A 53,840-nucleotide genomic window follows, 5' to 3' on the forward strand; every position below is an offset into this window, starting at 1 on the left:
ATCACCTGGTCGGACGGCGGCGCCGCGCGCAGCATGGCGTTGTTGATGCCGGTGAGCTGCTCGATAAAGGGCGGCACCCAGGCGCCGCTGTTCATCAGGCTCTGGTAGCGGGCGACGATCTGCCCGCCCTCGATAATGGCCACGCCGATCTCGGTGGCACGGGCCTGGTTCGGCGACACGCCGGTGGTTTCGAAGTCGATGACGGCGATGGATTCCACGAATGTCCTCAATGACTCTTGAGCAGCAGGCTGCCCTCGATGGGCACGTAACGGCTGGCGGCGCGGATCAGCGATTGCGCGGTCAGCCCCGGCACGCCGTAGGCGATCGCCTCGGTGCCGCGCTGGCGCACGCGCTCGAGCAGCAGGTCGAAATCGCCGTCGCCGGAGGCCAGCACCACCACGTCGACCCGCTCGGCGGCGTCGAGCACGTCGATGCAGATGCCGACGTCCCAGTCGCCCTTGGCCGAGCCGTCGCTGCGCTGGATATAGGGTTTGAGCTTCACGGTGAAGCCGAGCTTGCGCAGGATCTGCTGGAACTGCTGCTGCTTGGCGTCGCCGCGCTCGATGGCATAGGCGTAGGCCTCGACTATCTGCCCCTGGCGGCTGACGTCGGCCCAGAAGGCGGCGTAGTCGAAATGGCAGCCATGGGCCTGGCGCACCGTGTAGTAGAGGTTCTGTACGTCGGCGAATACGGCGATCTTCTTCACCGGGCATCCTCGGTCGGCGGGCGGAAAGCCCTGCCAGTATGCCAGAGCATTGCCATCAGCGCGGAGCGCGCGGCGCCTCTGCTACAGTGCGGGTCTTCGCCTTTGCCGAGTTCTGCCGATGAATCCACTGCCGATCCTGCGCGATGCCTGGTTCTTCTTCAGCCACAACCTGGCGGCCATAGCCCGCCTGTGCCTGCCGCTGCTGCTGGCCGAGGCCATCGCCCAGGCGCTGCTGGCGGCTCAGCTCGGCGAAGGCGCCAATCCGGCCTACGGCATCCTCCTCGGCGTACTCTTCTATCCGCTCTACGCCGCGCAGCTGATCCTCTTCCTCGACGCCCGCAGCAACGGCCGCGCAGCGACCGGCAACGAGCTGTTCGCCGCCGCCCTGCGCCTGTGGCCGGGGTTCGCCCTGCTGGCCGGGCTGAGCACCCTGGCGATCCTGCTCGGACTGTCGCTGCTGGTGCTGCCGGGCATCTGGATCATGGTCAAGCTGGCCTTCGCCGAGCTGCTTCTGGTGCTGCGCGGGCAGCCGCCGATGAGCGCCCTGCGGGGCAGTTTCGAGTTGACCAATGGGCGTTTCTGGGAGGTGTTCAGCTGCCTGGCCGGCGTGCTGGTGCCGCTCTGGCTGCTCGACTGGTGGACCCTGCCGAGCCGCGACGACAGCCTGCTGTGGGTGCTGCAGCAGACGGCCAGCGGCTTCCTCCAGCTGTTCGCCCTGGTGGTGCTGTTCCGCCTGTTCATGCTGCTCGACCGGCAGCAGGCGCAACGGCAAAACAGCGACTAGGCTTGGCCGTCTCGCCAACCAAGGAGCCCCGTCATGAGCGACGCCAACCCCAGCATCCTGTCCCACGTATCCATCGGCACCAACCGTTTCGAGGCGGCCTGCGACTTCTACGCCAAGGTGCTGGCCACCCTCGGCTGCAAGGAAATCATGCGTCACCCCGGCGCCGTGGCCTTCGGCCGCGAGTACCCGGAGTTCTGGGTGCAGACGCCGATCGACGGCCAGCCGGCGACCCTCGGCAACGGCAGCCATTTCGGTTTCGTCGCCCCGGACAAGGCCGCGGTGCACGCCTTCCACCAGGCCGCACTGGCCGCCGGCGCCCGCGACGAGGGTCAGCCGGGGCCGCGCCCGGAGTATGGCGAACCCTATTACGGCTGCTTCGTGCGCGATCTCGACGGGCACAAGATCGAGGCCGCCTACTGGGACATGGACCTGGTTCAGCAGCTCTACGGCGAGCCGCATAACCACTAGCCGGGGCGCCGCCCGTTACTGGCGCGCCGCCACCGGCTGGTAGCGCAGCCCGGTGCGGCGCGACAGCTCCGCCAGCAGGTCGATATCCAGGCCCTGCAGCTCGCCGCTTGCGCCCTGCATGCGAAACGGCGGCCACAGGTCGGTCATCACTCGCAGCGGCGCGTTCTCGGCCCGGCACAGCGGCGCCAGCAGAAACGCATCAACCCCGCCCCGCCCCCTGCGGTTTGAGCCCGGACAGCCGCGGCAGCAGCACCCGCTCGAACAGTCGCGGGAAGAAGCGCGCCAGCACCCGCGCGCGCCAGTCGACGTTGGACAGCACCAGCAGGCGCCGGCGCCTCAGGGCGCCGTGGTAGATGGCCTCGGCGACGTCCTGCGGCGAGGCCACCTTGCCCATCGCCAGCGGCGGCTGGGCGGCCACCGAACCGTCGCCGACCAGGGCGTTCTTGCGCAGGTCGGTGGCGGTGAAGCCGGGACACACCAGCATGACGTTGACCCCCGAGCCCTTGAGCTCGTAGCGCAGGGTCTCGAACAGGCCGTGCAGGGCGTGCTTGCTGGCGTTGTAGGCGCTGCGGTAGAGCAGCGGGGCGATGCCCGAGAGCGAACTGAGCACGATGATCTGCCCACCGCGGGCGATCAGGCTGGGCAGCGCCGCCTGGGTGCAATGCAGCGCGCCGAAGTAGTTGACCGCCATGACCCGCTGGAACACCTCCAGGCTGGTGTCGGCGAAGGTGCTGCGGTGGGTGATGCCGGCGTTGTTGACCAGCACGTCGATGCCGCCGAAACGCTCGATGGCCAGGGCCACCGCGCGCTGCACCGCGGCGGCGTCGGCGACGTCGCAGAGCAGGCCGAGGGCCTCGGCGTTGTGGTGATCGGCCAGGTGCTGCACCAGGCTGTCGAGCGCCGCCTGCTGCAGATCGAAAATCACCAGGCGCGCGCCGGCCTGGGCCATGCGCACGGCCAGGGCGCGGCCGATGCCGGCGCAGCCGCCGGTGATCAGCACCACCTTGCGGTCGAACACCTTGTTGGCGAATACCTTGCGATACATGCACTGCCCCCCCACAAGCCAAGCCTGGCCGACACTACAACCTGTTATGGCTGCCATCGCAACAGGGCGGCGTGGCCGTGTGCTTGCAGCCACAGAAAAACAGGGTGTCGGTCTGCTCGGCATGGTACTTCAGCGGCGTCAGTCCACTGCCCTTGTGGCTGCCGTCGCAGAACGGCTGGCTGGCGCTGCGCCCGCAACGGCACCAGAAGTAATCCTGCCCGGCCTGAACCTCGACCGCATAGGGGCCGCGCTGGGCAATCAGCGGCTCGTTCATCGCACCCTCCCGGCAGGACGGCGCCACGCCTGGGCCGATGAGCCGCAGTCGGGTATCCTCGCCTCCTTCCAGCATAGCCGCCCGCGTCGCCATGTCCCTGCCCCGCCCGTTTCGCCTGCTGCTCGCCCTGGTCGCGCTGCTCGGCCTGTCCCTTGCCCTGGTCCATGCGCTGAGCTGGCGCCCGGGGCCGCGCGAGCCGGCGCCGCTGGCCTGCAGCGGCCAGGTGGCGCAGCTGCAGCCGGGACAGGCGCTCAAGGTGATGACCTGGAACCTGCAGTACCTGGCCGGCAAGGGTCATGTGTTCTGGTACGACCTGCCCGGCGGCGACGGCCCCGACGACCGGCCCAGCGCCGCGGATCTGGCCAGCACCCTCGACGAGGTGGTGCGGGTGCTGCGCGACGAGCAGCCGGATGTCGTCCTGCTGCAGGAGCTGCACGACGGCGCCCGGGCCAGCGACCATCAGGATCAACTGGCCCTGCTGCAAGCGCGCCTGGCCGACCTCTACCCCTGCGCCAGCCAGGCCTTCTACTGGCAGGCCGGCTTCGTCCCGCACCCGCGCATCCTCGGCAGCGTCGGCATGAAGCTGGCCACCCTCAGCCGCTTCCGGATCGCCCGCGCCGAGCGCCTGCAACTGCCGCAGCGGCCCGGCAACCCGCTGACGCGCCCGTTGCAGCCCAAGCCCGCGCTGCTGGTCAGCCATCTGCCGATCCGCGGCGGCGGCGAGCTGGTGACGCTCAACGGCCATTTCGATGCCTTCGCCCAGGACGACGACACCCAGGCGCGCCAGCTGAGCATGACCGACGGCCTGCTGCGCCAGCTGCAGGCCGCGGGCACGCCCTGGGTGCTCGGCGGCGACTTCGACCTGCTGCCGCCCGGCCAGTTGCCGGACGCTGAGCGCAGCCGCTACGCCAGCGACAACCGCCTGCAGGAGCTGGCCGCGCGCTACCCGCTGATCCCCAGCCTGGATCAGGCAGCTGGCGGCGAGCAGGCGCGCTGGTACACCCACTACCCCAACGACCCGGCCGCCAGCGGCCCTGACCGCACCCTCGACTACCTGCTGCACAGCCCGCGGCTGACCCCGCTGAGCAGCACGGTGCGCCAGCACGACACGCTGCACATCTCCGATCATCTGCCGCTGATCGGCCGCTTCTTTCTGCCCAGCCTCGACTAATCTGCGAAGGACAGGGGCTGGACAAGCGCCACCGCGGTTGGCCATGCTGGTCGCGTGACACTTTTATAACGACAAGACGGCGCCGAGCCGCGTACTCCCAGATGCCAAGATGCTGCTGCCTTCTGCTCGCCGCCCTGCTGTGGCTACCGAGCCTTGCCGCCACGGCCGAGATCGACGCGCTGCGCCAGGTCAGCGTCGGCTATTACGAATTCCCGCCCTACTCCTACACCGACGCCCAGGGCCGCCCCAGCGGCGCCATCCTCGAACTCAGCGCACGCCTGCTGCGCCACGCCGGCTACCAGGCGCATTTCCGCTCCTACCCCGGTGCGCGCCTGTACAGCGGCCTGCGTGACGGCAGCGTGCAGCTGTGGCCCGGCGCCCCGGGCAAGGCGGAGCTGGTCGGGCACACCCTGGAGGCCCGCCACCGCCTCGGCGAGATCACCCTCAACCTGTATTTCCGCCGCGACACGCCGCTGCCGCGTCTGCCCGACGATCTCAAGGACAGCGGAGTGATCCTGATCAGCGGCTACAGCTACTGGCAGGAGGTCAACCAGTGGCTCGCCGACCCGGCGCTGGGCATAGTGGAACACCGCACCGCCAGCCACACCGCCGCCCTGGAGATGCTGCAGCGCCGCCGCGGCGACTACCTGCTGGACTACCAGACCCCGGTGGAGCAGGCGCGCCGGCGCCTGGGCATGGGCGAGCTGCCCTTCGTCCAGCTACAGCGCCTGCCGCTGAAGCTGATCGTCTCGCGCCATGTCCCCGGCGCCGAGGCGTTGCGCGATGCCCTCGACCGCGCCTACGAGGAACTGCGCGCAGCCGGCGAAGACCTGCAGTTGCCTTGAGCCGTGTCAGCGCGGCTCGGGGCTCTCGCCGTCTCGGAGCAGCGTCAGCGCATGGGCCAGGCTGGCCGCGGACAGTTCGCCGAGATGGCTGCCCAGCTGACGCCCATCAGCGGCGTAGAACAGCGTGCTGGGCAAGGCGCGCGAGCCGACCTGCTCGCCCAGGCGATTGCCGGCGTCGAGCAGCACGTTGCCCAGCCCCGGCGCCTCGGCATCGAGAAAGGCCGCCACCTGCGCGGCGGACTCGCCCTGATTGACGAACAGAAAGGTCATCCCCGGCTCGTCACGCTGCGCGGCGGCCAGCACCGGCATCTCGCGCCGACAGGGCGGGCACCAACTGGCCCAGAGGTTGACCACCAGCGGCTTGCCGGCGAAATCCTGCAGATTGACCGCACGCCCCTGCAGATCCTGCAGGGCCAGATCGGGTAGCCGGGTGCCCTGCTGCAGGGCCTGCAGCACCGCGCTGCCACCCAGCCAGCAGGCCAGGCCCAGCGCCATGGCCGTCGCCAGCGGCCGGCGCAGACGCGCGTCGCGCCACAGGTACCAGGCGCCCAGGGCCAGCGCGGCGAGCAGCCCCGGCCAAGCGAGAAAGCCGCCGTCGCGGATATCCAGCACCCGCCACGGCGCCGCACGGTAGAACTCGGCGTAGACCAGCACGAAGGCCAGTCGGGCCACCAGCAGCCCCAGCAGCAACAGCCGAAACAGCTGCCGCTCCGGGTTGCAGCCCTGGCGCCGGCCACTCCACCAACCCGCCAGGGTCGCCAGCAGCAGGCTGCCGAGCAACAGCAGATGGTCGGTGGCCAGGGCCAATGGGCCGATATCGAGGGTCAACATGGCAACTCCGCAGACAGAAGACAGCGGCTGGGACAGCCCCCGGCCGCCGCGGGTTCACTTGCGCGGCTTGGCCCGCGCGGTGGGTTCGGCGATCAGCGGGTCGTCCGGCCAGTAATGCTTGGGATACCTACCCTTCAGATCCTTCTTCACCTCCAGGTAGGTATTGGCCCAGAAGCTGGCCAGGTCCTGGGTCACCTGCACCGGCCGCCGCGCCGGCGACAGCAGGTGCAGCTTGAGCCCCAGGCGGCCGCCGGCGATGCGCGGGGTGGCGGCCAGGCCGAACAGCTCCTGCAGGCGCACGGCGAGCACCGGCGGCTGTTCCCTGTAGTCGATGGCGATGCGCGAGCCGGACGGCACCGTCAGCGCCCGCGGCGCCAGCTCGTCGAGACGCTGCGGCAGCGGCCAGGGCAGCAGGGTCTGCAGGATCGAAGGCAGGTCGAGGCTGGCGAAGTGGCTGAGACGATTGACCTTGCTCAAGTAAGGCGTCAGCCACTGCTCGAGGCTGGCCAGCAACGCGGCGTCGGACAGGTCCGGCCATTCGCTCTGCCCCTGCTGCCGCATATCCAGTTCGCGCAGCAGCGCCACCCGCGCCTGCCATTGGCGCAGCTCCGGCGTCCAGGGCAGCAGCTCCAGGCCCTTGCGCCGCACCAGGCCGACCAGCGCCCGGCAGCGCGCCTCCTCGTCCAGCGCGGCCAGCGCCTGGCGCTGCAGCACTAGCTCGCCGACCTTGCGCTGACGCTCGGCGCGCAGCACGCCTTCGCGCTCGTCCCAGTCGAGCACGTCCAGCGTCTCGACCTGCTCGGCCAGCTCGCACTCGAACAACGCTGGGTCGAGGTCGGCGGCGAGATAGATGCGCTCCTCGCGCTGGCCCTGGCGACTGCCTAGATCGGCTACCACCAGCCATTCGTGCTTCATCAGCGCGTCACTCTCAGCGAACTGCGCGGCGCGGCCGTTGGCCAGCCGATAGTCGGCGCCACCAGCGCGGCGCTGCTGGGCGATGCGATCGGGGTAGGCGAAGGCCAGCAGGCAGCCGAGCCAGCGCGGGTGCTCGGGCTCGCTCACCGCCTGGGTCACTGGCCGGCCCTTGAGCAGGCCCTGGAACTGCCGCGCCAGTTGCCGGGCGCGCTGTACCCCAGCTTGCGCCGAGCGCGCCGCGCGGCTGTCGCCACTGAGCAGGGCCAGGCGACTGTGCAAATCGGCGCCGCCGCCGCGGAGGATATCGCGCTCGGACAACAGCGCCGCCAGGTCGCAGGCCAGCGCGCCGAGGCCCAGCGCCTGGCCGCGCAGCAACAGGTGGGCGAGACGCGGATGCGCCGGCAGCTCGGCCATGGCCTGGCCGTGGGCGTTGAGCGCGCCGCGCGCATCCAGCGCGCCGAGGCGGCCGAGCAGCTCCAGCGCCTGGGCGTAGGCGGCGGGCGGCGGTGCGTCGAGCCAGCTCAGCTCCTGCGGCGTCACGCCCCAGCGCAGCAGCTGCAGGGCCAGCCCGGCCAGATCCGCCTGAAGAATCTCCGCCGCGGAATAGGCGCTTAGCTGTTCGTGCTGGTGCTCCGACCACAGCCGGTAGCAGGCGCCCGGCTGCAGGCGCCCGGCCCGCCCGGCGCGCTGGGTGGCCGAGGCCCGCGAGATGCGCTGGGTATCGAGGCGGGTCATGCCGCTGGCCGGATCGAAACGCGGCACCCGCGCGAGGCCGGCGTCGACCACCACGCGCACGCCGTCGATGGTCAGGCTGGTCTCGGCGATATTGGTGGCCAGTACCACCTTGCGCGTGCCGGGCGGCGCCGGCTCAATGGCGGCGCGCTGGGCGGACAGATCCAGCTCGCCGTGCAGCGGGCAGAGCCGGATGTCGCCCTGCCCGGCCAGGGCCTCGCCCAGCTGCTCGGCAACGCGGCGGATCTCGGCCTGGCCGGGGAGGAACACCAGCAGACTGCCCGGCTCGTCGGCCAGCGCCTGCAGCACGGTTTGCACCACCCGCGGCTCGATCCACTCGCCCGGCGGCGATGGCGCCCCCCAGCGGATGTCCACCGGGAACATGCGGCCCTCGCTGCGCAGCACTGGCGCCTCGCCGAGCAACGCCGCCAGGCGCTGCCCTTCCAGGGTGGCGGACATCAGCAGCAGCTTGAGCGGCGGCGCACCGCTGTCCGCGCCGCGAAACATGGCGCGGCCATTGAGGCACAGCGCCAGGGCCAGATCGGCGTCCAGGCTGCGCTCGTGGAACTCGTCGAAGATCACCAGGCCGACGCCGTCCAGCGCCGGATCGTCCTGCAGGCGGCGGGCGAGGATGCCCTCGGTAACCACCTCGATGCGGGTGTTCGGCCCGATCCTGCTGTCCAGGCGGATGCGGTAGCCGACGGTCTCGCCGACCCGCTCGCCCAGTTCGCTGGCCAGGCGCTCGGCGGCGGCGCGGGCGGCCAGGCGCCGCGGTTCGAGCATGAGGATCGACTGGCCCGCCAGCCAGTCCTGGTCCAGCAGCGCCAGCGGCACGCGGGTGGTCTTGCCGGCGCCGGGCGGCGCTTCCAGTACGGCTTCGTCACGGGCGGCCAGGGCCTCGCGCAGGGCCGGCAGCAGGGCATCGATGGGCAGGGCGTTCATGGGCTCTCCACGGCAGGCCGGCGATTATAGCGGCGAACTGCCAACAGGCTCGCGGGTCAGAGAGATCGGACAGCAGTTTTGCAATCACCGCCTTGCTATAGTTGCGCCACTTTTCTCCCTGGAGGTGCTCGATGCGCACGCAATCCCGCGTTATCGCCGGCGTTCTCGCCGTCGCCCTGTTCACCCAGCTGACCGCCTGCGGCACCCTGTTCTACCCGGATCGCCGCGGCCAGATCGAAGGCAAGATCGACCCGGCGGTCGCCGCCATGGACGCCATCGGCATCCTGTTCTTCGTCATTCCCGGGCTGATCGCCTTCGCCATCGACTTCGCCACCGGCGCCATCTACCTGCCCGGCGGCCAGACCGCCCAGCTCGACCCGCAGCAGCTCAAGCAACTGGTGGATGCCGAGGGCAAGCTCGACCAGGCCGGCCTCAAGGCGCTGATCGAGCGCAGCACCGGTCACCAGCTGCCGCTGGACGACCCGCGCCTGATCCGCCACAGCGGCAGCGCCCAGCAACTGGCCGCCTTCGGCCTGCGCCCGGCGGCCTGAGCCACTCATGCAGATCCAGCGCCAGCATGCCCGGCTGATGCGCCTGGCCACCGCCGCGGCGCTGGCGGTGGCGCTGAGTCTGGTGCTGGCCAAGGCGATCGCCTGGTGGCTGAGCGGCTCGGTCAGTCTGCTGGCCGGGCTCACCGACTCGCTGCTCGATAGCGCCGCCTCGCTGATCAACCTGGTGGCGGTGCACTTCGCCCTGCAGCCGGCCGATGAGGATCACCGCTACGGCCACGGCAAGGCCGAAGCCCTGGCCGGCCTCGGCCAGTCGCTGTTCATCGGCATCAGCGCCGTGCTGGTGGGGATTCAGGGCGTGCAGCGCCTGCTCGCGCCGCAGCCGCTGGCGGCCGAGGGCCTGGGCATCGCGGTGATGCTGCTGTCGCTGGCGCTGACCGTCGCCCTGCTGCTGTTCCAGCGCCACGTGGTGCGCCAGACCGGCTCCACCGCGATCCACGCCGACTCGCTGCACTACCGCTCGGACATCCTGCTCAACGGCAGCATCCTGCTGGCCTTGCTGCTGGCCAGTCTCGGCTGGCAGCAGGGCGATGCGCTGTTCGCCGTCGGCATCGCCTGCTACATCTTCTGGAGCGCCATCAGCATCGTCCGCGAGGCGGTGGCGGTGCTGATGGACCAGGAACTGCCGCCGGAGATCAGCGCACGCATGCACCAACTGACCTGCGCCGTGCCCGGCGTGCTCGGCGCGCACGACCTGCGCACGCGCATCTCCGGCACCCGCTGGTTCGTCCAGCTGCACCTGGAACTGCCCGGCGAGATCAGCCTGTCCCAAGCCCACGCCCACTGCGTGGCGGTGGAGGCGGCGATCCGCAGCGAATTCCCGCGCGCCGAGGTGCTGGTGCACGCCGACCCGCCGGAAGTGGTCGAGCGCTGAGGCTGCCGCTCGCGGCCAGAGCCGATGAACGGCTGATGCGCGGCGTACCCTACGAACCCGACTCGCCGTCTACGCGACCAATAAAAAAGGGGCCTTGCGGCCCCCTCGGGAAATCTGTCCGGTGCTGGCGGTGTTGTCGCCGCTTTCGTCGCCCGCCTGGTTGGGCAGTGCGGACCCGGGTGCCGGTGCGATCCGGTGGGATCGGCGGCGCCGGCTCGCCTGGTTGGGCGAGGCCGGTGGGACTTGTCGTCCGGGCCGTGAAACTGAGAGAAAGCTTACGCCCGCAGCGCCGAAGAAAGATTGCGAACATTGCTCACAAACCTGTCACTTGCGCAATTTTTAACTAAGCGCGCATGATTAAAAGCAATCCAATCAGATAGCGAGCCAAAAGTGGACAAACTCGACCGCTACGACCTCAATATTCTCGCCGAATTGCAGCGCGACGCCGGCCTGTCCAACCAGGAGCTGGCCGAACGCATCGGCCTGTCGCCCTCGCCCTGCTCGCGGCGGGTCAAGCAGCTGGAGGACGACGGCTACATCCTCGGCCAGGTCGCCCTGCTCGATCGCAAGAAGCTCGGCCTGAGCCTGACCGCCTACGTGCTGATCGGCATGGATCGCCACACCCCGGAGCGTTTCGAGCATTTCCAGGAGCAGATCCGCAAGTGCCCGGAGGTGCTCGAATGCTGCCTGGTCACCGGGATGGACGCCGACTACCAGCTCAAGGTGGTGGTGCCGGACATGGATCACTACCAGAAGCTGCTGCTCGGCACCCTGACCCGCATCGACGGCGTCTCCAGCGTGCGCTCCAGCTTCGTCCTGCAGCAGATCCTCTCCAGCACCCAGCTGCCGCTGCAGCACCTGCGCGACTGAAGGTCGCAGGCCCAGCGCGGAAATGCCGCAGGGCGGATCGGGGCGCGTATAATCTGCGCCCCGCGTTTGCCGTCCGAACCACGAGGCCCCATGGAAACCGAACAATTCGAAGCCCTGATGATGTACGTGCTGGTCGGCGGGCTGATGCTGTTCATGTTCTTCATCATCTGGGACCTGGCGAAGAAGTCCAAGGCCGGCCGCCTGGGTACCGCCATCCTGTTCCTCGGCCTGGGCCTGTGCCTGTTCGCCTTCCTCGCCAAGCCGATCATCACCTACATCATCGAGACCGCCCGCGGCATTCACGGCTGAAGTCGGCCACGGCACGGCCGAGCGACGCGCAAGCGCGCCAGCGCCTGGACATCCGCCCCGAACTCTACGACCTGTGGCTCGACGCGCTGCTGCTGAGCATCAGCGCGCACGACAAGGCGGGCGATGGGGATACTCGCCAGGCCTGGCGCGAGGTGCTGAACAAGGGCATCGCGGTGATCAAGACGGGCTACTGAAAACAGCGGCGGCGCCCTGTAGGGCGCGCCGTGTGCACTAGCCTGCGCGCCCGACCTGCAGAAACGCAAAGGCCCGCCAGAGGGCGGGCCCAGCTGTATCACGCCAGGGACTAGACGCGAAACGCGCCGATCAACTGCTTGAGCCGCGAGACCAGCTCGCTCAGCTCGCGGCTGGCCTGCTCGGTCTGGCTGGCGCCGGCGGCGGTACGCTCACCGGCGTGGTTGATCTCGACGATGTTCTGGTCGATGTCGTGGGCCACCGCGGTCTGCTGCTCGGCGGCGGCGGCGATCTGCTGGTTCTGGTCGACGATCAAGCCCACCGCACCGAGGATGTTCTCCAGCGCCTGCTGCACCTTGGCCGACTCGCTGACCGTGCCATCGGCCATCTGGTGGCTGGCGTTCATCGCCTTGACCGCCGCACCGACGCCGCCCTGCAGCTTGGCGATCATCGACTCGATTTCCTCGGTGGACTGCTGGGTGCGCTTGGCCAGGTTGCGCACCTCGTCGGCCACCACGGCGAAGCCGCGGCCCTGCTCGCCGGCACGCGCCGCCTCGATGGCGGCGTTGAGCGCCAGCAGGTTGGTCTGCTCGGCGATGCCCTTGATCACGTCGAGCACCTGGCTGATCGAGGCGCTGTCGCTGGCCAGCTGGTTGATCACCGCCACCGACTGGTCGATCTCGCCGGCCAGGCGCTGGATGGCGCCGACCTGGGTCTCGACCAGGGCGCGGCCGCTGACCGTTTCCTGGTTGACGCTCTGCGCGCTGCCCACCGCGGCGGCGGCGCTGCGCGCCACTTCCTGGGCAGTGGCGGACATCTGGTTCATCGCCGTGGCCACCTGTTCGATCTGCGCGCGCTGGCCGGCCACCGCCTGGTTGCTCTCGCCGGACACCAGCTCGACGCGGTCGGCCTGGCCCTCGACTTCGCCGACGGTGTGGCCGACCCGCTCGATCAGGTCGTGGATACGCACCACGGTCTGGTTGAACACCTGGCCCAGTTCACCCAGTTCGTCGCGACTCTGCGCCTGGAAGCTCACGGTCATGTCGCCGGCAGCGACCTTTTCCATCACCTGGCCGAGGGTCTTCAGGGTGGCGCGGGTGGAGACGTAGAAGCCGGCGTAGAGGTAGAGAATCAACAGGAACACCACTACCAGGGCCGCCACCAGCAGCACCATCTGCGCGCGGTTGTCGTTCAGGCGCTCGCTCAGCTGGCTGTCGAGGAAGGCCAGCAGGCCGTCGTTGAAGGCATGGGTCTTGGCCATCTGCTGGCTGACCTGGTCGTAGAATTGCGCCCAGGGCGTGTCCAGACTGTCGGCGATGATCACCTGATCCTCGAACAGCACGGCGCTGTCCTTGAGGGTCTGCCGGCTGGCCTCGGCCAGGCTGCCCAGGCCGTTCTGCGCGGCGACGTTGCCGGCCAGCGCTTCCTGCAGGTTGAGGCCGTACTCGGCGTGCAGCTTCTCCAGTTGCAGCAGCAGGTCGTCGAACTTGGTGCTGGCCGCGGAGTTAAGGAAGCCCTGGCCCAGGGAGTAGGAGCCGATGGCCCGGCCCTGGCTGAGCACATCGGTGACCTGCGGGGTGACGTTGGCGATCAGCTCGGTGATCTGCCGCACCTGCCGCTGCGGGTCCTGGCTGAGGCCGGCCTGGCTGGCCACCAGCTTGATGAACACCTGGGAGGAGCCGAGCAGCTTCTCGACTATCACCGTCTTGCTCTGCAACGAGGTCTCGGCCTCGGCGCTCTTCAGTGCGGCGAGCATCTCGTCGCGCTTGGCGGAGAACTCGGCGGCCTGCTCGGCATCGCGCACCACCGGCTCGAGGCCTTGCAGGCCGGCGTCGAGCGCCTGCTGCAACTGCTTGATGCGCCCCTCCAGATCGCCGGCCTGACCGGACTGGCCGATCATCGCGTTGATCTGCACCAGGTCGTTGAGGTTCTCCAGATCGCGGCGCAACTGCAGGCTGTCGCCGAGCAACTCAAGGCTTTCCAGTGCGCTCTGGGTGCCGACGAACTGGCGATAGGAGTCACGCACCAGGTAGAAGTTGGTGACCAGCATGGGCAGGAAGAACAGAACGCTGATCAGGCTGAACTTCATGCCGAAGCTGAGGCGATTCATCAGCGCGATGGCCGGATACAACACGGTCTTCACTAGACGTCTCCAGTTGCCATTATTGTTATGAGTGTTGCCTGGACCGCCGCCGAGCCTCTCATGGGCTGACGACGGCGTCCTGTGCAGCCCGATCTGTATGTGAGTAGGCGCCGTCTATACAGGCAGGCAGTGAGACGGACATCACGAAAACAGGATCGACTACGGCCTCCTATATACCCGTTATCGACGCCGATCTCTGTAACTTAAGGTTAAGCGTCCGTCCCTAGGGGATTAGACCCGCCATCCGTCGCCTGGATTAGCCGCAGCCGTAATCCGGACCATGCAACCGCCGCGGATTTCGGGTTCCACGTTGATCGCCGATTGCGCTCAGACCAGCAGAACCCACAGCGCGTAGCCGGCGTACCAGACCACCGCGGCGCGGATCAGCAGCTGCCAGAGCTGATCCAGGGTATCGACGCCCGCCTCGCCCAGCACCGGCGCCGGCATTTCCCCGGCGGCCCGCCCGGCCTTGATCACCAGCTGCGCCGCGGAAATGTCCCAGCTGAGCAGCTCGTGCAGCAAGGCGCGGCTGACCGCGACGAAATTGCCGACCAGGGCGAAGCTGGAGGCCAGTACCCGCGCCGGCAGCCAGTCGAAGGCGTGCCGCAGCTGCACCGCGCGTTCGCGCAGCGCCGGCTGCTCGGCATGTTCGGCGCAGAGCGCCAGCAGGCGATAGGCCAGGGCGGCCATGGGTCCGAGCAACAGGTACCAGAAGATCACCGCGAAGAAACTCTGGTAGGCCTGCCACAGCAGATGCCCCTGCACCTGCTGCAGGAGTTCGGCGCCCTCCTCCGGCTGCAGCGCCAGGTCACGCTCCACCACGTGGTAGGCCGCCTGCCCGTCACCGCGGCGCCAGGCGTCGCGAAACGGTCCCAGCGCGGTCAGCAGATCGCCCCGTCCCAGGCTGTAGATCAGCACCAGCAGGTGCACCGGCAGCGCCAGCCAGCCGTAGGCCACCGGTTCGAGCACCAGCAGCACCAGGCCCAGCGCCAGCACCGGCACCAGCACCAGCGCCGCCAGGCACAACCAGGGCGCCTGCTGCAGGCTGCCCTGCTGCAGCCGCTGCAACTGGGCCAGCCAGGGGCCGTCCTGCTGGATGCGCAGGCGCCAGGCGGAAAACTTCTCGACCCACAGCACCAGCAGAATCACCAGAAAACTCATCGTACTTCTCCTTTAATCCTTGAGCGCGGCGTGCAGACGCGACCAGTCGAAGGCCGGCCCCGGGTCGGTCTTGCGCCCGGGCGCGATATCGTTGTGGCCACGAATGCGCTGCGCCGACAGCGCCGGGTAGGCGGCCAGCAACTGGCGCGTCAGCTCGCCCAGACAGGCATACTGGGCATCGGTGTAGGGCTGCTCGTCGGTGCCTTCCAGCTCCACGCCGAGGGAAAAATCGTTGCAGTTGTCGCGCCCCTCGAACCAGGACTGCCCGGCATGCCAGGCGCGATCCAGGCAGGAGACGAACTGGGTCAGCGTACCGTCGCGCTCGATGAAGAAATGCGCGGAGACCCGCAGCGTGGCGATCTCGGCATAGAAGGGATGCTCGTCCAGCGGCAGGCGGTTCTGGAAGAACGCCTGCACCTTGCCGGTGCCGAACTGCCCGGGCGGCAGGCTGATGTTATGCACCACCAGCAGCGATACCTCGCCGCTTGGCCGCGCATTGAAATTTGGCGAAGGGCAATGGCCAATGCCCTGGAACCAGCCGGTGGAGGGGTCAAGCTGCATGGGGCGCTCCTGAACGAGGCCCCACTCTAGAGCAGCCAGCCGCAGCGGCCAAGGGCGCGCAAGGATTGGAAAAGATTCGGCCCGGAAATCGGGCACGCGGCTTCGTGGTCGTAGGTTGGGCTGAGAAGCCCGCGACGAAGCCCAACAGCGGCGCACGCCGCATCAGCATCGCCGGGGCCACATGGGTGGCCCGGCAGAACGCCTCAGGCGTTCTTCAGCTTGCGCAGATTGCCGATCACCGACTCCAGGGCGCGGTCGAACAGCAGCGCGTCGTCGAGCAGGCGGATGGCGTTGCGGCGGAACTCCACGGCCAGGCCGGTGCGGGTCTTCTCCAGCACCTTCATGCCGGTGCGGTTGACGAAGACGAACTTGCTGGTGGGCTTGATGATCGCCGCCAGCTTGCAGCGCAGCTTGTGCTCCTCGTCTTCCTGGAACTCGACCCAGCTACCGACGCGCAGGTTGTCCACCTGCAGCAGCGCCTCGTCGTCGTCCGGCAGCGCCACTTCCGGCTCCTGCGGGTGGGTCTGGCCGGGCGCTAGGAGAACGATCTCCTCGATCACCTCGACCATCGCCGGTGCGTCCTCGACCGGCTCGGCCGGCGGCAGCTCCAGCAGCGGCAGCTCGAGGCCGGCTTCGGCCAGGGCGCTACGCTGCTCTTCGTCGAGCGCGGCCGGGGCCACCTCGGCCTCCGGGGTGGCGCGCTTGAAACGCTGGAAGGCCTGCACGTGCAGCACCTCCAGCTGGCTGAAGAACTCGCTGGTGGAGAAGGGATCGAAGGCCGCACTGGCCATCCCCTCGCGCAGCGCCTTGAGCAAGCCGGGCACCAGTTCCAGCAGGCGCAAGCGCGCCTCGGGATCTTCATGCGGCGCCACGCTCCAGACCAGATCGTCCATGGTCTGCAGAGCAGCCTGCCACTCCGGCGAATCCACCCCATGCTTGAGGCAGGAGAGCATCAGTACCTTGCTCCAGGCTTCCTGCAGCAAACGCACCACCACCTCGGGCAGGGTCTTGCCCAGCAGCCGCTCGTTCAAGGCCTGCTCCACCTCGCGGCGGGCCAGTTCGGCCTTGGCGCTGCCTTCCTCGGCATCGCGGGTGCGTTGTTCGAGCAGCTCGCTGCGCCGACGCTCGTCGCCAGTGAAAGCCATGAACTCGGCAAGCAGCTCGGAGAAGATGCTCGGGTCGTCGACGAAATCGTTGAGCAGACGCTGCACCACCTGTTCGATCTTCTGGTACAGGCTGTCGCGCTGGGCGTCGTCCTGATCGACCCAGCCCAGGGCCGCCGAGGCGATCTCGTTGAGCAGCCGGCGCGCCGGGTGGCTGCCGCGGCTGAAGAAGGTCTTGTCCAGCACCGCGACCTTGAGCATGGGAATCTGCAGGCGGCCGATCAGCGCCTTGAGTGAGTCCGGCAGGGTGCGGTCGTCGAGGATGAACTCGAACAGCATCGACACCAGGTTGATCACGTCCTCGTCGACTTCGCCGACCACGCGCGCCTTGCCGCTCTTGGCGCTGGCGCGCACCAGCAGCTGCTCGAGCTGATCGCGCAGGTCGAAATCGGCCACGCTGACCTGTGCCGGCGCGCGCTGCTGCATGTGCGACAGCAGGCGCATCAGGTCGTTGCTGGAAATCGGCAGCGCATCGGCCACCTGGGCGCGCCTGGGCATCGCCGTGCCGCGCACCTGGGAGAGCAGCTCCTGCAGGGCGCCGAACACCTCCTGCACACCCTCTCCGGCTCCTTCCAGCAGCGGAATGCCTTCCTCGCCGGCGCCGTGGGCGTGTACGGAGGCGGCCGGACGCTGCTGCCGACGCGGCGCGGCGGACTTCAGTTCGGGCAGCACACCGGCGACCACCAGTGCCTGGTTGGCCTCGGCGTAGAGCAGATCGCTGCCGCCCAGCACGTATTTTTCGAACAGTTTGAGGATGATCAGCTTGACCTTGATTTCCACGCCCAGGCTGCTGCAGGCATCGAGGAAATGCTCGCTGAGCTGGGTCGGCCCGAGCGGGTTGCTCTTGTCGTCGAGCTTCTTGCTGATCACCGCATTGAGACGGGTGGTGAGGTGCCCGAGGGCGACGCCGTCACGGCTCATTACCTTGGCCACCATGGCATCCAGGGCCACGGTTTCTTCCAGCTCGTCGTTCTGCACCAGGCTCAGGCTGTCGAACGACACCGCATCCAGCGCCGGTTGCGGCCTGCCGATTTCGTACTGATTGAGGCTGGAAAAGGATTCGAAGACCTTCTGCAGGAAACCGCGCTCGATGTTCTTGCGCTTCAGGCGCAGGTCGCGCATGGCCTCGAAGAAGGCGTTCTGCTCGGCATTGCTGGTCGCCCGGTCGGCCATCTCGAAGAGGGTATCGTCGGCGTTGTCGAACAGGCTCTGCAGGCTCTGCTTGAGCTGTTGCGCAGCTTTGTCACGCACCTGAATCAGCGCCACGGGCAGTCTTCCTACCGGCGAAGTTGGCGATTGCTCAGCGGCGGCCTTGTTCAGAGGCACCACATTCGCGTCGGTCTTCATTCTAGTCTCCCGCAGACTGCCCGAACTCGGGCCTTCTGGTCTGCACAGCGTCAACCGAGCGTCGTCCGTAACGTCAAAGGCCTGGCGTCAACAATGAAAAAAGTAAAGGCATTATAGGGAGGCTGCACGCCACACCAAGCCAATTTTTCCCACATCCATGACCCAGGTCACAGATAGTGCCCGACCACCTCCGGACGGTCGTCGCCACGGGACGAGCGCCACACCTACAGCGTAACGGCCCATGCGTCAGCCCGCTGCACCAATGGTCGGCTGCCCCTATAATCGCCGCACCCCCGACCCGGAGCCGACCATGCCCAACCTCACCCTCGCCGACCTCACCGCCGAAATCGAGGCCAATGTCCGCCGCGCCCTGGCCGAGGACATCGGCAGCGGCGACATCACCGCCCAGCTGATTCCCGCCGAGCGCCTGGCCAGCGCCCGCGTCATCACCCGCGAGGCGGCGGTGGTCTGCGGCACGGCCTGGGTCGATGCGGTATTCCGCCAGCTCGACCCGCGCGTGGCGGTGCACTGGCAGGTGCAGGACGGCGACCGGGTCAGCGCCGAGCAGACCCTGTTCAGCGTCGAAGGCCCGGCCCGCGCCCTGCTCAGCGGCGAACGCAGCGCGCTGAACTTCCTGCAGACCCTGTCGGCCGTCGCCACCCGCTGCCGCCACTACGCCGACCTGGTCCAAGGCACCGCGGTAAAGCTGCTGGACACCCGCAAGACCCTGCCCGGCCTGCGCCTGGCGCAGAAATACGCGGTGACCTGCGGCGGCTGCCACAACCACCGCATCGGCCTGTACGACGCCTTCCTTATTAAAGAGAACCATATCGCCGCCTGCGGCGGCATCGCCCAGGCCGTCAGCGCCGCCCAGCAGATCGCCCCGGGCAAGCCGGTGGAGGTGGAAGTGGAGAACCTGGAAGAACTGCGCCAGGCCCTGGCAGCCGGCGCCGATATCGTCATGCTCGACGAGCTTTCACTGGAAGATATGCGCGAGGCCGTACGCCTGACCGCAGGCCGCGCCAAGCTGGAAGCCTCCGGCGGCATCAATGACAGCACCCTGCGCAGCATCGCCGAGACGGGCGTGGACTACATCTCGCTGGGCACCCTGACCAAGGACGTGAAGGCGGTGGACCTGTCGATGCGACTGGCGTTGTAACCACCCTGCGTAGCCCGGATGCAATCCGGGCTACTCGATAGCGAGCTCACAGGCTGGATCACGCTTCGCCGATCCGCCACAGCACCGGAAGGTGGATGAAAAGCTTCATCCACCCTACGCGCAGAGCGTTCGGCTTACGACGCCTGGCGCGCGGCCCCTTCGAGGATATTGAAGAACACGGTTTCCAGGGAAACCGCCGGCTTGATCGTCAGCAGGTGGCCACCGATCTGATTCAGATGGGCGATAAAGGCCGCCAGATCCGCCTGCATCACCTCGCACTCGAACTCACCCTCGCGCAACACGCGAACCTGCTCGCCGATCGGCTGCGCGGCGTGATAGCGCACCAGCATATCGTCGGCGCGCTCGGCGGCCAGTTCGCGCGGGGAACGCACGGTCAGCAGCTCGCCCTTGTTGATGAAACCGAAACGGTCGGCGATGCGCTCGACGTCGTGCAGCACATGGGAGGTGAAGAAAATCGCCCCGCCCTGCTGTTTGAACTCGGTGAGGATATCCACCACATCCTTGCGCCCCACCGGGTCGAGCCCGGACAGCGGCTCGTCCAGCACCAGCAGCCTGGGCTGCACCACCATGGCATGTGCCAGCGCCACGCGCTGCACATTGCCCTTGGACAACTCGCGGATACGCCGCTTGGCGTTCATATCCACGGAGAAGCGCTCCAGCCAGTGCATACACCAGGCATCGGCGTCCGCCCGCTTGATGCCATACATGGACAGGCCCATGCGCAGGATTTCCAGCGGGGTGAACTGCTCGTAAAGCGCCGGCGTCTCGGGTACATAGGCCAGCGGCTGACGCGCCTCGGCACGACGCGCGTCCACACCGTAGATACGCGCCTCTCCCTGATAGTCGTTGATGATGTCCAGCATCACCTTGATGGTGGTGGACTTACCGGCACCATTGGGGCCGACGAAACCGAACACCTCGCCTTCGGTCAGCTCGAAGCTGACTTCGCGAAGCGCCTGCACCGACCTGCCTTTTACATGGAAAGTCTGGCTGACGCCGTGAAACTCCAGTGCGGCATTCAAGACTATTCCTCCACCCCTGCGATCTTCATCTTCTTCAAAACAATCCGACCATCTTTCAACTCGTAACCTAGGCGCAGCGGATCTTTCGGCAAGGCAGCCAATAAGCCGTGCTCGACCAATTGATCCAGATTCCGCAGCGCGCCACTTGCAGCCTCGAAGCGCCGCTGCGCCTCGCGCAAGGCGACCAACCCCTGCAAGCGAACGACACGCTTGTCGAGCATCTGCTGCAACTTCGGATCGCCACGGGCGGCATCGCGCTGCTGGACCAGGTACTCCAGGGCCAGTTTCTCGTCGGCAAAGCTTTCCGCCTGCAGCATCACCGCCAGCTTGCGAAAGCTGGCGGCATTGTCGGTCGCCCGCTTGGCCGCCAGCTCCAACGCGCGGCTGGCCTCGTCGATATCCTTGTTGAAGAAGGCCTGGTTGAAACCATAGAAAAACGCCGGCAGCTCATCCCAGAAGCGACACTGCATGGCCCGACGCAGCACCTCGGTGCCCTCGCGATCCGCACCACCCCAGGTCAGCAAGCCATTGGCCAGGTAGTAGTTATCTTCATGACAGGGGTTGAGCTTCGCCACCTCCTGCTGGGCACGGATCAGATAGCCGGTATCCGCCCGCCCAAACTCTACCCCGGTAGCTGCCAGGCGCATGGCCTCAAGGTTGGCGGCAAGGAAGCGGTCGCCGCCAAACAAAACCAGCAACACAGGCGCGGCAATAACCACCCGCCCCTCGACAACCGGCGCCACCTGCTGAGGCACCTGGGTACGCCATTGCGAGGCCGCGAAGAATACGCCAAACCCCAGCAGGGTCAGCAGGAGAGGCCTGTAAGATCGGCGGCGCATAATCAACTGAAGTGCTTGCGTTGCAGCGCCCACACCGACAACGCCAGCAGGGCGATGGCATAGCCCAGGCTGGAGAGCAGCAGCCAAGACCAGTCGGCAGGGAGAAAGTCCATCTTGCCGTAGAGCGCGACCATACGCACATCCAGCGCACCGAGATCCGGTAGCAGATAGCCCAGCACGCCAAGACTGGCACGATAGCTCTCGGCATTGCTCACCAACCCTGCATCGCGGCCAAGCAACTCGACGATGGCACCATAGGAACGCGCCACCAGCATAAAGCCGAAAGTGCCAACCAACACGAAGCTAGGCGTCGAGGCCACTACCGCCAGCAGAGTCGCCAGCGCGGTAAGCACCAGCAGGTCGAGAGCAATAAAGGCGATAACGACCACATAGGGCCACCCCAGAGCGACCGGAGTGGCCTGTGGATAGACACCGGCGATAACTTGCACTAGGCCGATCTGCAATACGCCCAAGACCAGCAACAACCCCAATACCAGCGCCAGCGCCGCGGCAAAACGACCGAGCAACAGACTGCTGCGCGCCCGCGGATAGGTCAGCGAGCTAAGGTAGTAACGCTTGTCGAACTCGCGCGACAGCAGTTCTTGCACCAAGAGCACAACTAACAGCGGCAACAGCAGGCGAATAGAGGAAAAACCGACATCTAGCGCCACAGCAGCTAACTGGCGACCACCGAAATAGGCGGACAACAGAGTGGACAGCGTCACCACTAGTAGAACACCGACGACCATCCAGAGGAACTTAGCCTTGAACGCAAGGCGCAATGCAACTATAAAATCACGAAAGATAGACATATTTCATTGAGCAAAAGCTAAAGCCAAAATAATCACCCCTTACGACCACGATACCGCTTAACCATCCATGATCATCCTAAATCAATAAAATGAAGCCAGCATCACACTGATACCATTCTTCGCATCCGACTCAGCAGTCAAATCATTAGACTTAGATCTAGCCTCAAGATACAAGGGAGCAGCTAATGATGCCAATATGCCCAGTATGGCAACAGTTATCATCAATTCCACCAGAGTGAAGCCAGCCGAATTTCCTTTCACAGAAATATCTCCAGCAAAAAGGGCGGCCGAAGCCACCCTCAATAACCTCAAAACAACCGATGACTCACAGCCCCGCAGCGGCAGCCGCTTCAGCAGTGGTATTACCCCCAGTACGGCAGTTGGCAGCAGAGGTACCTTGCACGGCGCCACCACCACTGTTAGCAGTAAAGGCCAACCCACCCTGAACCACTGCAGTACCCGCATCAGCAGCATCCCCCGTATCCGGGGTAGCAGTGCAGCCGGTTGGCGCATCGGGAGCACCAACAGTGCAACTGACAGTTACATCACCTTTCCGACCATTAGGATGGCAGGTCGCAATGGCAACAATATTGTCGACAGTATTACATGCATAAGCGCCAAAAACGCCAGACGAGGTATTAATGCGAACCGCCTCAGTCAACAGAGAGCAGCCAGTCGCATCAGGAACAATGTTACCGTCAGGAAGCGCAGTACCCGCATTATCAGCAGCCATTACACCGGCCGAAAAAGCCGCAGCGACCACCAGCGCAAAAAGATTCTTTTTCATACAGTTTCTCCCAATCCGACTCGAAATTAGCGCTGCGCAGCGGTCAGCACGGTAATGCCATTTTTGGCGTCAGCATTAGCAGTCGAGTCATTAGCTCTCGCACGATACTCATTGAACTGAGGAATCGCGATGGCGGCGAGGATACCAATGATCGCAATCACGATCATCAATTCGATCAGGGTGAAACCCTTTTGCTTCTTCAGAGACTTCATAAATAACTCCCATATTGTGAAGGTCGAGGACCCGAGATAGGCAATGCAGAACCCATGCCACATACGACAACAGCGCAGAATCGGCATGAGCAGCACCAGCAACACCTGAAGGCAAACCTCAAAAGTCACCTACTGACACTTTTGGTCACCCCTATAGAACCCGCTTGGGCCAATGCATGGCTTTAGGCTATAAGAGTGCATCAACCCTCAGTTCGATAAGTGCAGAATGAACGACGCCCCCTCCCTGACCGGCCTGGCCCGGCAACTGGTCAACGCCGAACTGCTCGACGAGCGCGCCGCCAGCCAGGCCCAGGCGCAGGCCCTGCGCAACAAGATCCCCCTGGTGTCGTATCTGGTGCAGAACAAGCTGGCCTCCAGCCGGGCGTTGGCGGAGATCGCCTCCGAGCAGTTCGGTGTGCCCTACTTCGATCTGACGGCCATCGACAAGGACAGCCAGCCTCGCGACGTCATCAGCGAGAAGCTGTGCCGCCAGCACCGCGTGCTGCCGCTGTACCGCCGTGGCAACAAGCTGTTTATCGCACTGTCCGACCCGACCAACCACCAGGCCGTTACCGATGTGCAGTTCAGCACCGGCCTCAGCACCGAGGCGCTACTGGTCGAGGACGACCGGCTTGGCGAAGCGCTGGACAAGTTCTTCGATACCGGCAATACCGGCATGGAAGACCTGGCCGACGTCGACCTGGATGGGCTCGACGTGGAGGCGGTTAACGACGACAAGGACGACGGCGGTAGCGGCGGCGACGCCGACGATGCGCCGGTGGTGCGTTTTATCAACAAGATGCTGCTGGATGCCATCAAGGGCGGCTCCTCCGACCTGCACTTCGAGCCCTACGAGAAGGTCTACCGCGTGCGCTTTCGCACCGACGGCATCCTGCACGAGGTCGCCCGCCCACCGATCCAGCTCTCCAGCCGCCTCTCGGCGCGCCTCAAGGTCATGGCCCAGCTGGATATCTCCGAGCGCCGCAAGCCGCAGGATGGCCGGATCAAGATGAAGATCTCGAAGAACAAGGCCATCGATTTTCGCGTCAACACCCTGCCCACCCTGTGGGGCGAGAAGATCGTGATGCGGATTCTCGACCCCACCAGCGCGCAGATGGGCATCGACGCATTGGGTTACGAGGAGTACCAGAAAGACCTCTATATGACTGCCCTGAAACAACCGCAGGGCATGATCCTGGTTACCGGCCCCACCGGCTCGGGCAAGACGGTGTCGCTCTATACCGGCCTGAATATCCTCAACACCACGGATATCAATATCTCCACCGCGGAAGACCCGGTGGAGATCAACCTGGAAGGCATCAACCAGGTCAACGTCAACCCCAAGCACGGCATGGACTTCGCCCAGGCCCTGCGCGCCTTCCTGCGCCAGGACCCGGACGTGATCATGGTCGGCGAGATCCGCGACCTGGAAACCGCCGAGATCGCCATCAAGGCCGCGCAGACCGGGCATATGGTGATGTCCACCCTGCACACCAACAGCGCCGCGGAAACCCTGACCCGCCTGCGCAATATGGGCGTGCCAGCGTTCAATATTGCCACCTCGGTCAACCTGATCATCGCCCAGCGCCTGGCGCGCAAACTCTGCAACTGCAAGAAGGAAGTGGAAGTACCGCGGGAGGTTCTGCTCAAGGAAGGTTTCCCCGAGAGCAAGATCGGCAGCTTCAAGCTCTACGCCCCCAATGGCTGCGACAATTGCAAAGGCGGCTATAAAGGAAGGGTGGGGATTTATGAAGTAGTTAAAATCACGCCTTCACTGCAACGCATTATCATGGCTGAAGGTAACTCCATCGAAATTGCCGCACAGGCGAAAGCCGATGGCTTCAACGATCTACGCACCTCCGGGCTATTCAAAGCGATGCAAGGCATCACCAGCCTGGAAGAAGTCAACCGCGTGACCAAGGATTAATCCATGGCGGCAAAAGCACTAAAAACCAGCGTATTCGCCTGGGAAGGTACCGACAGGAAGGGCGGCAAGGTCAAGGGCGAGCTATCCGGCCAATCCCCCGCCCTGGTCAAGGCGCAACTGCGCAAGCAGGGCATCAACCCGCTCAAGGTACGCAAGAAGGCCGCCCCGCTGTTCGCCGCGGGGAAGAAGATCAAGCCGTTGGACATCGCCCTGTTCACCCGGCAGATGGCTACCATGATGAAAGCCGGCGTGCCGCTGCTGCAATCCTTCGACATCATCGGCGAAGGCTTCGACAACCCCAATATGCGCAAGCTGATCGACGAGGTGAAACAGGAAGTGGCCGCGGGCAACAGCTTCGCCGCCTCGCTGCGCAAGAAGCCGATGTATTTCGACGACCTGTATTGCAACCTGGTGGACTCGGGCGAGCAATCCGGCGCCCTGGAAACCCTGCTGGATCGTATCGCCACCTACAAGGAAAAGACCGAGGCGCTCAAGGCCAAGATCAAGAAGGCCATGACCTACCCGATCGCGGTGATAGTGGTGGCGGTGATCGTGACCGCCATTCTGCTGATCAAGGTGGTGCCGCAGTTCGAGTCGGTGTTCCAGGGCTTCGGCGCGGAGCTGCCGGCCTTTACCCAGGTGGTGGTGGATCTTTCCCGCGGCCTGCAGCGCTGGTGGTTCGTGGTGCTGGGCGTGCTGTTCGCCGCCACCTTCGCCTTCGCGCAGGCGCACAAGCGTTCGGAGAAGTTTCGCGACTTCCTCGATAGAACCCTGCTCAAGGCGCCCATCGTCGGCGACATCCTGTACAAGGCTGTGGTCGCGCGCTTCGCCCGCACCCTGGCGACCACCTTCGCCGCCGGCGTACCGCTGGTCGATGCGCTGGACTCGGTGGCCGGCGCCACGGGCAACGTGGTGTTTCGCAATGCGGTGAACAAGATCAAGGTCGATGTGTCGTCGGGCACCCAGCTGAACTTCTCCATGCGCACCACCGGCATCTTCCCCACCATGGCCGTGCAGATGACCGCCATCGGCGAGGAGGCCGGCTCGCTGGACGAGATGCTGGACAAGACCGCCAGCTTCTACGAAGCCGAAGTGGACAACGCGGTGGACAACCTGACCACGCTGATGGAGCCGCTGATCATGTCGGTGCTCGGCGTGCTGGTAGGCGGCCTGATCATCGCTATGTACCTGCCCATCTTCCAACTGGGCGCGGTGGTCGGCTGACTTATGCTGCTGGATTTTTTGGCCAGCCACGCGCTGGCCTTTGTTTTCTGCGCCCTGCTGCTCGGCCTGCTGATCGGCAGCTTCCTCAACGTGGTGATCTACCGCCTGCCGCTGATGCTGCAGCGCGACTGGCAGAGCCAGGCGCGCGAGGTGCTGGAGTTGCCGCCGGCGCCCAAGGCGCAGACGTTCAACCTGGTTCTGCCCAATTCCAGTTGCCCCAGCTGCGGCCATGAAATCCGTCCCTGGGAGAATATCCCGCTGATCAGCTATCTGCTGCTGCGCGGCAAGTGTTCGAACTGCAAGGCACCGATCGGCAAGCGCTACCCGCTGGTGGAGCTGGCCTGCGGGCTGCTCTCCGGCTATGTCGCCTGGCATTTCGGCTTTACCTGGCAAGCCGGCGCCATGCTGGTGCTGGCCTGGGGCCTGCTGGCGATGAGCCTGATCGATGCCGACCACCAATTGCTGCCCGATGTGCTGGTGCTGCCGCTGCTGTGGCTGGGGCTGATCGTTAACTATTTCGGTCTGTTCACCAGCCTGGAAGACGCGCTGTGGGGGGCGATTGCCGGCTACCTGAGCCTGTGGTCGGTGTACTGGCTGTTCAAGCTGATCACCGGCAAGGAAGGCATGGGCTATGGCGATTTCAAGCTGCTGGCCATGCTCGGCGCCTGGGGTGGCTGGCAGATTCTGCCGCTGACCATCCTGCTGTCGTCGCTGGTCGGCGCGGTGCTCGGGGTGATCATGCTGCGCCTGCGCGGCAGCGACGCCGGCACGCCGATCCCCTTCGGCCCCTACCTGGCCATCGCCGGCTGGATCGCCCTGCTCTGGGGCGATGCGATTACCGGCAGCTATCTGAAGTTCGCCGGATTCTAGCCGTGGGGTGCGCCGCGCGCACCAACCAACCGGTTCCGCCAGAGGCCCAGGCCGGACATGCCGCCAGGCTTGTCCAGCGCGGAACCGGCAATGGTGGACAAGGTGTCGCCATGTCCACCCTACCCATTCATGCAGTTGCCTTCGCTTGTGGCTTGAGGCTTGCCGCTGGCGGCTCCCTACCCCTACCCTTGCGCCACCCGAATCCAAGGACTTGCCCATGTTGCAACGGATGACTCGCCCGGGCTGGCCCGGTCACCTGCTCGCCCTCGGCGCCGGCGCCCTCACCCCGCTGGCCCTCGCCCCCTTCGATATCTGGCCGCTGGCCCTGCTGTCGATTGCCCTGCTCTACCTGGGCCTGCGCGAGCTGCGCCCCAGCCAGGCGGCGCTGCGCGGCTGGAGCTACGGCTTCGGCCTGTTCGCCGCCGGCACCAGCTGGGTCTACGTCAGCATCCATGACTACGGCGCCGCCTCGCCGGCGCTGGCCGGTTTCCTCACCCTGGGCTTCGTCGCCGGTCTCGGCCTGTTCTTTGCCCTGGCCGCCGCGCTCTGGGCGCGCTGGCTGCGCCGCAGCGAGGCGCCGTTGGCCGACGCCCTGGCCTTCGCCGCCCTGTGGCTGGCTCAGGAAGTGTTCCGCGGCTGGTTCCTCACCGGTTTTCCCTGGCTCTACGCCGGCTACAGCCAGCTGGACGGGCCGCTGGCCGGCCTGGCACCGCTGGGCGGGGTCTGGCTGATTTCCTTCAGTCTGGCGCTGTCCGCGGCGCTGCTGGTCAACCTGCCGCGCCTGCGGGCGCGCAAGGCCTTCCTCGCCGTCGGCCTGGCGCTGCTGCTGACGCCCTGGGTCGCCGGCCCGGCGTTCAAGGATCGCCCCTGGACTCGTCCGGCCGGCGACAGCCTGACGGTCGCCGCCGTGCAGGGCAACGTCGAACAGAACCTGAAATGGGATCCGGCCCAGCTCAACGCCCAGCTGGCGCTGTACCGCGACCTCAGTTTCAGCGCCGAGCGGGTGGACCTGCTGGTCTGGCCGGAAACCGCCATCCCGGTGCTCAAGGATCTGGCGCAAGGCTATATCGGCGTGATGGATCGCTTCGCCCGCGAGCAGGGCAGCGCGCTGATCACCGGGGTGCCGGTGCGCCAGGCCAATGAACGCGGCGAGCTGCGTTACTACAACGCCATCACCAGCTTCGGCGACGGCCAGGGCACCTACCTCAAGCAGAAGCTGGTGCCCTTCGGCGAGTACGTGCCGCTGCAGGAGGTGCTGCGCGGGCTGATCGCCTTCTTCGACCTGCCGATGTCCGACTTCGCCCGCGGCCCGGCCGAGCAGCCGCCGTTGCTGGCCAAGGGTTATCGGGTGGCGCCCTATATCTGCTACGAGGTGGTCTACCCGGAATTCGCCGCGGCGTTGGCGGCCGATAGCGAGATCCTGCTGACGGTGAGCAACGACGCCTGGTTCGGCACCTCCATCGGCCCGCTGCAGCACCTGCAGATGGCGCAGATGCGTGCGCTGGAGGCCGGCCGCTGGATGATCCGCGCCACCAACAACGGCATGACGGTGGTGATCGACCCGCAGGGCCGAATCCAGTTCGAGCTGCCGCAGTTCGAACAGGGCGTGCTCTACGGCGAAGTGCTGCCGATGACGGGGCTGACGCCCTACCTGCAGTGGCGCATCTGGCCGCTGGCGATCCTCTGCGCCCTGCTGCTGGGCTGGGCGCTGCTGGCCGGGCGCATGGCCAAGACGGTCTAGCCGGCCGTCTCGGGGGATAAGGCTATGCCTGTGTTAAGCGTTGGGAGTGGGCGCAAAGGCCGTAGGGCGGGCTTTAGCCCACGCCAACCACCCTTGGTGGGCTAAAGCCCACCCTACAAGGCCAAAGCGGATCGCCGCGCGGCGCCACCTACGCCAGCAGGCCGGCTCAGGCCAGTTCGACACGGTTGCGGCCCTTGCTCTTGGCCTGGTAGAGGGCGTCGTCGACCCGCTTGTAGAAGGCCTCCGGCGAGTCGTCGCACAACGGCAGGTAGTCGCCGACGCCGATGCTGCAGGTGATCGACAGGCTCAACGCCGGCAGTTGCAGCGGCTCCTGCTCCAGTTCGCGGCGAAAGCGTTCGGCCAGGTGCAGCGCCTGTTCCAGGCTGGTGTGCGGCATCAGCACGGCGAACTCCTCGCCGCCCAGGCGCAGGAGGATGTCGCTGTCGCGGCGAAACACCTTGCGCATGCGTTCGGCGAACAGGTGCAGGCAGAGGTCGCCGGCGCTGTGGCCGTGGCGGTCGTTGACCTGCTTGAACCAGTCGATATCCAGCAGCACCAGGGCCAGCGAGCCGTGCTGGCGACGCACGGAGGCCAGCCAGTTGCTCAGCAGCACGTTGAACTGGTAGCGATTGCCCAGCCCGGTGAGGGCGTCGGTGCGGCTGCGCTGGTCGAGTTCCTCGCTGTGCTGGCGCAGGCGCATCTCGCGCTCCAGGCCGATGCGGTACTCGCGGTGCCAGCGGTAGAGAAACAGCATCATGTAGGCCAGGTAGATCAGCAGCGCCACCGACTCGGCCGGCGCGTCGCGCTCCTGCCAGAACTTCACCGCGGTGGCCGGCAAGTAGATCAGCAGCATGGCCAAGGCGCAGGGGCCGCGGCGCATCGGGTAGGTGAAGGCCATGGCGGTGGCGAACACCACCACGTTGAGCATCACCATCAGGTGCGAGACGTCTAGCGCCCGGCTCAGCTCGACCCCGGCCAGCATCAGCCCCCACAGCAGCGCCTGCAGCAGCATCAGCAGCCAGTGCTGGCGCAGCCAAAGCTGCAGGCCGATCTCGCCGCGCTGCTCGCGGGGTTCGTGGAGGATGCGCAGGGCGACGAACAGCAGCAGCAACAGGCCGCCGGCCAACCAGAGCCAGAGGTTCTGCATCGGCGAGCGGCTGGTCAGCCACAACAGGCACCAGGCCAGCAGGTAGTAGAAGCCGCCAAAACGCGAGCGCGCGTGCACGTCGTTCGCCTCGCGCCACAGCTTGAAGGCACTGCTGGACATCTTCACTTCAGGCAGCATGGTGCGCACTCCGACCACTACAGCATCAGCCTAGTCGAATGATGGCATTTTGGCTCCTCGCCAGGAGTGCAAACCGAAACTATGCAAAGCAGAGGTCATGTGTTGCGCCGCGCCTGTGTAGGGTGGACATGGCGCAGCCTTGTCCACCCTGGCCGGCGATGCGCGGACAAGCGTTCGACATGTCCGCCCTACTCGAACGCTTCAAGCGCTCAGGCGTGCACCAGCCGATCGCGCCCCTGCGCCTTGGCGCGGTAGAGGGCGCGGTCGACCCGACGGAAGAAGGCCTCGGCTTCGGCGTCCTGCTCGACGTCGAAGCTACCGACGCCGAGGCTGGCGGTCAGCGGCAGTAGCTGCTCGCCCAAGCGCAGGCCGTCGCGAGCCAACTCCTGGCGGAATTGCTCGGCCAGGGCGGCGGCGTGCGCCAGGTCGGTGTTCGGCAGCAGCACGCCGAATTCCTCGCCACCCAGGCGCAGCAGGGCGTCGCCGTCGCGACGGAACACCTCGCGCAGGCGCTCGGCGAAGGCGCTGAGGCAGGCGTCGCCACAACTATGGCCATACTCGTCGTTGATCCGCTTGAACCAGTCGATATCCAGCAGCACCAGCGACAACGGCTCGCCGCGGCGCCGGGCGTTGGCCACCAGGCTGGGGAACAGGTTGTTGAACTGGTAGCGATTGCCCAGCTGGGTCAGGCTGTCGGTGCGGCTGAGCAGGTCGAGGCGCGCCTGTTGTTCCAGCAGCTTGAGTTCCAGGGCCAGAGTGGCCTGGTACTCGCGGTGGCTGCGGCCGAGCACCAGCAGCAGGTAACTCAGGTAGCAGGCCAGAGTCACCAGCAGTGCACGCTGCTGCGGCCACTCCAACGCCAGCACCACCAGACCGGGCAGGTAGAGCAGCGCGATGGCGAGCATGGCGCGGCGCTTGCGCATGGCGAAGTTGAAGGTCATCGCCGTGCTGAAGGCGACGGTGGCCAGGGTGGCGATCAGCGCCGAGTCGGCGAACTCGGCGCGGTACAGCGCCCAGGCGTGGGCCTGGCCCCAGCACAGCGAGGTGAGCAGCAGCAGGCCCCAGTGCTGGTCGAGCCAGCGCTGCAGCTGCTGCGGGTTGTCCAGCGGGCCGGGACGGTGCAACTGGCGCGCCAGCAGCAGGACGAAGAACAGCGCACTACCGCCCAGGCCGACAGCGAGCAGGCCAGCGGGATCGGCGCTGAACAGCCAGGTCAGCAGCCAGGCCAGCAGGTAGTAGAAACCGCCCAGACGGGTCCGAATGCGGGTGTCTTGCACTTCGCGCCAGAGGGCAAAGGCGGCGGGATGGCGCGGTACTTCGGCGTCGGTCATGGCGTTTGTGATCACAGCAACTACTGGCCTGAGCATAGCGCCTTTTGCCGAGCAGCGAGATATCGAACTGCCAGTATCGTTGCGCCGCCCGTCTGCCAGCCCGCTAGCGCAACAGCAGCAGCGGGCCGGTGCTGGTCTGCAGCATATGGCTGGTGGTGCTGCCGACCAGGAACTGGCGGATGCGCGAATGGCCATAGGCGCCCATCACCAGCAGGTCGATGTCCTGCTCGGCCTGGTAGTCATGCAGGGTCGGCTCGACCTCGCCGGCGCGGATCGCCAGCTGCACCTGATGGCCGCCGGCGACCAGGCGCCGCTCGGCCTGCTGCAACTGGGCGCGAGCGGCGTCGCTGTCGGCGCCGACCATCACCACATGGATCGGCAGGCCCTGGAACAGCGGGCTGGCGGCGAGCAGGTCGACGCCCTTGTCGCAGGTGGCGCTGCCGTCGTAGGCCAGCATCAGGCTGCGCGGCGCCTGGAACTGGCCGGGGCTGACCAGAATCGGCCGATGCAGGGTGCGGATCACGCTTTCCAGCTGGCTGCCCACCAGTTGGCTGACCGCGTCGCTGGTCTCGCCCTGGCGGCCGATCACCAGCAGACGGATGTCGTTCTCCAGCTCGCGCAGACTGCCGGCCAGGTCGCCATGGCGCTGGCGCAGCTGCGGGTTGGCCACGCCGCCGCGCTGGGCGCGTTCCCTGGCCGCCTCCAGGGCCAGGCGACCTTGCTCCAGCCCCAGCTTGCTGCGCCGTTCGTCGAGTTCGGCCAGCTCCTGCAGCAGCTGCTCACGGCTGCCCAGGGCGATATTGCCGGACAGGTCGCTGCGCGGCGGGTACTGCTTGTGGTCGAGCACGTGCAGCAGGGTCAGCGGTGCGCCCAGACGCAGGCTGGCCCAGGCGGCGTAGTCGCACACCGCCGGGGAGGACAGGGAACCGTCGATGCAAGCCAGTACCTGGGTCATGGTGGTTGCTCCTCTCGCTCAAGTCCGGCCTCAACGGCTCGCGGCATCACCTTAGCAACCCCGTCCTCGAAAACAAAGGCGGCGCGCAGCCGCCAGGCCCGGCTAACACCCGGTTACCTTTTGCCCCAGAGCCCCGGCCGAACGCATGCCGCAGCGCCCGGTCGAACGCCAGCCTCTTGCGAGGCCGGCAGGCGCGTTCAACTGCAACACAGGGCCGCCATACTGCCGTTTTCCCACCTGTCTGCGAGCGCTTTAGCGATGCTGTCCGCTGCCAAGGGGGTGCTAGGAAGGCTACCTGTCGTCAGCCCATGGAAATGGGCGCTGTTGTTGTTCGTCCTGCTGATGGTCTATCAGGTGCGCGCCCTGCATCTGGACGACCGTCTGTACTTCTGGATCAAGACCAGTTGGCACGAAGAGGCCTGGGAACACCGCAGCCTGTGGCTGCCGGAATACCGCGTGAGCATCGAGGCCAAGGCGGTGGCGGGGGTGACGGACAACTTCTCCGGGCTGAGCTACGACGACGACCGCGACCAGCTCTGGGCCGTGGTCAACAACCCCGAACAGTTGCTGCGCCTGAGCCCGGATGGCGAGTTGCTCGCGCGCTACCCGCTGAGCGGTTTCGAGGACGTCGAAGGCGTCACCTACCTGGGCGACGGCCTGTTGCTGCTGGCCGAGGAACGCCAGCACGGCCTGGTCGCGGTTCAGGTGCCGGAAAAGCCGGGGCCGCTGTTTCGCGAGGACTACCGGGCGCTGACCCTGGGCATCGGCCTGGGCGGCAACCAGGGCTTCGAGGGGCTGGGCTACGACCGCGCCGGCGACCGCCTGTTCGTGGTCAAGGAACACTCGCCGCGCAAGCTCTACGAAATCCGCGGCCTGAAAAGCAGCCTGGCCGGCGACTTCAACCTGGAGATCATCGACCGCCAGGCCTGGATCGAACGCAAGGTGTTCGCCACCGACCTGTCGTCCGTGCATTTCGACGAACGCACCGGGCATCTGGTGCTGCTCAGCGACGAATCCCAGCTGCTGATCGAGCTGGACGGCGCGGGCCAGCTGATCAGCTTCCGCTCCCTGCTGCAGGGCTTCGCCGGCCTGGGCAGCAGCGTGCCACAGGCCGAGGGGGTGACCTTCGACAAGCGCGGCAACCTCTACCTGGCCAGCGAACCCAACCTGTTCTACCGCTTCGAGCGCGACTGACTCAGCCTTGCCGGGTGGGCCGGGCGGCGCTCCGCTCTAGCCCACAACCCCCGTGGTGGGCTAAAGCCCACCCTACGCGTTGTCCCCACTCCCAACTCTTGCCTTTGCAAGCGCCGGTAGACTCAGCCGCGGCGAATCAGCCAGATCCCGGCGACGATCAGCAACAGGCCGGCAACCTTGCCCAGACTGATCGGCGCCTGGCGAAAGCCGGCCCAGCCGAAGTGGTCGAGCAGCAGCGCCATGCCCAGCTGGCCGGCGATCACCAGCACCATGAACAGCAGCGCGCCGACCCGTGGTCCGGCGAAGGCGGCGGTGGCGATGAAGAAGGCGCCGAGCAGGCCGCCGCTCCAGTGCCACCAGGTCAGCCCCCTGAGCGCGGCGAAGCTCGGCGCCTCGCGCTGCACCAGCACCATCAGCAGCAGCGCCAGGCCGCCCACGGCGAAGGAGATGAAGGCCGCCGCCAGCACGCTGGAAACCTGCTTGGCCAGCTGGCCGTTGATCCCGGCCTGCAGCGGCAGGAAGGCGCCGGCGACCAGCGGCAGGGCGAGCATCCACCAGGGTATGGCAGGCATGGCGATCTCCAGCAGAACACGAGCGCGCGATTATGCCGCAAATCCTGTCCGCCCCGTCAGCCCACGGAGGCCGGCGGCATCACAGCGGCTTGCTGAACTGCAGCAGGGCGACCCGCTGCTGGCGGTGATCGCGACGCTCCACCAGGCCGCTGAGCGCGTAGCCCAGGCGCGGATAGAGCAGCAGCCCGGCGCTGTTGGCGTTGAAGCAGGACACGCGCATCTCGCGGGCCTTGAAGTGCTGACGGGCGAGCGCCTCCATGGCCTCGATCAGCCGCTGCGCCACGCCCTGGCCGCGCGCCCAGGGCGCCACCATGACGTTGCCCAGGGCGCAATACTCGCCGTGCTGCCACTGGTAGAAGTTGGCGAAGCCGGCGACCCGGTCGTCCAGGCAGACCACCGTGCTGTCGCGGCGCTCGGCCATGGCCGCGGCCAGTTGGCCGACGCTCAGCGGCCAGCTGGCCTTGGGATAGCAGTAGAAGAGTTCGTCGGCGTTCTGCGGGAAGGTCACCACCGCGGCGAGGTCGGCGGCCTGCGCCGGGCGGACGGTGAAGCTGGAGGTCGTGGGCATGGCGGGACCAGTCGGGGAAGGAGATGCCGAGCCTAGTGGGTCGTCTGGCAATAATCCATCGCGCCGCGATTCTCCGCGACAGCCTGATGACCTCAGCGTGGCGGATACTGCGCCAACACCTTGGCCACGGTCTCGCGGATCGCCGCGGCGCGCTCGGCCGGGCTGGGAGCGTTGTTGCGCAGCACCTGCCGGGCGCTGCCGCGCCAGACCAGCTTGCCGTCGCGGCCGTCGATCAGGTCGATCTGCAGGGTGCCGACCTGGTAATCCAGGGTGCGCGTCTCGGTGTAGGCCGGGCCGCCCCAGTAGCCGCCCCAGGGCCCGCCCCAGAAGCCGCCGTGGTAGGTGCTGACCTGGCTCTGCTTGTTCTCCACGATCAGCGCCGCCCGTACCCGCAAGTCGGCCGGGGTGCCGCCGGCGGCCGGACGCAGGCCGCGCTGGTCGAGCTGTTCGGCGGTGGCGTCGCGGATGCGCTGCTCGGTGAGATCGCTGTGCAGCCGCGGGTCGTTGGGGCTGTAGGTCAGCGCCGGCTCCTGCCAGCTCCAGCTGCGGTAGGCAGCAAAGTCGCGGCTGGTGTCGTAGTCGCGCTCGACCTGGATGCTCTGGCAGGCGGCCAGCAGCGCCAGGGCCGGGAGAATCAGTAGACGCGGGAACATGGTGGTTTTTCCTCAGCCATCAATAGGGCGGGTAACCGCGCAGGGCGGCCTTGACCGCGGCGCGCAGGGCATCGGCGCGCTCGCTCTGGCTGCCGCCGCTGCGCGCCTCGCCGCTGCCGCTCCACACCGGCTGGCCGTCGCGGCCGTCGAAGAACTGCACGTACACCACCGCCACTTCCTCTTCGTAGGTGCGCACCAGCGGCACGCTGCCCCAGGCGCCGTAGCCATCCCAGTGCCGGCCATGGCCGTAGTAGGCGCCATAGTCGTCGTAATACTGGCGCAGGCGCCGCTCCAAGTTGAGCGAGGCGCTGACCTGCAGGTCGCCGGGCTGGCCGGCCGGCGCCGGACGCAGGCCGTGCTGGTCGAGGCCGCTGCCGAGGCTTTCGGCCAGCAGCTCGCTGCCGGCCCAGGCGCTGCCCGCCGGCAGCTGGCCGCCCTGCCAGCTCCAGTTGCGGTAGCGTCCGTAGTCGCGCGGCGGCGCCGGGTAGGCGCTGCGGTCGAAGACCTGGGCGGCCTCGGGCGGCGCCAGCGGCATCGGCAGGGATTGCGCCTGGTAGGGATTGGGGCTCTGGCAGGCGACCAGCAACGGCAATGACAGGATGGCGGTGCGCATGGTGTTCTCCGTGGTCGCGCGCGGCATACCCAGTGGTTTCAGGCTACGCCCGGCCTGCCGCGGCGTCCATCGCGGCCGATCAGAGCGGCCGGCACAGCCAGTGCAGGTAGCGCCCCAGCCCGGCGAAGCTGGGGTGGCGGCGGTAGGCCAGCTCCATTTCCAGCAGGTCGAGCAGCTCGGCCTTGGCCTGGAACTCCTGCGGCATGTAGTCGTGGAACACGCGCACGCCGCTGCGGCTTTCGACCTGCCACTGCGCACCGAGTTGCGCCGCCAGCTCGCGTGGGTCGAGCGGGCGTTGCGGGGTCAGGCTCTGTCCCTCGCCGGCGAAGCGCTCCTTGCGCAGCTTGCGGAAATGGCCCTTGAGCAGGTTGCGATAGACCAGCGCGTCCTTGTTATAGAAGGCCAGCGACAGCCAGCCGTCCGGCGCGACCAGCTGGTGCAGCACCGGCAGGATCGCCGCCGGCTCGGCCAGCCATTCCAGCACGGCGTGGCACAGCACCAGGTCGAAGGGCTGCTCGAGCTGGCCGAGCAACTCCTGCCAGGGCGCCTGGATAAAGGTGGCGGCCTGGCCGGCCTCGGCGAAGCGCTGGCGGGCGCCGTCGAGCATCGGTGCGGCCGGTTCGGCCAGGGTCAGCTGGTGACCGCGCTGGGCCAACCACAGGCTCATGTGGCCGAGCCCGGCGCCGACGTCGAGCACCCGCAGCGGACGCTCGGGCAGCGCCTCGGCCAGGTCGGCCTGGAGCACGGCGAGGCGGATGGCGCCCTTGGCGCCGCCGTAGATCTTCTCGGCGAAACGGGTCGCCAGCTCGTCGAAGTGGCGGTCGCTCATTGGCCGAAGCGCCGTTCGCTATCGGCCAGCTTGGCCCGCACCACCTGCTCCATGTCCAGACCCAGTTCGCTGCACAGCAGCAGCAGGTAGAGCACGATGTCGCCGACTTCCTGGCCAGCGTGGGCGAGCTTGTCCGCCGGCAACTGGCGCGATTCGTCCTCGGACAGCCACTGGAAGATCTCCACCAGCTCGGCCATCTCCACGCTGGCGGCCATGGCCAGGTTCTTCGGGCTGTGGAAGCGCTTCCACTGGTTGCCGTCGCGGATGGCGTGCAGACGGGCGGTGAGTTCGGGCAGGTTCATGACGGGCTCCTTTCGAGCCGCATAGCTTCGGCTCGAACGGGGCGTGCTGCAAGCGGCGCTTGACCGGCGCGTAGCCCGGATGCAACCCGGCAAAGGTGCATCCCGGCCCCCCGGATGGCATCCGGGCTACTTCAGGCTTGCAGCGGCTGCCAGCTGCCGGCCATATGCGCCACGTCGCCCGCGCCGAGCAGGCGGAACTGGCCGCTCGCCGCGGGTTCGCTGGCCTGCAGGGCGACATGCGCCGGCAGCAGCACCGGCTTCTGGAAACGCACCTCCACCTCGTAACCCGCCAGCGGCAGCCGCCCCTGCAGCTCGGCCAGGCAGCGCGCCTTGTTCCACAAGCCATGGGCGATGGCGCGGGGAAAGCCGAACAGCTTGGCGCTGGCCGCATACAGGTGGATCGGGTTGTAGTCGCCGGCCACCCGCGCGTAGCGCCGTCCGGTATCGGCCGGCGCCGCCCAGTCGGCCAGCGGCGTCAGTTCCAGCGGCGCCTGCTCCGCGCGCGTTGGCGGCTGGCCATCCAGGCGCAGGGCGCGGCAGAGGATGCGGCTGTCACCCTCCCAGAGCAGGCCAAGCTGGTCTTCCAGGCGGGTGATCAGGCTGAAGCTGGCGCCCTTGTCGTGCGCCTGCAGGTCGGCCAGTTGCACGCTTGCCTGAAACGGCCCCAGGCCGCCGAGCGGGCGCAGTACGCGGATGCGGTTTTCCAGGTGCACCAGGCCGAGCAGTGGGAAGGGAAAGCGGCGGTCGGTGAGCAACTTCATCTGCAGACCGAAGGCGAGGAGATGCGGGTAGACCGGCGGCAAATAGGCGCTCTCGGCGATGCCGCAGACCTGGCGATAGCGCGCCAGGTGCGCCGGGCTGACCTCTACCGGGCAGCGCAGGCCCAGCTGCGGCAGGCGGCGGCCAGTCACCCGGCGCCGCAGGGCGGCGCGCAGGAACAGGCCGGGCAAGGCCGGCGGGGCGTTGAGGTCGAGCCAGTCGACGGCCATGGGCAAACTCCTCGGCAAATGAATGCAGCAGCTTAGCCGCCCCGCTCGTCCCGACATTGGCTGCGCTGCCCGCCTCTGCGGCAAGCCAGTCAATCCGCCTGCCGCGCCGGTTTGCGCCATGGCCTCTGCTGCCCCTAAGATGGCGGCGCCTCACGGATAACAAGAAAACCTAAAAATGCGTGATCTGACCGACGATGTGGCGCTGATGCGCCCGGTAATCGATGCCTTGCGTGCCAGCGGAACCGACCCCGACCGGGTGTTGGCGCGCGTCGGCCTGCCGCCCGGCGGCCTGCCCGCCGGACGCTTCCCGCACAGCGCCCAGGCGCTGTTCTGGAAAGCCGCCAGCGAAGAGTGCGGGCAGGAGCATGTCGGCCTGTTCCTGGCCCAGCACCTGCCGGCCTTCCACGGCCTGCTGCTGGAATACCTGTTCCTCTCCAGCGACACCTTCGGCAGCGGCCTGCGCCACGCCCTGCGCTACGTGCGCCTGCTCTCCGACACGCTCAACGCCGGCCTGCAGGTGCAGGGCGAACGCGCCGTGCTCAGCCTGGGCCTGGCGCCCGATACGCCGCGGCACTTTCCGGAGATGCTCGCCGGCGCGGTGATCCGCCTGTTCGACGCCCTGACCGAAGGCGCATTCGTCGCCCGCGAGGTGCGCCTGATGCATGCCGCAGGTGCACCGGCGGCGCGCTACCAGCAGGTCTACGGCTGCCCCGCACGGCTCGGCGCCGAGGACTACGCCCTGGTGTTCGACGCCGCGGTGCTGGACAAGGCCTCGCGCCATGCCGCGCCCGAACTGCTGCGCATGCACGAGTCGCTGGCGCGCCGGCAACTGGCCGAGGTGGAGCGCCTGGACCTGGTGCGCCAGGTGCGCGAGCTGATCGGCGAACTGCTGGTCGATGGCGGCGCCACCCTGGAGCAGGTGGCAGCGCGGCTGAACATGCCGGCGCGGCGCCTGCGCGAGCGCCTGGCCATGGCCGGGGTGCGCTTCAACGACCTGATCACCGACTACCGCTGCCGCCTGGCCAAGGAGCTGCTGCTGAAGACCGACGAGCGCATCGAGGTGATAGTCGAGCGCACCGGCTTCTCCGAGCCGAGCACCTTCTACCGCGCGTTCAAGCGCTGGGTCGGCGAGACGCCGGTGGAGTTTCGCAAGCGCGGCAAGGCGTGAGGCGACGCTCCGCTCTGGTGGGCTGAAGCCCACCCTACAACCGACGCCCCCGGATGGGCCGGGCGGCGCTCCGCTTCAGCCCAGCGTGCAACCGCTCTCTGCCGTAGGGTGGGCTTCAGCCCACCAATTCCAATCAGGCGCCCAGCAGACTCTGCCCGCACACCCGCAGCACCTGCGCGGTGACTGCGCCGGAGCCGGGCTGGGCGAACCAGGCCACGGCCTCGGCGACGTCCTGCGGCAGGCCGCCCTGGCTCATCGAGTTCATTCGCCGTCCGGCCTCGCGGATGCCCAGCGGGATGGCGGCGGTCATCTGCGTCTCGATAAAGCCCGGCGCCACCGCGTTGATGCTGATGCCGCGCTTGGCCAGCGCCGGCGCCCAGGCCTGGGCCAGGCCGATTACCCCGGCCTTGCTCGTCGCGTAGTTGGTCTGCCCGAGATTGCCGGCGATGCCGCTGATCGAGGCGATCAGCACCACGCGGCCGTTGTCGTGCAGCTTGCCGGCGTCCAGCAGGGCCTGGGTCAGCACTTGCGGGGCCTGGAGGTTGACGGCGATCACCGAGTTCCAGAAGGCATCGCTCATCTTCGCCAGGGTCTTGTCGCGGGTGATGCCGGCGTTGTGCACGACGATATCGACGCCATCGGGCAGCGCCTCGACCAGACGCTGCGGCGCCTCCCCGGCGCAGATATCCAGGGCCACGCCGCGCCCGCCCAGGCGCGCGGCCAGGGCCTCGAGCGCCGCGGCGGCCGGCGGCACGTCGAGCAGGATCACCTCGGCACCGTCGCGCGCCAGCACTTCGGCGATGGCCGCGCCGATGCCGCGCGAGGCGCCGGTGACCAGCGCCTTCTTGCCGGCCAGCGGTCGCGTCCAGTCGCGCACCTGCTCGGCGCAGGCCCCCAGGCGCAGCACCTGGCCGGAGACGTAGGCGCTCTTCGGCGACAGGAAGAAGCGCAACGCGCCTTCCAGCTGCTGTTCGCCGCCCTTGCCGACGTACAGCAGCTGCACGTTGCCGCCGCGGCGGATCTCCTTGCCCAGCGAGCGGCTGAAGCCTTCCAGCGAACGCTGCACGCTGGCGGCGACCGGGTCCTTCAGCGATTCCGGCGCGCGCCCCAGCAGCACCACCCGCGGACACTGGCCCAGGCCCTTGAACGCCGGCTGGAAGAAGTCGCGCAGCTCGATCAGTTGCTCGAAGCGGGTCAGGCCACTGGCGTCGAACAGCAGCGCCTTGAGCTTGGGGCCGTGCTCGGCGGTCCAGCGTGGCAGCTCCAGCTGGCCTTCGCGGGCGGCGAACAGCTGATCGGTGAGCTTGTTGGCGAAGGGCTGCACGGCCTTGAGCAGGTCACCTTCGCCGCCGAGCAGCAGGGCGCCGTCCACCGGGCGCATGCGGCCGGCCAGCCAGCGCTCCAGGCGCAGCGGCGCCGGCAGGCCGAGGGCGCCGACCAGGCGGCGGCCGGCGGCGGAGTTGGCGAAGGCGAGGTAAGGGTCGGACATGAACGGGCTCCTGTGGGCGAATCAAAGAACGTGTCTACGATTTCGCGAGCTAGAGCCATGCAAGGCGAAAACAGGCGAGGACGCGGAGTTTACGAGTTGTAAATGAGCAGTCCGAGCCTGTTTTCAACGCAGCAGGGCCGACGCGCAGCAGATCGTAGACACGTTCTAAAGTCGTGCCACTCTACGCAGTGACGGGCCAAGCGCAATTGACCGCACTGCCTGGGGCCGCGGCAAGGCGGCCAATGCAGATGCGGCGGCGCGCGCTAGCCTGTAGCCCAATCTTTATTCGCAAGGAGTCAGCATGGCCCAGCTACGCCGGGTCGCCATAGTCGGCGGCAACCGCATCCCCTTCGCCCGCTCCAACACCGCCTACGCCACGGCGAGCAACCAGGAGATGCTGACCAGCGCCCTCGAGGGCCTGGTGGAGCGCTTCAACCTGCACGGCGAGCGCCTCGGCGAGGTGGTGGCCGGCGCCGTGCTCAAGCACTCGCGCGACTTCAACCTGACCCGCGAATGCGTGCTCGGCTCGCGCCTGGCGCCCGAGACCCCGGCCTACGACCTGCAGCAGGCCTGCGGCACCGGCCTGGAGGCGGCGCTGCTGGTGGCCAACAAGATCGCCCTGGGGCAGATCGACTGCGGCATCGCCGGTGGCGTCGACACCACCTCCGACGCGCCGATCGGGGTCAACGAGGGGCTGCGCAAGATTCTGCTGGAGGCCAACCGCGGCAAGCGCACGGTGGACAAGCTCAAGAGCCTGCTGCAGATCCGCCCGCGCCACCTGGCCCCGGCCATCCCGCGCAACGGCGAGCCGCGCACCGGGCTGTCGATGGGCGAGCACTGCGAGCTGATGGCGCAGCGCTGGGCGATTGCGCGCGACGAGCAGGACCAGCTGGCCCTGGCCAGCCACCAGAAACTCGCCGCCGCCTATGCCGAAGGCTGGCACGACGACCTGCTCACGCCGTTCCGCGGCCTGACCCGCGACCAGAACCTGCGCGCCGACATCAGCGCCGAGAAGCTCGCCAGCCTCACGCCCTGCTTCGAGCGCGGCCCGCGCGGCACCCTGACCGCGGCCAACTCCACGCCGCTGACCGACGGAGCCTCGCTGGTGCTGCTGGCCAGCGAGGACTGGGCCAAGGCGCGCGGCCTGCCGGTGCTGGCCTACCTGCGCGACGGCGAGGCGGCGGCGGTGGATTTCGTCCGGGGCCAGGAGGGCCTGCTGATGGCACCGGTCTACGCCGTGCCGCGGCTGCTGGCGCGCAACGGCCTGCGCCTGCAGGACTTCGACTACTACGAGATCCACGAGGCCTTCGCCGCCCAGGTGCTGTGCACCCTCAAGGCCTGGGAAGACGCCGACTACTGCCGTGAGCGTCTGGGCCTGGACGCGCCGCTGGGCGCCATCGACCGCAGCCGGATGAACGTCAAGGGCAGCTCGCTAGCCGCCGGCCACCCCTTCGCCGCCACCGGCGGGCGCATCGTCGCCAACCTGGCCAAGCTGCTTGCGGTGGCCGGGCAGGGGCGCGGGCTGATCTCCATCTGCGCCGCCGGCGGTCAGGGTGTGACCGCGATCCTGGAAAAGTAATCCAATGTCGGTGAGCGCAAGTCATCGCGCTCACAGGATGTAAGCAACTCCGTGAATTGGGGCGGCCCGCGCGATGCGCGGCCGCCTATTTTTTTGGCCTGCCATTCCTGGTGGCCAGTCTGCGGGCCGTCGCTGCGCGACGGTGAAGGATGCTCCCGGCGTGTTTTTGCCCGGCCACGCGGCCCACCTGCAGGGTTTCGCGGGGCCGCCTGGGCCGTGCGCACCGCCCATACCCCAGCCTGCGGTGGCCTGCCGCGCGGCAAATCACCACAGCGTCAAGCGCGCCCAGACCCGCTAGTCTTTTCGATGTGGATTGATCCAGGTCAATACAACCTTCGTGGGTTTGCGCCTGCGGGCCATTGGGCCCGACCTCCGCTGCGCCTCGCTCGACAAGAACAATTGCGCCTTGCTGTGACTCCAACGCCTGGAGTCTGTGGCCCGGCAGACCGTGCCGGGTCCGAGATAACCTGTATGAGGATGTGCCATGTTCGGTTTAGAGGCGCTCGATCTCGCCCGAATCCAGTTTGCCTTCACCATTTCCTTTCACATCATCTTCCCCGCCATCACCATCGGTCTGGCCAGCTACCTGGCTGTGCTCGAAGGTCTGTGGCTGAGAAGCGGCGAGACGGTGTACCGCGACCTCTACCACTTCTGGGCGAAGATCTTCGCGGTCAACTTCGGCATGGGCGTGGTCTCCGGCCTGGTCATGGCCTACCAGTTCGGCACCAACTGGAGCGCCTTCTCCGACTTCGCCGGGGCGGTCACCGGCCCCTTGCTGACCTATGAGGTGCTTACCGCCTTCTTCCTCGAGGCGGGCTTCCTCGGCGTCATGCTGTTCGGCTGGAACCGCGTCGGCCCGGGCCTGCACTTCTTCTCCACGCTGATGGTGGCGATCGGCACCCTGATCTCGACCTTCTGGATTCTCGCCTCCAACAGCTGGATGCACACCCCGCAGGGCTTCGAGATAGTCGACGGCCGGGTGATCCCGGTGGACTGGTTCGCCGTGGTGTTCAACCCCTCCTTCCCCTACCGCCTGGCGCACATGGCCACGGCGGCCTTCCTCGCCACCGCCTTCTTCGTCGGCGCCTCGGCGGCCTGGCACCTGCTGCGCGGGCGCGACAACCCGGCGATCCGCAAGATGCTGTCGATGGCGGTGTGGATGGCGCTGATCGTCGCGCCGGTGCAGGCCTTTATCGGCGACCTGCACGGCCTCAACACGCTGAAATACCAGCCGGCCAAGATCGCCGCAATGGAAGGCCACTGGGACAATAGCAGCGGCGAGCCGACCCCGCTGATCCTGTTCGGCTGGCCGGACATGGAACGCGAGGAAACCCGCTTCAAGATCGAGATTCCGGCGCTGGGCAGCCTGATCCTGACCCACAGCCTGGACAAGCAGGTGCCGGCGCTGAAGGAATTCGCGCCCGAGGATAGGCCCAACTCCACCATCGTGTTCTGGACCTTCCGGGTGATGGTCGCCATGGGCCTGCTGATGATCCTGGTCGGTCTCTGGGGCACCTGGCTGCGCTACCGCGGCCGGCTGTTCGCCTCGCGCCCCTTCCTGCACCTGGCGGTGTGGATGGGCCCGTCCGGCATCCTGGCCATCCTCGCCGGCTGGTACACCACCGAGATCGGCCGTCAGCCGTGGATCGTCCAGGGCCTGATGCGCACTGCCGATGCCTCGTCCGGGCACAGCTTCGCGCAGATGAGCCTGACCCTGGCGCTGTTCGTGGTGGTCTACTTCGCCCTGTTCGGCGCCGGCATCGGCTACATGCTGCGCCTGGTGCGCAAGGGCCCGCGGATCGACGAGGGCCAGGAAGTCACCCAGGGCGGCCCGGGCCAGCCGCGCACGCCGTCGCGGCCGCTGTCGGCGGCGCAAGAGGACTTCGACGACACGGAAACCGATCTGCCGGGCGGGAGGGCCTGAACATGGGTATCGATCTTTCGCTGATCTGGGCAGTGATCATCGCCTTCGGCGTGATGATGTACGTGGTGATGGACGGCTTCGATCTGGGCATCGGCATCCTCTTCCCCTTCGTCCGGGACGAGGGTGAGCGCGACGTGATGATGAACACCGTGGCGCCGGTGTGGGACGGCAACGAGACCTGGTTGGTGCTCGGCGGCGCGGCGCTGTTCGGCGCCTTCCCGCTGGCCTACGCGGTGGTGCTCGACGCCCTCTACCTGCCACTGATCCTGATGCTGCTGGGGCTGATCTTCCGCGGCGTGGCCTTCGAGTTCCGCTTCAAGGCCAAGGCGGCCAAGCGTCATCTGTGGGACAAGGCCTTTATCGGCGGCTCGCTGACCGCGACCTTCTTCCAGGGCGTGGCGCTGGGCGCCTATATCGACGGTTTCGAGGTGGTCGGGCGGACCTATGCCGGCGGCGCCCTGGACTGGCTGACGCCCTTCTCGCTGTTCTGCGGCCTGGCGCTGATCGCCGCCTACGCGCTGCTCGGCTGCACCTGGCTGATCATGAAGACCGAAGGCCGTCTGCAGTTGCAGATGCACGATCTGGCGCGGCCGCTGGTGTTCGTCCTGCTGGCGGTGACCGGCATCGTCAGCCTGTGGACGCCGCTGGCACACCCGGAGATTGCCGAGCGCTGGTTCAGCCTGCCGAACCTGTTCTGGTTCATGCCGGTGCCGGTGCTGGTGCTGGTCTGCACCTGGGCGCTGCTCAAGGCGGTGGCGGAAAACGCCCACTACTCGCCCTTCCTGCTCACCCTGGTGCTGATCTTCCTCGGCTACAGCGGCTTGGGGATAAGCCTGTGGCCCAACGTCATCCCGCCGTCGATCAGCATCTGGGAAGCCGCCGCGCCGCCGCAGAGCCAGGGCTTCATCCTGGTCGGCGCGCTGTTCATCATCCCCTTCATCCTGATGTACACCGCCTGGAGCTACTACGTGTTCCGCGGCAAGGTGACCCAGGAAGACGGCTACCACTGAGGGCGCGCCATGCACGATGCCGAGAAGAAACCGATGTGGCAGCGCCTGGGCTGGCTGGTATTGATCTGGGCCGCCAGCGTGCTGGCCCTGGGCGCGCTGTCCTGGTTGCTGCGCCTGTTTATGCAGGCGGCGGGGATGGGCACGCCCTAGCAGGCCGTTGAAAAACGTAGGCGAGGCAGCCAGCGCAATACCGATGGCGGCCCCGCAAAAACAGGCGAAAAGCGGCTGGGGTCGCAGGCGACTTTACGAGTAGTAAATGAGCATTTTGAGCCTGTTTTTAACGCCGCGATGGCAACGTAGGTAGTTTTTCAACGGCCTGCTGCTCAGCCGCCAGACTCGCCCTGCAACTGCTCGAGCAGCAGTTGCAGCTGGGCCAGGCGCGCGCCGGGGTCGTCCTGCTGCAGCACCTGCAGCTTCTGCCCCGGCTCCAGCGGCAACAGGTAGGCCAGCTGGTTGGCCAGTTGCGCCTGGCCGACGGCCACGCCGCCCATGCCCAGCGAGGCCACCAGCGGGTGTTCGGCCAGCGCCGCCAGCAGCGCGGCGAGGTCGGCATGCTCGGCCAGCAGCGGGCATTCCGCGGCCTCATCCAGCCAGTCCACCTCGGCGATGGTCAGCTGATCCGGCAGCACCTGGGCACTGCGCACCCGGAAACGCCGACCACCTTCGACGCGAATCCCCAGCAGGCCGTTGGGCCGCTGCTGGAAGTCACGCACCAGCGCCTCGCACCCGATGGCGGCAAAGCTGCTGGCGGCCTCGCCGACCTCCTCGCCCTCGACTATGCAGACCACGCCGAAACCGCTGCCCTGCTTCATGCAGCGACTGATCATGTCCAGGTAGCGCGCCTCGAAGATCTGCAGATCGAGCATGCAGCCGGGGAACAGCACGGTGTTGAGCGGAAACAGCGGCAGATTCATCGTCACCTCACAGCAGCAGAACAATCGCCAGCGGCAACAGCACGGCGGTGATCACGCCCATCAGGCTCATGGCCAGGGCGGCGAAGGCGCCGCACTCGTCGCTTTCCTGCAACGCCCGCGCCGTGCCCACCGCATGCGCGGTGATGCCCAGCGCCATGCCCTGCGCCGCCGGATGCTGGACCCCGCACAGGCGCAGCAACGAGGGCCCGACGATGGCACCGATGACCCCGGTGATCATCACGAACACCGCCGCCAGCGCGGCGATGCCGCCGATCTGTTCGGCCACCAGCATGGCGATTGGCGAAGTCACCGATTTCGGCGCCATGCTCATCAGCATCAGCCGCTCGGCGCCGAACAGCCAGGCCAGCCCGGCGCCCAGCACCGTGGCCAGGGTGCCGGCGAGCAGCAGGGTCAGCACGATCGGCCAGAACAGCTGGCGGATGCGTCGCAGGTTGAGGTACAGCGGCACCGCCAGGGCCACGGTGGCCGGGCCGAGCAGCAGGGTCAGGGCCGCGACGCTGCTCCTGTACTCGGCGAAGCTCAGGCCGCAGAGCAACAGGATGCCGATCACCGTCAGCATCGACACCAGCACCGGCTGCAGGAACACCCAGCGGGTGCGCTCGTAGGCGGCGATGGCCAGCTGGTAGGCGCCCAGGGTGATGCCGATACCGAACAATGGGTGATGGGTCAGCGCCTGCCAGGCGCCCTGCCAGTCCGGACTCATGCCTGCTCCCGGCGCTGCTGGCGCTCGATCAGTTTCTGCATCAACCAGCCGGCGAAGGCCACCGACAGCAGCAGCGACAGCAGCAGCGCGCCGACCACCGCCCAGAAGTCGGCGAGGATGTCGCCGGCATAGGCCATCACCCCCACCGCCGGCGGCACCAGGATCAGCGGCAGGTACTTGAGCAGGCTGCTGGAGGCGACGCTGAGCGGCTCGCCCACCTCGCCGCGCAGCATGAGGAAGACGAACAGCAACAGCATGCCGATGATCGGCCCGGGCAGCATGGGCAGCAGCAGGACGTTGAGGGCGGTACCGAGCAACTGGCACAACACCAGCCAGGACAGGCCGCGAAGCAGCATGGGCAAAATCTCCGAAAGGTGCGATGCCGAATGGCGGAAGCTGTTTGCGCTCTCCAACGCAGCAAAGCCGCCGCGCAGCAGATCGCCAACGGGTTCTCAGGGGTATTCGGGCATCTTCAAGGACATGCCGGCCATTATAGGCGCGATGGCCGCGCGCTGGCCCCTGTCTTGCTTCGCCTGCCGCGCCTATGCCGCGTCATTCAGTGCGGCGAGCCAGGCTTGACCCGGTGCCGGCCTCGTGATGATCTAGCCGGCAAGGGTTCCACGCAAAAACAACAACACCCGCGTCCTCAAGGAGGAACTATGCCGTTCGTACCCGTAGCAGAGCTCAAGGACTATGTTGGCAAGGAACTCGGCAAGTCCGAGTGGCTGACCATCGACCAGCAGCGCATCAACCAGTTCGCCGAATGCACCGGCGACCACCAGTTCATCCACGTCGACCCGGAAAAGGCCAAGCTGACCCCCTTCGGCACCACCATCGCCCACGGTTTCCTGTCGCTGTCGCTGGTGCCGATGCTGATGGAAGGCATCATGATCATGCCCCAGGGCCTGAAGATGGCGGTGAATTACGGCCTCGACAGCGTGCGCTTCATCCAGCCGGTGAAGGTCGATTCCAAGGTACGCCTGACGGTGACCCTGACCGACGCCAACGAGAAGAACCCCGGCCAGTGGCTGCTCAAGGCCCGTGCCGTGCTGGAGATCGAAGGCCAGGAGAAACCGGCCTATATCGCCGAACCGCTGACCCTCTGCTTCGTCTGACCCCTCGCGGCGGGCTCCGCCCCGCCCTTCGCCGAAGCGTGCGGCGCAGCAGCGCAAGCGCCCGCGCTTGCGGCATACTGCCGGCAATGCCCCGACCCGGACGTCTGCCATGAAGCCGCTTGCGCTGCGCCTACTGCCCCTCTGCCTGACCCTGCTGCTCGGCGGCTGCGACGAGGCGCGCAGCCTGCTGCCGGCCGATGCCGTGCTGCCCGACGGCGCGCAGTACCGCGGCGAGATAGTCGACGGCCTGCTGCAGGGCCCGGGGCGTCTGGACTACCGCAACGGCAGCTGGTTCGTCGGCCAGTTCAAGGACGGCCAGCTCGACGGCCCCGGCGAATGGCAGGGCCCGGGCGGCGAACATTACCTGGGGGAATTTCGCCAGGGCATGTTCCACGGCCAGGGCACCCTCACCTACAGCGACGGCAGCCGCTACCAGGGCGGTTTCGCGCGCAACCGCTTTGCCGGCGAAGGCCTGCTGGAACAGGGCGACCAGCGCTACCAGGGCGAATTCGCCGACGACCGTTTCCACGGCCTGGGCAAACTCGAAACGGCCGACGGCAACAGCTTCCAGGGCCAGTTCGTCAACGGCCAGCCGGAAGGCCAGGGGGTCCGCCGCGACGCCTACGGCAACCAGTTCAGCGGGGTGTTCAGCCAGGGCCAGCTCAACGGCCAGGGCAGCTTCAGCAACGCCGAGGGCGACACCTACAGCGGCGGCTTCAAGGACAGCGAGTTCCACGGCAAGGGCCGCTACCAGAGCGCGGCCGGCGACGTCTGGAGCGGCGAATTCAGCGCGGGCGTGCTCGACGGCCCAGGCGAGTACATCGGCAGCGACGGCAGCCGCTATGTCGGCCAGTTCGAGGAGTGGCGCTACCAGGGCGAGGGCCTGCTGACCCTGGCCGACGGCAGCCACTACCAGGGCCAGTTCGTCGCCGGCGACTATGCCGGCAACGGCACCCTGACCCTGGCCGACGGCAGCCGCCAGGCCGGCACCTGGCAACGCGGCCGGCGCGTGCGCGACGAACAGGGCCAGGCCCTGCCGGATGCCCTGGAACTGGGCCTGCTGCAGCAGGGCCGACTGCTCGACGAGGCCATCGCCGCGCTGCCCGCCTCCACCCCCGCGCGCGAGCTGTACGCCCTGACCCTGGCCGGCGACGGCAAGCAGAGCGTGTTCATGCGCGAGGCCGACTACGTCAGCCGCCTGCTGCGCGAGCGCTTCGGCGCCCACGGCAGCATCAGCCTGATCAACCACCGCGACCACCTCGCCGACCGCCCTCTGGCCACCCGCGAGAACCTCAGCCGCGCGGTGCAGGCCCTGGCCGAGCGCAGCGGCGAGGAAGACCTGGTGTTCATCTACCTGACCAGCCACGGCTCGCGCGAGCACGAGCTCAACCTCGACCAGCCGCGCCTGCAGCTGGCCGACCTGCCCGCCAGCGAGCTGGCCGCGCTGCTCGCCCCGCTCAAGCAGCGGCACAAGGTGGTGGTGATCTCGGCCTGCTATTCCGGCGGTTTCATCCCGCCGCTCAAGGACGACAAGACCCTGGTGATGACCGCCGCGCGCGCCGACCGGGTATCCTTCGGCTGCAGCGAAGAGAACGACTTCACCTACTTCGGCCGCGCCCTGTTCGCCGAGGCCCTGGGGGAGACCGACAACCTCGAACGTGCCTTCGAACTGGCCAAGGAACGCGTCGCCGAACGCGAACAGGCCGACGACTATCAACCCTCCGAACCGCAGATCTGGGCCCCGCGCGGCGTGCTCCAGCACTGGCGCAGCCTGCGCCAGAGCCAGGCCGAACGCGCCCTCAGCGCCGTGGCCAGCAACGACGCCAACGACTAAGCTCAGCTGTAACGGACAAGAGACAACTGCATGTACCTGACCCCGCAGCACATCCTGCTCGCCGGCGCCACCGGCCTCACCGGCGAACACCTGCTCGACCGCCTGCTCAGCGAACCCACCGTGGCCCGCGTGCTGGCGCCGACGCGCCGGCCGCTGGCCGCCCACGCCCACCTGGACAACCCGGTGGGCGAGTTGGCCGAGCTGCTGCCGCAGCTGGCCGGGCCCGTTGACACCGCCTTCTGCTGTCTGGGCAGCACGATCAAGCAGGCCGGCTCGCAGGAGGCCTTCCGCGCCATCGATCACGACCTGGTCCTGGCCTTCGCCCGCCGCGCCCGCGAGCTGGGCGCACGGCATCTGCTGGTGGTCAGCGCCCTCGGCGCCGATCCCAATTCCTCGGTGTTCTACAACCGCGTCAAGGGCGAGACCGAACAGGCGCTGAAAGCCATGGACTGGCCGCAACTGACCATCGTCCGCCCCTCGCTGCTGCTCGGCGCGCGCCGCGAGTTCCGCCTCGGCGAACGCCTGGCCGCGCCGCTGCTGCGCTGGCTGCCGGGCAAGTACCGCGGCATCGAGGCCTGCGCCCTGGCCCGCGCGCTGTGGCGCCTGGCCCTGGAGGAAGAGGACGGCGTGCGCGTGATAGAGTCCTCCGACCTGCGCCGCCTCGGGCGCTGACGCCGTGGACGAAGCAATGCAACCGACAAGCCTGATCGAAGCCCTGCAAAACGCCGACATGCTGGAGATCGACGGCCTGCACGCCTGGCAGTTCGACCTCGACACCGAACTGCTGGCCCAGGTCAGCTCCGGCTCCGGCAGCGCCGACAGCGCGACCAAGCCACTGCTGCAGGTGCACTGCATCGACGGTCGCGAGCGCCGCCTGTGGCAGTTCTCCCTGGCCGCGGTGCAGGCCGCCCGGCACGTCGCGGAGGACGACAGCTGGCGCCTCGACGGCAGCGACGCGAGCCACAGCCTCAAGTGCTTCGCCGCCTTTCGCGGCGACAACGAGACTGACGACGCCGACGAGGCCTAACCGTGGGCCTTTACGAGCGCCATATCCTGCCGCACCTGATCGATTTCGCCTGCGGCATGGGTGAGGTGATGAAGGTGCGCGCTCAGCTCGTGCCCCTGGCGCGCGGACGGGTGCTGGAGATCGGCATCGGCAGCGGCCTCAACCTGGGGTTTTATGATCCGCAGCGCGTCGAGAGGGTAGTCGGCGTCGACCCGTCCGCCGCGATGCAGGCCCTGGCCAGAAGCCGCGCCTCCGCCTGCGCGGTGCCGGTGGAAATGATCGCCCTGGAACTGGGGCAGATCCAGGCCGAGGACGCCAGCTTCGACGATATCGTCTGCACCTTCACCCTGTGCACCATCCCCGACGCCGTGGCGGCCCTGCGCGAGATGCGCCGCGTGCTCAAGCCCGGCGGTCGCCTGCTGTTCGGCGAGCACGGCCTGGCCCCGGACCTGCCGGTGCTGCGCTGGCAGAAGCGCCTGACGCCCTGGTGGAAACCGCTGGCCGGCGGCTGCCACCTGGACCGCGACATCCCCGCGCTGATCGAAGCCGGCGGCTTTCATGTCCGCCAGCTGGACAGCGGCTACCTCAAGGGGCCGCGGCCGATGACCCATGTCTATCGCGGCTGGGCCGACTAGCAGGGGCCGTTGAAAAACCACCTACGTTTTTCAACGGCCTGCCAAGCTCGCATCCTCGCCGCGGCAGGCCATACTGCAACTCAGGTTGTTGGACCTCCACCGAAGGGAAGCCGACTCGCGCATGAAGCCCGCCACGCCGTCCATCCGTCTCCGCCCGTTCGCCCTCTGCCTGGCCCTGCTGGCGGGTGCCTGGCCGCTGTTGGCCGAGGCGCGTACGGTGCGCGTCGGCCTGTATGCCAACGAGCCGAAGCTGTTCCAGAACGATGCGGGCCAGCCCGCGGGCATTCTCGGCGAGCTGCTGCTGGCCATCGCCCGCGAGGAGGGCTGGCAGCTGCAGCCCGTGCCCTGCGCCTGGCAGCAGTGTCTGCAGCTGGCCCAGGACGGCGAGATCGACCTGCTGCCGGACGTCGCCTTCAACGAGGAGCGCGCCCGCGTGCTGGATTTCCACCGCGTGCCGTCGCTGTTCAGCTGGTCGCAGCTGTACAGCCACGAGGAAGTGCAGCTGCGCAGCGTGCTCGACCTGCGCGGCCTGCGCATCGCCGCGCTGGAGGGTTCGATCCAGTACCAGTACCTGCAGAGCCTGCTGTACAGCTTCGGCCTGCAGGCGCAGATGATTCCGCTGCGCGACCTGCGCCAGGGCTTCGAGCTGGTGGTGGCGCGCCAGGCCGATGCGGTGGCGGCCAATCATCTGTTCGGCGACTTCAACGCGCCCAGCTACCGCCTGACCGGCACGCCGATCATGTTCCAGCCGGCGCAGCTGTTCTACGCCACGCGCAAGGGCAGCAACGCCGACCTGCTGAGCGCCATCGACCGGCATCTACAGGTCTGGCAGGACGCGCCCGACTCGATCTACTACCAGGTGCTGCAGCGCTGGGGCGGCGAGCAGGCGCGCTGGCGCGTGCCCACCCTGCTCTGGTGGGGCCTGGCGGCGCTCGGCCTGCTGCTGGCACTGGCCGTCGGCGGTGGCCTGCTGCTGCGCCGCCAGGTGGCGGACAAGACCCGTCACCTCAGGGCCAGCGAAGAGCGCCTGAACACCATCCTCGACAGCGTCGAGGCCTACATCTACATCAAGGACCCGCAATTTCGCTACCAGTACGCCAACCGCAAGGTCTGCGAGCTGTTCGGGCTGCCGCCGGCGCAGGTGATCGGCAAGACCGACGCCGCCTTCTTCGACGCCGAGACCGTGCTGGCGCTGCAGGACAACGACCGCCGCGTGCTCGCCGGCGAGCGCATGGAAACCGAGGAAACCAACCGCGACCGCAACGGTCGGCGCGAACGCACCTACCTCTCGGTCAAGCTGCCGCTGCGCGCCGCCGACGGCAGCATCTACGCCCTGTGCGGCATCTCCACCGACATCAGCGAGCACAAGAAGAACCTCGAACAGATTCACCAACTGGCCTATTACGACGCGCTGACCGGCCTGCCCAACCGCCGTTTGCTGCTCGAACGCCTGCAGTTCGCCCTGGCGCGCAGCGCGCGCAACCGCCGCGAGGGCGCACTGCTGTTCATCGACCTGGACAACTTCAAGCAGCTCAACGACACCCTCGGCCACGACATGGGCGACCTGCTGCTGCAGCAGGTCGGCGATCGCCTGCTCGATCAGCTGCGCCAGGAAGACAGCCTGGCGCGCCTGGGCGGCGACGAGTTCGTGCTGATGCTGGAGAACCTCGACCCCGAGCCGCAGGCCGCCATCGCCGCCATCGAACAGGTCGCCGACAAGCTCCTGCGCGCCCTGGCCAAACCCTTCGAGCTGCCCGGACACAGCCACGACAGCAGCGCCAGCATCGGCGTGGCGCTGTTCTCCCAGCCCCACGACCGGCCGGAGGAACTGCTCAAGCACGCCGACCTGGCGATGTACGAAGCCAAGGCCGCCGGGCGCAACACCCTGCGCTTCTTCGACCCGCGCATGCAGCAGGCGCTGACCGCCCGCGCCGCCCTGGAACACGAGCTGCGCCGCGCCCTGGCCGACGGCCAGCTGCTGCTGCACTACCAGCCGCAGGTCGACCAGCACGGCACACTGCTCGGCGTCGAAGCCCTGGTGCGCTGGCAGCACCCGCAACGGGGTCTGGTGCCACCGGGCGAGTTCATTCCGCTGGCCGAGGGCTGCGGGCTGATCCTGCCGATAGGCCGCTGGATTCTGCACAGCGCCTGCCGCCAGCTGGCCAGTTGGGCGCAGGACCCGCGCCAGACCGGGCTGACCCTGGCGATCAACGTCAGCGCACGCCAGTTCCATCACCCCGACTTCGTCGCCGACGTGCTCGCCGCCCTGACGGAAAGCGGCGCCGACCCGCAGCGCCTGGAGCTGGAGCTGACCGAAAGCCAGCTGGTGCAGGACATCGAGGCGCTGATCGGCAAGATGGGCCAGCTCAAGGCCCACGGCGTGCGCTTCTCGCTGGACGATTTCGGCACCGGCTACTCCTCGCTGAGCTACCTCAAGCGCCTGCCGCTGGACCAGTTGAAGATCGACCGCAGCTTCGTCCACGACCTGCAGGGCAGCGCCAGCGACACCGCCATAGTGCGCACCATCCTGGCCCTGGGCCAGGCCCTGGAGCTGCGGGTGATAGCCGAAGGCGTGGAAAACCAGGCGCAGCGCGACGCCCTGCTGCGCCTGGGCTGCCATTACTTCCAGGGCTAC

57 protein-coding genes and 2 pseudogenes (2 of these 59 running past the window's edge) are annotated in these 53,840 nt (G+C 67.4%); 27 read left to right on the forward strand and 32 right to left on the reverse strand.

What is annotated here, in order from left to right; all coding sequences use genetic code 11:
- On the reverse strand, positions 1 to 218 hold the start of the coding sequence (locus ACW9UL_RS19260) for a 3'-5' exonuclease (RefSeq protein WP_457787974.1). 382 nt of this gene lie to the left of the window's left edge; only the first 218 of its 600 coding nucleotides appear in the window; it begins with the start codon at positions 216 to 218; its stop codon lies off the left edge, out of view.
- A gap of 8 nt (positions 219 to 226) precedes the next feature.
- Positions 227 to 706 carry a LabA-like NYN domain-containing protein gene (locus tag ACW9UL_RS19265; protein ID WP_021443898.1) on the reverse strand — a complete coding sequence of 160 codons (480 nt, stop codon included), beginning with the start codon at positions 704 to 706 and terminating at the stop codon, positions 227 to 229.
- Between the two features lie 118 nt (positions 707 to 824).
- On the opposite strand from ACW9UL_RS19265, the gene ACW9UL_RS19270 reads away from it, so the two are divergent.
- Complete coding sequence (locus ACW9UL_RS19270; RefSeq protein WP_457787975.1) at positions 825 to 1,490, forward strand: YciC family protein; 666 nt, start codon at positions 825 to 827, stop codon at positions 1,488 to 1,490.
- 33 nt (positions 1,491 to 1,523) lie between these two features.
- Positions 1,524 to 1,958, forward strand: a complete 435-nt coding sequence (locus tag ACW9UL_RS19275; RefSeq protein WP_021443900.1) for a VOC family protein — start codon at positions 1,524 to 1,526, stop codon at positions 1,956 to 1,958.
- Between the two features lie 15 nt (positions 1,959 to 1,973).
- Here ACW9UL_RS19275 and ACW9UL_RS19280 read toward each other — a convergent pair whose 3' ends face one another.
- Genes ACW9UL_RS19280 through ACW9UL_RS19290 form a run of 3 tightly spaced genes read right to left on the reverse strand, consistent with a single transcriptional unit; the run spans position 1,974 to position 3,277 of the window.
- Positions 1,974 to 2,105 carry a transporter substrate-binding domain-containing protein gene (locus ACW9UL_RS19280; protein WP_457787976.1) on the reverse strand — a complete coding sequence of 44 codons (132 nt, stop codon included), beginning with the start codon at positions 2,103 to 2,105 and terminating at the stop codon, positions 1,974 to 1,976.
- 52 nt (positions 2,106 to 2,157) lie between these two features.
- On the reverse strand, positions 2,158 to 3,003 hold the full coding sequence (locus ACW9UL_RS19285) for an SDR family oxidoreductase (protein WP_457787977.1): 846 nt from the start codon (positions 3,001 to 3,003) through the stop codon (positions 2,158 to 2,160).
- A 34-nt stretch (positions 3,004 to 3,037) separates the two neighbouring features.
- On the reverse strand, positions 3,038 to 3,277 hold the full coding sequence (locus ACW9UL_RS19290; RefSeq protein WP_122108989.1) for a CDGSH iron-sulfur domain-containing protein: 240 nt from the start codon (positions 3,275 to 3,277) through the stop codon (positions 3,038 to 3,040).
- A gap of 91 nt (positions 3,278 to 3,368) precedes the next feature.
- Here ACW9UL_RS19290 and ACW9UL_RS19295 point away from each other — a divergent pair, with 91 nt between their 5' ends.
- On the forward strand, positions 3,369 to 4,448 hold the full coding sequence (locus ACW9UL_RS19295) for an endonuclease/exonuclease/phosphatase family protein (RefSeq protein ID WP_457787978.1): 1,080 nt from the start codon (positions 3,369 to 3,371) through the stop codon (positions 4,446 to 4,448).
- Positions 4,449 to 4,549: 101 nt separating this feature from the next.
- Positions 4,550 to 5,293, forward strand: coding sequence for a substrate-binding periplasmic protein (locus ACW9UL_RS19300; protein WP_122108987.1), 744 nt, complete (start codon positions 4,550 to 4,552; stop codon positions 5,291 to 5,293).
- A 6-nt stretch (positions 5,294 to 5,299) separates the two neighbouring features.
- Here the strand turns inward: ACW9UL_RS19300 and ACW9UL_RS19305 are convergent, their stop codons facing one another.
- Both ACW9UL_RS19305 and hrpB read right to left on the reverse strand, forming a co-directional pair.
- Positions 5,300 to 6,124 carry a TlpA family protein disulfide reductase gene (locus tag ACW9UL_RS19305; protein WP_457787979.1) on the reverse strand — a complete coding sequence of 275 codons (825 nt, stop codon included), beginning with the start codon at positions 6,122 to 6,124 and terminating at the stop codon, positions 5,300 to 5,302.
- Positions 6,125 to 6,178: 54 nt separating this feature from the next.
- Positions 6,179 to 8,713 (reverse strand): ATP-dependent helicase HrpB, encoded by a 2,535-nt coding sequence (gene hrpB / locus ACW9UL_RS19310; RefSeq protein WP_457787980.1) that lies wholly within the window; start codon positions 8,711 to 8,713, stop codon positions 6,179 to 6,181.
- A gap of 131 nt (positions 8,714 to 8,844) precedes the next feature.
- On the opposite strand from hrpB, the gene pmcY reads away from it, so the two are divergent.
- The 5 genes and pseudogenes from pmcY to ACW9UL_RS19335 all read left to right on the forward strand — a co-directional run.
- On the forward strand, positions 8,845 to 9,264 hold the full coding sequence (pmcY, locus tag ACW9UL_RS19315) for a periplasmic Zn2+ metallochaperone PmcY (RefSeq protein WP_457787981.1): 420 nt from the start codon (positions 8,845 to 8,847) through the stop codon (positions 9,262 to 9,264).
- Between the two features lie 7 nt (positions 9,265 to 9,271).
- On the forward strand, positions 9,272 to 10,156 hold the full coding sequence (locus ACW9UL_RS19320; protein ID WP_457787982.1) for a cation diffusion facilitator family transporter: 885 nt from the start codon (positions 9,272 to 9,274) through the stop codon (positions 10,154 to 10,156).
- A gap of 390 nt (positions 10,157 to 10,546) precedes the next feature.
- A complete protein-coding gene (locus ACW9UL_RS19325; RefSeq protein WP_021443909.1) occupies positions 10,547 to 11,026 on the forward strand; it encodes an Lrp/AsnC family transcriptional regulator in 480 nt (159 codons plus the stop codon).
- Positions 11,027 to 11,116: 90 nt separating this feature from the next.
- Positions 11,117 to 11,335: a DUF2788 domain-containing protein gene (locus ACW9UL_RS19330; RefSeq protein ID WP_003240295.1), complete on the forward strand. Its 219-nt coding sequence runs from the start codon at positions 11,117 to 11,119 to the stop codon at positions 11,333 to 11,335.
- Positions 11,336 to 11,361: 26 nt separating this feature from the next.
- Positions 11,362 to 11,529 (forward strand): annotated as a pseudogene (locus tag ACW9UL_RS19335) (globin); the annotation flags it as partial.
- A 110-nt stretch (positions 11,530 to 11,639) separates the two neighbouring features.
- Here ACW9UL_RS19335 and ACW9UL_RS19340 read toward each other — a convergent pair.
- The 5 genes and pseudogenes from ACW9UL_RS19340 to ACW9UL_RS19360 form a co-directional block, all read right to left on the reverse strand.
- Positions 11,640 to 12,353 carry a methyl-accepting chemotaxis protein gene (locus ACW9UL_RS19340; protein WP_457790996.1) on the reverse strand — a complete coding sequence of 238 codons (714 nt, stop codon included), beginning with the start codon at positions 12,351 to 12,353 and terminating at the stop codon, positions 11,640 to 11,642.
- Between the two features lie 141 nt (positions 12,354 to 12,494).
- Positions 12,495 to 13,637: pseudogene (locus tag ACW9UL_RS19345) on the reverse strand (HAMP domain-containing protein); the annotation flags it as partial.
- A 360-nt stretch (positions 13,638 to 13,997) separates the two neighbouring features.
- Positions 13,998 to 14,831, reverse strand: a complete 834-nt coding sequence (gene ampE / locus ACW9UL_RS19350) for a regulatory signaling modulator protein AmpE (protein ID WP_122108142.1) — start codon at positions 14,829 to 14,831, stop codon at positions 13,998 to 14,000.
- Positions 14,832 to 14,843: 12 nt separating this feature from the next.
- Complete coding sequence (gene ampD, locus ACW9UL_RS19355) at positions 14,844 to 15,392, reverse strand: 1,6-anhydro-N-acetylmuramyl-L-alanine amidase AmpD (protein ID WP_457787983.1); 549 nt, start codon at positions 15,390 to 15,392, stop codon at positions 14,844 to 14,846.
- Between the two features lie 203 nt (positions 15,393 to 15,595).
- Positions 15,596 to 17,902 carry a DUF1631 domain-containing protein gene (locus ACW9UL_RS19360; protein WP_457787984.1) on the reverse strand — a complete coding sequence of 769 codons (2,307 nt, stop codon included), beginning with the start codon at positions 17,900 to 17,902 and terminating at the stop codon, positions 15,596 to 15,598.
- Between the two features lie 310 nt (positions 17,903 to 18,212).
- Here ACW9UL_RS19360 and nadC point away from each other — a divergent pair, with 310 nt between their 5' ends.
- Positions 18,213 to 19,061: a carboxylating nicotinate-nucleotide diphosphorylase gene (nadC, locus tag ACW9UL_RS19365; RefSeq protein ID WP_457787985.1), complete on the forward strand. Its 849-nt coding sequence runs from the start codon at positions 18,213 to 18,215 to the stop codon at positions 19,059 to 19,061.
- 134 nt (positions 19,062 to 19,195) lie between these two features.
- Here nadC and ACW9UL_RS19370 read toward each other — a convergent pair whose 3' ends face one another.
- The 6 genes from ACW9UL_RS19370 to ACW9UL_RS19395 all read right to left on the reverse strand — a co-directional run bounded on the left by ACW9UL_RS19370 (position 19,196) and on the right by ACW9UL_RS19395 (position 22,754).
- Positions 19,196 to 20,104, reverse strand: coding sequence for an ABC transporter ATP-binding protein (locus ACW9UL_RS19370; RefSeq protein WP_457787986.1), 909 nt, complete (start codon positions 20,102 to 20,104; stop codon positions 19,196 to 19,198).
- Positions 20,105 to 20,106: 2 nt separating this feature from the next.
- The gene (locus ACW9UL_RS19375; RefSeq protein WP_457790998.1) at positions 20,107 to 20,943 is read right to left on the reverse strand and encodes a hypothetical protein; all 837 of its coding nucleotides are present in this window, start codon (positions 20,941 to 20,943) and stop codon (positions 20,107 to 20,109) included.
- Positions 20,944 to 20,945: 2 nt separating this feature from the next.
- Entirely contained in the window at positions 20,946 to 21,755 is an 810-nt protein-coding gene (locus ACW9UL_RS19380) for a hypothetical protein (protein WP_457787987.1), read from the reverse strand.
- 81 nt (positions 21,756 to 21,836) lie between these two features.
- On the reverse strand, positions 21,837 to 22,052 hold the full coding sequence (locus ACW9UL_RS19385; RefSeq protein ID WP_457787988.1) for a type IV pilin protein: 216 nt from the start codon (positions 22,050 to 22,052) through the stop codon (positions 21,837 to 21,839).
- Positions 22,053 to 22,080: 28 nt separating this feature from the next.
- Positions 22,081 to 22,542: a hypothetical protein gene (locus tag ACW9UL_RS19390; RefSeq protein ID WP_457787989.1), complete on the reverse strand. Its 462-nt coding sequence runs from the start codon at positions 22,540 to 22,542 to the stop codon at positions 22,081 to 22,083.
- A 26-nt stretch (positions 22,543 to 22,568) separates the two neighbouring features.
- Positions 22,569 to 22,754, reverse strand: coding sequence for a prepilin-type N-terminal cleavage/methylation domain-containing protein (locus tag ACW9UL_RS19395; protein WP_457787990.1), 186 nt, complete (start codon positions 22,752 to 22,754; stop codon positions 22,569 to 22,571).
- A 226-nt stretch (positions 22,755 to 22,980) separates the two neighbouring features.
- Between ACW9UL_RS19395 and pilB the strand changes: the two genes are divergently transcribed.
- From pilB to lnt, 4 genes are all read left to right on the forward strand, one after another.
- Positions 22,981 to 24,681 (forward strand): type IV-A pilus assembly ATPase PilB, encoded by a 1,701-nt coding sequence (gene pilB / locus ACW9UL_RS19400; RefSeq protein ID WP_457787991.1) that lies wholly within the window; start codon positions 22,981 to 22,983, stop codon positions 24,679 to 24,681.
- A gap of 3 nt (positions 24,682 to 24,684) precedes the next feature.
- Entirely contained in the window at positions 24,685 to 25,905 is a 1,221-nt protein-coding gene (locus ACW9UL_RS19405; protein WP_457787992.1) for a type II secretion system F family protein, read from the forward strand.
- A gap of 3 nt (positions 25,906 to 25,908) precedes the next feature.
- Positions 25,909 to 26,775: a prepilin peptidase gene (locus tag ACW9UL_RS19410; protein WP_457787993.1), complete on the forward strand. Its 867-nt coding sequence runs from the start codon at positions 25,909 to 25,911 to the stop codon at positions 26,773 to 26,775.
- A gap of 217 nt (positions 26,776 to 26,992) precedes the next feature.
- Positions 26,993 to 28,516 carry an apolipoprotein N-acyltransferase gene (gene lnt / locus ACW9UL_RS19415; protein WP_457787994.1) on the forward strand — a complete coding sequence of 508 codons (1,524 nt, stop codon included), beginning with the start codon at positions 26,993 to 26,995 and terminating at the stop codon, positions 28,514 to 28,516.
- A 166-nt stretch (positions 28,517 to 28,682) separates the two neighbouring features.
- Here the strand turns inward: lnt and ACW9UL_RS19420 are convergent, their stop codons facing one another.
- The 3 genes from ACW9UL_RS19420 to ACW9UL_RS19430 form a co-directional block, all read right to left on the reverse strand.
- Positions 28,683 to 29,801 carry a GGDEF domain-containing protein gene (locus ACW9UL_RS19420; RefSeq protein ID WP_457787995.1) on the reverse strand — a complete coding sequence of 373 codons (1,119 nt, stop codon included), beginning with the start codon at positions 29,799 to 29,801 and terminating at the stop codon, positions 28,683 to 28,685.
- Between the two features lie 209 nt (positions 29,802 to 30,010).
- Positions 30,011 to 31,132: a GGDEF domain-containing protein gene (locus ACW9UL_RS19425; RefSeq protein WP_457787996.1), complete on the reverse strand. Its 1,122-nt coding sequence runs from the start codon at positions 31,130 to 31,132 to the stop codon at positions 30,011 to 30,013.
- A gap of 103 nt (positions 31,133 to 31,235) precedes the next feature.
- A complete protein-coding gene (locus ACW9UL_RS19430; RefSeq protein ID WP_457787997.1) occupies positions 31,236 to 32,087 on the reverse strand; it encodes a universal stress protein in 852 nt (283 codons plus the stop codon).
- A 258-nt stretch (positions 32,088 to 32,345) separates the two neighbouring features.
- Here ACW9UL_RS19430 and ACW9UL_RS19435 point away from each other — a divergent pair, with 258 nt between their 5' ends.
- Positions 32,346 to 33,281, forward strand: coding sequence for an SdiA-regulated domain-containing protein (locus ACW9UL_RS19435; RefSeq protein ID WP_031302759.1), 936 nt, complete (start codon positions 32,346 to 32,348; stop codon positions 33,279 to 33,281).
- A gap of 122 nt (positions 33,282 to 33,403) precedes the next feature.
- Here ACW9UL_RS19435 and ACW9UL_RS19440 read toward each other — a convergent pair whose 3' ends face one another.
- The 7 genes from ACW9UL_RS19440 to ACW9UL_RS19470 form a co-directional block, all read right to left on the reverse strand.
- Entirely contained in the window at positions 33,404 to 33,853 is a 450-nt protein-coding gene (locus tag ACW9UL_RS19440) for a DMT family transporter (RefSeq protein WP_457787998.1), read from the reverse strand.
- Positions 33,854 to 33,932: 79 nt separating this feature from the next.
- Complete coding sequence (locus tag ACW9UL_RS19445; RefSeq protein WP_122108114.1) at positions 33,933 to 34,421, reverse strand: GNAT family N-acetyltransferase; 489 nt, start codon at positions 34,419 to 34,421, stop codon at positions 33,933 to 33,935.
- A 92-nt stretch (positions 34,422 to 34,513) separates the two neighbouring features.
- Positions 34,514 to 35,074, reverse strand: a complete 561-nt coding sequence (locus ACW9UL_RS19450) for a DUF4136 domain-containing protein (protein WP_397495990.1) — start codon at positions 35,072 to 35,074, stop codon at positions 34,514 to 34,516.
- A gap of 19 nt (positions 35,075 to 35,093) precedes the next feature.
- Entirely contained in the window at positions 35,094 to 35,687 is a 594-nt protein-coding gene (locus ACW9UL_RS19455; RefSeq protein ID WP_457787999.1) for a DUF4136 domain-containing protein, read from the reverse strand.
- A gap of 79 nt (positions 35,688 to 35,766) precedes the next feature.
- Positions 35,767 to 36,516 carry a methyltransferase domain-containing protein gene (locus tag ACW9UL_RS19460; RefSeq protein ID WP_397495988.1) on the reverse strand — a complete coding sequence of 250 codons (750 nt, stop codon included), beginning with the start codon at positions 36,514 to 36,516 and terminating at the stop codon, positions 35,767 to 35,769.
- Positions 36,513 to 36,818 carry a MazG-like family protein gene (locus tag ACW9UL_RS19465; RefSeq protein ID WP_021445759.1) on the reverse strand — a complete coding sequence of 102 codons (306 nt, stop codon included), beginning with the start codon at positions 36,816 to 36,818 and terminating at the stop codon, positions 36,513 to 36,515. The genes ACW9UL_RS19460 and ACW9UL_RS19465 overlap by 4 nt, the downstream gene beginning before the upstream one ends.
- Before the next feature lie 131 nt (positions 36,819 to 36,949).
- Positions 36,950 to 37,807 carry a MaoC family dehydratase gene (locus tag ACW9UL_RS19470; RefSeq protein WP_457788000.1) on the reverse strand — a complete coding sequence of 286 codons (858 nt, stop codon included), beginning with the start codon at positions 37,805 to 37,807 and terminating at the stop codon, positions 36,950 to 36,952.
- A 175-nt stretch (positions 37,808 to 37,982) separates the two neighbouring features.
- Between ACW9UL_RS19470 and ACW9UL_RS19475 the strand changes: the two genes are divergently transcribed.
- Entirely contained in the window at positions 37,983 to 38,975 is a 993-nt protein-coding gene (locus tag ACW9UL_RS19475; protein WP_122108110.1) for an AraC family transcriptional regulator, read from the forward strand.
- A 133-nt stretch (positions 38,976 to 39,108) separates the two neighbouring features.
- Here ACW9UL_RS19475 and ACW9UL_RS19480 read toward each other — a convergent pair whose 3' ends face one another.
- Positions 39,109 to 40,464, reverse strand: a complete 1,356-nt coding sequence (locus ACW9UL_RS19480) for a 3-oxoacyl-ACP reductase (RefSeq protein ID WP_457788001.1) — start codon at positions 40,462 to 40,464, stop codon at positions 39,109 to 39,111.
- A gap of 301 nt (positions 40,465 to 40,765) precedes the next feature.
- On the opposite strand from ACW9UL_RS19480, the gene ACW9UL_RS19485 reads away from it, so the two are divergent.
- The 4 genes from ACW9UL_RS19485 (at position 40,766) to ACW9UL_RS19500 (ending at position 45,127) form a co-directional block, all read left to right on the forward strand.
- On the forward strand, positions 40,766 to 42,043 hold the full coding sequence (locus tag ACW9UL_RS19485) for an acetyl-CoA C-acetyltransferase (protein ID WP_457788002.1): 1,278 nt from the start codon (positions 40,766 to 40,768) through the stop codon (positions 42,041 to 42,043).
- 484 nt (positions 42,044 to 42,527) lie between these two features.
- Positions 42,528 to 43,967, forward strand: coding sequence for a cytochrome ubiquinol oxidase subunit I (locus ACW9UL_RS19490; RefSeq protein WP_457788003.1), 1,440 nt, complete (start codon positions 42,528 to 42,530; stop codon positions 43,965 to 43,967).
- A 2-nt stretch (positions 43,968 to 43,969) separates the two neighbouring features.
- Complete coding sequence (gene cydB / locus ACW9UL_RS19495; protein ID WP_397495983.1) at positions 43,970 to 44,977, forward strand: cytochrome d ubiquinol oxidase subunit II; 1,008 nt, start codon at positions 43,970 to 43,972, stop codon at positions 44,975 to 44,977.
- 9 nt (positions 44,978 to 44,986) lie between these two features.
- A complete protein-coding gene (locus tag ACW9UL_RS19500; protein WP_457788004.1) occupies positions 44,987 to 45,127 on the forward strand; it encodes a DUF2474 domain-containing protein in 141 nt (46 codons plus the stop codon).
- 173 nt (positions 45,128 to 45,300) lie between these two features.
- On the opposite strand, the gene ACW9UL_RS19505 is transcribed toward ACW9UL_RS19500, so the two are convergent.
- From ACW9UL_RS19505 to ACW9UL_RS19515, 3 genes are read right to left on the reverse strand one after another with little or no spacing between them, the layout of a single operon-like run.
- The gene (locus tag ACW9UL_RS19505; protein ID WP_021443071.1) at positions 45,301 to 45,891 is read right to left on the reverse strand and encodes an LON peptidase substrate-binding domain-containing protein; all 591 of its coding nucleotides are present in this window, start codon (positions 45,889 to 45,891) and stop codon (positions 45,301 to 45,303) included.
- Positions 45,892 to 45,898: 7 nt separating this feature from the next.
- Entirely contained in the window at positions 45,899 to 46,615 is a 717-nt protein-coding gene (locus tag ACW9UL_RS19510) for an LrgB family protein (protein ID WP_457788005.1), read from the reverse strand.
- Entirely contained in the window at positions 46,612 to 46,971 is a 360-nt protein-coding gene (locus ACW9UL_RS19515; RefSeq protein ID WP_021443073.1) for a CidA/LrgA family protein, read from the reverse strand. The genes ACW9UL_RS19510 and ACW9UL_RS19515 overlap by 4 nt, the downstream gene beginning before the upstream one ends.
- On the opposite strand from ACW9UL_RS19515, the gene ACW9UL_RS19520 reads away from it, so the two are divergent.
- The 7 genes from ACW9UL_RS19520 to ACW9UL_RS19550 form a co-directional block, all read left to right on the forward strand.
- Positions 46,970 to 47,194: a hypothetical protein gene (locus ACW9UL_RS19520; protein WP_156350859.1), complete on the forward strand. Its 225-nt coding sequence runs from the start codon at positions 46,970 to 46,972 to the stop codon at positions 47,192 to 47,194. The two genes, ACW9UL_RS19515 and ACW9UL_RS19520, sit on opposite strands and share 2 nt — an antisense overlap.
- 80 nt (positions 47,195 to 47,274) lie before the next feature.
- Positions 47,275 to 47,730 carry a MaoC family dehydratase gene (locus ACW9UL_RS19525; RefSeq protein ID WP_003240173.1) on the forward strand — a complete coding sequence of 152 codons (456 nt, stop codon included), beginning with the start codon at positions 47,275 to 47,277 and terminating at the stop codon, positions 47,728 to 47,730.
- 109 nt (positions 47,731 to 47,839) lie between these two features.
- Positions 47,840 to 49,564, forward strand: coding sequence for a C13 family peptidase (locus ACW9UL_RS19530; RefSeq protein ID WP_397495980.1), 1,725 nt, complete (start codon positions 47,840 to 47,842; stop codon positions 49,562 to 49,564).
- Positions 49,565 to 49,594: 30 nt separating this feature from the next.
- On the forward strand, positions 49,595 to 50,236 hold the full coding sequence (locus ACW9UL_RS19535) for an oxidoreductase (RefSeq protein WP_397495979.1): 642 nt from the start codon (positions 49,595 to 49,597) through the stop codon (positions 50,234 to 50,236).
- Positions 50,237 to 50,252: 16 nt separating this feature from the next.
- Complete coding sequence (locus ACW9UL_RS19540; RefSeq protein WP_021444398.1) at positions 50,253 to 50,591, forward strand: DUF5629 family protein; 339 nt, start codon at positions 50,253 to 50,255, stop codon at positions 50,589 to 50,591.
- 2 nt (positions 50,592 to 50,593) lie between these two features.
- Positions 50,594 to 51,205, forward strand: a complete 612-nt coding sequence (locus ACW9UL_RS19545) for a class I SAM-dependent methyltransferase (protein ID WP_457788006.1) — start codon at positions 50,594 to 50,596, stop codon at positions 51,203 to 51,205.
- Between the two features lie 121 nt (positions 51,206 to 51,326).
- Positions 51,327 to 53,840 carry the 5' portion of an EAL domain-containing protein gene (locus tag ACW9UL_RS19550; protein ID WP_457788007.1) on the forward strand. 90 nt of this gene lie beyond the right edge of the window, so 2,514 of the gene's 2,604 nt are visible here — the first part of the coding sequence; its start codon is at positions 51,327 to 51,329; its stop codon lies off the right edge, out of view.

The sequence above is a fragment of the Pseudomonas sp. PL-6 genome, from assembly GCF_054110165.1.

Bases quoted from the DNA above. Each gene is read 5' to 3' on its own strand.
- ACW9UL_RS19270 (WP_457787975.1), top strand. From the start codon at position 825: ATGAATCCACTGCCGATCCTGCGCGATGCCTGGTTCTTCTTCAGCCAC.
- ACW9UL_RS19275 (WP_021443900.1), top strand. From the start codon at position 1,524: ATGAGCGACGCCAACCCCAGCATCCTGTCCCACGTATCCATCGGCACC.
- ACW9UL_RS19280 (WP_457787976.1), bottom strand. From the start codon at position 2,105: ATGACCGACCTGTGGCCGCCGTTTCGCATGCAGGGCGCAAGCGGCGAG.
- ACW9UL_RS19285 (WP_457787977.1), bottom strand. From the start codon at position 3,003: ATGTATCGCAAGGTATTCGCCAACAAGGTGTTCGACCGCAAGGTGGTG.
- ACW9UL_RS19290 (WP_122108989.1), bottom strand. From the start codon at position 3,277: ATGAACGAGCCGCTGATTGCCCAGCGCGGCCCCTATGCGGTCGAGGTT.
- ACW9UL_RS19295 (WP_457787978.1), top strand. From the start codon at position 3,369: ATGTCCCTGCCCCGCCCGTTTCGCCTGCTGCTCGCCCTGGTCGCGCTG.
- ACW9UL_RS19300 (WP_122108987.1), top strand. From the start codon at position 4,550: ATGCCAAGATGCTGCTGCCTTCTGCTCGCCGCCCTGCTGTGGCTACCG.
- ACW9UL_RS19305 (WP_457787979.1), bottom strand. From the start codon at position 6,124: ATGTTGACCCTCGATATCGGCCCATTGGCCCTGGCCACCGACCATCTG.
- hrpB (WP_457787980.1), bottom strand. From the start codon at position 8,713: ATGAACGCCCTGCCCATCGATGCCCTGCTGCCGGCCCTGCGCGAGGCC.
- pmcY (WP_457787981.1), top strand. From the start codon at position 8,845: ATGCGCACGCAATCCCGCGTTATCGCCGGCGTTCTCGCCGTCGCCCTG.
- ACW9UL_RS19320 (WP_457787982.1), top strand. From the start codon at position 9,272: ATGCAGATCCAGCGCCAGCATGCCCGGCTGATGCGCCTGGCCACCGCC.
- ACW9UL_RS19330 (WP_003240295.1), top strand. From the start codon at position 11,117: ATGGAAACCGAACAATTCGAAGCCCTGATGATGTACGTGCTGGTCGGC.
- ACW9UL_RS19340 (WP_457790996.1), bottom strand. From the start codon at position 12,353: ATGAACCAGATGTCCGCCACTGCCCAGGAAGTGGCGCGCAGCGCCGCC.
- ampE (WP_122108142.1), bottom strand. From the start codon at position 14,831: ATGAGTTTTCTGGTGATTCTGCTGGTGCTGTGGGTCGAGAAGTTTTCC.
- ampD (WP_457787983.1), bottom strand. From the start codon at position 15,392: ATGCAGCTTGACCCCTCCACCGGCTGGTTCCAGGGCATTGGCCATTGC.
- ACW9UL_RS19360 (WP_457787984.1), bottom strand. From the start codon at position 17,902: ATGAAGACCGACGCGAATGTGGTGCCTCTGAACAAGGCCGCCGCTGAG.
- nadC (WP_457787985.1), top strand. From the start codon at position 18,213: ATGCCCAACCTCACCCTCGCCGACCTCACCGCCGAAATCGAGGCCAAT.
- ACW9UL_RS19375 (WP_457790998.1), bottom strand. From the start codon at position 20,943: ATGCGCCGCCGATCTTACAGGCCTCTCCTGCTGACCCTGCTGGGGTTT.
- ACW9UL_RS19380 (WP_457787987.1), bottom strand. From the start codon at position 21,755: ATGTCTATCTTTCGTGATTTTATAGTTGCATTGCGCCTTGCGTTCAAG.
- ACW9UL_RS19390 (WP_457787989.1), bottom strand. From the start codon at position 22,542: ATGAAAAAGAATCTTTTTGCGCTGGTGGTCGCTGCGGCTTTTTCGGCC.
- ACW9UL_RS19395 (WP_457787990.1), bottom strand. From the start codon at position 22,754: ATGAAGTCTCTGAAGAAGCAAAAGGGTTTCACCCTGATCGAATTGATG.
- pilB (WP_457787991.1), top strand. From the start codon at position 22,981: ATGAACGACGCCCCCTCCCTGACCGGCCTGGCCCGGCAACTGGTCAAC.
- ACW9UL_RS19405 (WP_457787992.1), top strand. From the start codon at position 24,685: ATGGCGGCAAAAGCACTAAAAACCAGCGTATTCGCCTGGGAAGGTACC.
- ACW9UL_RS19410 (WP_457787993.1), top strand. From the start codon at position 25,909: ATGCTGCTGGATTTTTTGGCCAGCCACGCGCTGGCCTTTGTTTTCTGC.
- lnt (WP_457787994.1), top strand. From the start codon at position 26,993: ATGTTGCAACGGATGACTCGCCCGGGCTGGCCCGGTCACCTGCTCGCC.
- ACW9UL_RS19420 (WP_457787995.1), bottom strand. From the start codon at position 29,801: ATGCTGCCTGAAGTGAAGATGTCCAGCAGTGCCTTCAAGCTGTGGCGC.
- ACW9UL_RS19425 (WP_457787996.1), bottom strand. From the start codon at position 31,132: ATGACCGACGCCGAAGTACCGCGCCATCCCGCCGCCTTTGCCCTCTGG.
- ACW9UL_RS19430 (WP_457787997.1), bottom strand. From the start codon at position 32,087: ATGACCCAGGTACTGGCTTGCATCGACGGTTCCCTGTCCTCCCCGGCG.
- ACW9UL_RS19435 (WP_031302759.1), top strand. From the start codon at position 32,346: ATGCTGTCCGCTGCCAAGGGGGTGCTAGGAAGGCTACCTGTCGTCAGC.
- ACW9UL_RS19440 (WP_457787998.1), bottom strand. From the start codon at position 33,853: ATGCCTGCCATACCCTGGTGGATGCTCGCCCTGCCGCTGGTCGCCGGC.
- ACW9UL_RS19445 (WP_122108114.1), bottom strand. From the start codon at position 34,421: ATGCCCACGACCTCCAGCTTCACCGTCCGCCCGGCGCAGGCCGCCGAC.
- ACW9UL_RS19450 (WP_397495990.1), bottom strand. From the start codon at position 35,074: ATGTTCCCGCGTCTACTGATTCTCCCGGCCCTGGCGCTGCTGGCCGCC.
- ACW9UL_RS19455 (WP_457787999.1), bottom strand. From the start codon at position 35,687: ATGCGCACCGCCATCCTGTCATTGCCGTTGCTGGTCGCCTGCCAGAGC.
- ACW9UL_RS19460 (WP_397495988.1), bottom strand. From the start codon at position 36,516: ATGAGCGACCGCCACTTCGACGAGCTGGCGACCCGTTTCGCCGAGAAG.
- ACW9UL_RS19465 (WP_021445759.1), bottom strand. From the start codon at position 36,818: ATGAACCTGCCCGAACTCACCGCCCGTCTGCACGCCATCCGCGACGGC.
- ACW9UL_RS19470 (WP_457788000.1), bottom strand. From the start codon at position 37,807: ATGGCCGTCGACTGGCTCGACCTCAACGCCCCGCCGGCCTTGCCCGGC.
- ACW9UL_RS19475 (WP_122108110.1), top strand. From the start codon at position 37,983: ATGCGTGATCTGACCGACGATGTGGCGCTGATGCGCCCGGTAATCGAT.
- ACW9UL_RS19480 (WP_457788001.1), bottom strand. From the start codon at position 40,464: ATGTCCGACCCTTACCTCGCCTTCGCCAACTCCGCCGCCGGCCGCCGC.
- ACW9UL_RS19485 (WP_457788002.1), top strand. From the start codon at position 40,766: ATGGCCCAGCTACGCCGGGTCGCCATAGTCGGCGGCAACCGCATCCCC.
- ACW9UL_RS19490 (WP_457788003.1), top strand. From the start codon at position 42,528: ATGTTCGGTTTAGAGGCGCTCGATCTCGCCCGAATCCAGTTTGCCTTC.
- cydB (WP_397495983.1), top strand. From the start codon at position 43,970: ATGGGTATCGATCTTTCGCTGATCTGGGCAGTGATCATCGCCTTCGGC.
- ACW9UL_RS19500 (WP_457788004.1), top strand. From the start codon at position 44,987: ATGCACGATGCCGAGAAGAAACCGATGTGGCAGCGCCTGGGCTGGCTG.
- ACW9UL_RS19505 (WP_021443071.1), bottom strand. From the start codon at position 45,891: ATGAATCTGCCGCTGTTTCCGCTCAACACCGTGCTGTTCCCCGGCTGC.
- ACW9UL_RS19510 (WP_457788005.1), bottom strand. From the start codon at position 46,615: ATGAGTCCGGACTGGCAGGGCGCCTGGCAGGCGCTGACCCATCACCCA.
- ACW9UL_RS19520 (WP_156350859.1), top strand. From the start codon at position 46,970: ATGGGCAAAATCTCCGAAAGGTGCGATGCCGAATGGCGGAAGCTGTTT.
- ACW9UL_RS19515 (WP_021443073.1), bottom strand. From the start codon at position 46,971: ATGCTGCTTCGCGGCCTGTCCTGGCTGGTGTTGTGCCAGTTGCTCGGT.
- ACW9UL_RS19525 (WP_003240173.1), top strand. From the start codon at position 47,275: ATGCCGTTCGTACCCGTAGCAGAGCTCAAGGACTATGTTGGCAAGGAA.
- ACW9UL_RS19530 (WP_397495980.1), top strand. From the start codon at position 47,840: ATGAAGCCGCTTGCGCTGCGCCTACTGCCCCTCTGCCTGACCCTGCTG.
- ACW9UL_RS19535 (WP_397495979.1), top strand. From the start codon at position 49,595: ATGTACCTGACCCCGCAGCACATCCTGCTCGCCGGCGCCACCGGCCTC.
- ACW9UL_RS19540 (WP_021444398.1), top strand. From the start codon at position 50,253: ATGCAACCGACAAGCCTGATCGAAGCCCTGCAAAACGCCGACATGCTG.